Source organism: Catellatospora sichuanensis, from assembly GCF_007483665.1.
Classification (GTDB): domain Bacteria; phylum Actinomycetota; class Actinomycetes; order Mycobacteriales; family Micromonosporaceae; genus Catellatospora; species Catellatospora sichuanensis.
The window spans coordinates 54679-111226 of record NZ_VIQO01000014.1 but is presented as its reverse complement, the minus strand read 5'-3'; the positions used below and the strand labels follow the sequence as shown (position 1 = coordinate 111226).

Sequence of the window (56548 nt, the reverse complement as noted above, 5' to 3'; positions counted from 1 at the left end):
AACTAATGGTCGAGGATCGAGTCTCCAGGCACCGCTGTCAACACCCGTCGACGCGACCGATACCGAGCGCCGGTGCGCCCGGCGTCCGATGTGGAGTCCCCTCGGGTGGCGTAGATCCGCTCGCGTAGCTGGTGAAGGTTGATTTAGGCGATCTTTAAGTCGCTCCGCCTTGACGGCTTCCCATCGACGAACTTAGGGTGATAGATAGTAAGTTAATCTTCCTAACAGATGTGCCGGGTAGGCCCGATGCCACCGACCACGTCCGCCGACAACGCCCCGTGGAGGCGCGCATGTCACGAAAGCTGAGAAACGTCCTGGTCGCCGGTGCGGTGTCCGTGCTGGCCGCGGTGTCGCTGGCCGTCGCGGTCGGCTCCGCCAGCGCGGCGACCACCCCGACCGCCGCCTTCACGAAGGTGTCCGAATGGGGCTCCGGGTTCGAGGGCCGCTACACCATCACCAACGGCGGCAGCAGCACGATGAACTCCTGGCAGGTGTCGTTCGCCCTGCCGGCCGGCACCACCATCAGCTCGCACTGGGACGCCGCCCGCTCGGGCAGCGGCCAGCAGGTCGTCTTCGCCAACCTGTCCTGGAACGGCACCATCGCCCCCGGCGCCTCGGTCGTCTTCGGATTCATCGGCACCGGCTCCGGCAGCCCCACCGGCTGCCTGCTCAACGGCCAGCCGTGCGCCGGCGGCACCCAACCCAGCCCGTCGGCCTCCACGCCGCGGCCACCGTCGCCGTCCGCGTCGCAGCCGCCGTCACCGTCGGCCTCACCCTCCAAGCCGCCGTCGCCGAGCCCCAGCGCCAGCCCGAACCCGAACCCGGGCACTCCGGTGGCCGCCAACGGCCAGCTGCGGGTCTGCGGGCGGCAGCTGTGCAACAAGAACGGCAAGGCCATCCAGCTGCGCGGCATGAGCACGCACGGCATCCAGTGGTATGCCAACTGCGCGACCGCCGGTTCGCTGGACGTGCTGGCGAACGAGTGGAAGGCGGACGTGCTGCGCATCTCCATGTACATCCAGGAGGACGGCTACGAGACCGACCCGCGCCGCTTCACCGACCTGGTGCACAACTACATCGAGCTGGCCACCGCCCGCGGCATGTACGCCATCGTGGACTGGCACATGCTCGACCCCGGTGACCCGAACTACAACCTGGCCCGCGCGAAGACCTTCTTCGCCGAGGTCGCCCAGCGGCACGCGAACAAGGTCAACGTGCTGTACGAGATCGCCAACGAGCCCAGCGAGGTGAGCTGGTCCACCATCAAGAGCTACGCCGACCAGGTCATCCCCGTGATCCGTCAGCGCGACCCCGAGGCCGTGGTGCTCGTCGGCACGCCCGACTGGTCCTCGCTGTCGGTGTCCGGCGACGGCAACGGCGTCGCGACCATCACCGCCAACCCGGTCACCGCCGGCAACCTGATGTACGTCTTCCACTTCTACGCCGCCTCGCACGGCAGCGTGTACTACAACACCTTCGCCCAGGCCGTGGACACCCTGCCGATGTTCGTCACCGAGTTCGGCACCCAGCAGGCCACCGGCGACGGCCCGAACGACTTCACCAACGCCCAGCGCTATTTGGACCTGATGGCCGCCAAGAAGGTCAGCTGGGTCAACTGGAACTACTCCGACGACTTCCGCTCCGGCGCCGTCTTCACCACCGGCACCTGCGCCACCGGCCAGTTCACCGGTACCAGCCGCCTCAAGCCCGCCGGCACCTGGATCCGCGACCGCATCCGCACCCCCGACGACTTCTAACCCACGCCCCACCGCGTCGATCATGAACCTATGGCACGGCTCGACGGTGTGTCACCCGGCACAAGTTCATGATCGACGCGGTGGTGCCCGCAGCCCGGGGCGGGTGGTGGCTGACGAGCCGCCACCAGCCCCGGGCTCCTGGTTTGCCGGAACGGCAAGGTTGTTTGCGCGCGGTCGGGTGGCGGCGGCAGGGTGGCGGTGGAGGTGGTCGCCATGACCGACGCGCACACGCAGCACGCAACCGATAACCAGCACGCAACCGAGATCATGTTCACTGCGGAGTTCTGGGACGAGCGATACGGCTCGACCGACCGGGTGTGGAGCGGCAACCCGAACCCGCATCTGGTCACCACCGTCGCCGGGCTCGCGCCGGGTGACGCGCTGGATGTCGGCAGCGGCGAGGGCGCCGACGCCGTCTGGCTGGCGGCCCAGGGCTGGCGGGTCACCGGGGTCGACGTGTCCAAGGTGGCGCTGGGCCGCGCGGCCGTGCACGCTGCCGAGCGGGGCGGGCAGCTTGCCGAGCGCATCACCTGGCAGCAGGTCGACGTGCTGTCCTGGGACCCCGCGCCCGCCCGGTACGACCTGGTCTCGGCGCAGTTCATGCACCTGCCCCGACCCGCGCTGGAGGCGCTGCATCGGCGGCTGGCCGCGGCCGTGCGTCCCGGCGGGACGCTGCTCATCGTCGGGCACCACCCCTCGGACCTGGAGACCACGATCGGCCGTCCCCGGCTGCCGGAGCTGATGTTCACCGCGGAGCAGGTCGGGGCCACGCTGGACGAGCGTGACTGGGAGATCAGGGCCGAGACGCCCGGCCGCGAGGTCACCGACCCCGATGGGCAACCGGTGACCATTCACGACGCGGTGCTGATCGCGGTCCGGCGAGGCTGACCGGCCGGGCGGCGGCGCACTCCCGGGGGCCGAGACGGCGTACGGCGGCCTCCGGCGTACGGACGACGATGGGGTGCAGGCGAGCGCCTGCACCCCATCGCCTGCCGTCGGTCAGACGCCGGCGGCCACCGGCTCGCGGACCGGCTCCTGCGCCTGGTGCAGCTTCTCGCCCTCCACGTCCACGTTGGGCAGGATGCGGTTCAGCCAGCGCGGCAGCCACCACGCGGCCCGGCCGAGCAGCGACATCAGGGCCGGCACGATGGTCATGCGGACCACGAACGCGTCCACCAGCACACCGAACGCCAGCGCGAAGCCGATCGACTGGATGAGCGTCTCACCAGAGAACACGAACCCGCCGAACACGCTGATCATGATGATGGCCGCGGCGGTGACCACCCGTGCCCCGTGCCGGAAGCCGGTGACGACCGCATCGCGAGCCGTCGCGCCGTGCACGAAGTCCTCGCGCATCCGGGTCACCAGGAACACCTGGTAGTCCATGGCCAGGCCGAACAGGATGCCGATCAGCAGCACCGGCAGCATGCTCATGATCGGCCCGGTCTCGTGCACCCCGAACACGTCACCGAGCCAGCCCCACTGGAATACGGCCACCACCGCGCCGAACGTCGCCGCGAGGCTGAGCAGGAAGCCCAGCGTCGCCTTCAGCGGCACCAGCACCGATCGGAACACGAGCAGCAGCAGCAGGAACGCCAGCCCGACCACGACCGCCAGGTAGGGCAGCAGCGCTTCGTCGAGGCGGGTGGACACGTCGATGGCCAACGCGGTGACGCCGGTGACGGCGATGGTCGCCCCGGTCCCGGCCGTGATGGCCGCCTTCTGCTCCCGGATGGTGTGCACGAGGTCGGCGGTGGCGACGTCGTTCGGGCCGGTCTTCGGGATGACGGCCAGCAGCGCGGTGCGCCCGTCGCCGCTCATCTCGTTCGGCGCCGCGTAGAGCACGTTGTCCATCCCGGACAGCCGGGTCACCAGCTGGCCGACGGCGGCCTGCGGGTCCGCGCCCGCGGGCAGCTCGGCCACGACCACCAGCGGACCGTTCAGGCCGGGCCCGAATCCGTTGGTGACGATGTCGTACGCCTTGCGCTGGGTGGTGTCGGTCGCCTGCATGCCGTCGTCGGGCAGGCCGAGGCGTAGGTCCGCGGCCGGGATCGCGAGCACGCCGAGCGCGGCGACGGCCACGATCAGCACGGGCCACCGGAACCGCACCACGAAGCGCGCCCAGCGCTCGCCCATCGGGACCGGGCCCGAGTCGGACTCCGGGTCGGGCGTGGTGTGGCCGAACAGGCGGCCCTTGACCAGCCGGTCGCCGGTGAAGCCGAGCAGCGCGGGCAGCAGCGTGATCGCGACCAGGACGGCGACGGCGACCGTGGCCGCGGCGGACAGGCCCAGGCCGGCCAGCAGCGGCACGCCGACGATCGCCAGCGCGGCCAGCGCGATGATCACGGTGAGCCCGGCGAATACGACGGCGGAGCCCGCGGTGCCGACGGCGCGCCCGGCCGCCTCGGCGCCGTCCTTGCGTACCAGCAGCTCGTGCCGGAACCGGGAGACGATGAACAGGGCGTAGTCGATGCCGACGGCGAGGCCGAGCATCAGCGCCAGGATCATGCTGTTGGAGTTGATGTCTGCCCATCGGGCCGCGATGGCGACGCCGGCCAGGCCGATGGCGATCCCGACGACAGCGGTGAGCAGCGGCAGCCCGGCGGAGACCAGCGAGCCCAGGGTGATGATGAGGACCAGTGCGGCGACGGCGATGCCGATGACCTCGACGACGCCGGTCTTCGGGTTGGCCCGCAGCGCGTCGCCGCCGATCTCGACGGTCAGGCCCGCGTCGCGGCCGAGAGCGGCGGCGTCCTGCAGCGCGGCACGGTCGGCGTCGGTCAGCTCCATGCCCTGCACGCCGTATGTGACCTGGGCGAAGGCGTAGCGGCCGTCGAGGGAGATGGACTTCGCGGTGTACGGGTCGACCACCCGCGCGACCTGCGGCGCGCCGTTCAACGCGCCCACCACCCGGCCGATCGCCGCCTGCACGCCCGGATCGCCGACCGTCTTGCCCTCGGGCACGACGAACACCACCCGGGCGCCCGCCCCGCCGGCGTGGGCCTCGGGGAAGCGCTCGGTGAGCTGGTCGATGGCCCGCTGGGCCTCGGTGCCCGGGATGCTGAATTCGTTGGACATCTTGCCGGACATCGTCGCCGCGCCGGCCCCGGCGAGCGCGAGCAGCAGCACCCAGATGCCGAGGACGAGCCAGCGTCGGCGGTATGAGAACCGGCCGATCCGGTACAGGAATGTCGCCACGTCGAGTACTCCAAACGAGGGATGGGTGGCTGTCATCGCGGCGAAACACGCTGTTCACGAGCGTGTTCGAGGGTCGCCGCACCAGGGCCGACCCTAGCCGTTCGGCAAGGAGTGAGCAAGCCGATCGGCAAGGAGTGAACCTGTCGATCGGCAAGTTTTCAGCTTGCCGATCGGCTGGTTTCCAGCTTGCCGACCGGCTAGGCGGATGGCTGCTGATCAGCTAGATTTGCTCAGGACGGGTGACTTCCCCAGCCGTCGATGATCTGGTAAGGAGGGTGCCGTGAGAGCTGCGACACACGCCGACTCGCGCGGCCCGGAGCGCACCCGGCAGCGCCTGCTCGACGAGGCCTGCCGGTTGTTCGCCATGCACAGCTTCGCCGGCACCTCGCTGCAGATGATCGCGGACACCCTCGGGGTCACCAAGGCCGCGGTCTACCACCACTTCAAGACCCGCGACGACATCCTGACCGCGGTGATCCAGCCGGCCATCGACCAGATGCACGCCATCATCGCGGCCGCCGAGACGCAGCGCACCCCGTCCGCCCGCGCCGACGCGATGCTGTCGGGCCTGGTCGACCTGACCGTCAAGCACCGCGGGCTCATCGCCATGATCGGCACGGACCCCGGCGTCACCAGCGCGCTGCAGAGCCACCCGGACGTGGTGGAGCTGTTCCGCCGCCCCGGCGAGCTGATGGCGCTCGACGACTCCGCCGAGGCCGAGATCAACGCGACGCTCGCGCTGGCCGGCATCGCGACCACGGCCTCGTCGCCGGTGATGCAGCACCACGACGCCGACGTGCTGCGCCGGCACCTGCTCGCGGCCGGCCGCCGCATCCTCGGCCTACGCGCCCGCAAACCCTGACCCCGCCACCCGCAAGCTCACGCATCCGGCACACGCGGGCCACGAGCGCCCGCCAAGATCGCCCGACTTGCCGGGCACCTGTGCGTATCTTGAACGTTGATAGGCACAGGTGCCCGGCAAGTCCGATGGTCATGCGGGCCGTCCGCCCGCGACCGGCCGGGCGGCGAGAGGAGCGCGGCGGTGGAATACCTGGTCGACATGCGGACCACGGTCCCGGCGGGCACGACCGAGCAAGAGGTCGCCGACATGCGCCGGCGCGAGGCGGTGCGGGCGGCCGAGCTGGTCGAGCAGGGCAACCTGCTGCGGCTGTGGCGCCCGCCGCTGGCCCCGGGCGAGTGGCGAACCTGGGGTCTGTTCCGCGCAGACGACGCGGACCAGCTGGAGACCGTCCTCGCGTCGATGCCGCTGCGCCCTTGGCGGACCGAGGATGTCACGCCGCTGACGCCGCACCCGAACGACCCCGGCCAGCCGCCACGCTGACCCGGTACGACCGATCACGCCGACGTGCCCGGCCGTCGTCCACGTGGGAGTGAGAGCACCGATGAGCAACGCATTCACCCGTACGCTCGGCGTCGACCTGCCGCTGATCGCCGCGCCGATGGCCGGTGGCGCCGGTACACCGGCCCTGGTCACCGAGGCCGCTCGCGCCGGTGGTCTCGGCTTCCTCGCCGCCGGGTACAAGACGCCGCAGGCGCTGGCCGACGAGATCGCGACCGTCGCCGCGGCGAACGTCCCGTTCGGCGTGAACCTCTTCGCGCCCAACCCCCTGCCGATCGACCCTGCGGCGTACCGGCGCTACGCCGACCTGCTCGCGAGCGACGCCGAGCGGCACGGTGTCACGCTGCCCGGGACACCCGTCGAGGACGACGATCACTGGCACGACAAGCTCGACGTCCTGCGCGCCGCGCCAGTGCCCCTGATCAGCTTCACGTTCGGCATCCCGGGCCGAGACGACCTGGCCGCGCTGCGGGCCACCGGCGCGATGCTGGTGCAGACGGTCACCGGCGTCGACGAGGCGAAGGCCGCCGCGGCGGCGGGCGTCGACGCGCTCGCCGTGCAGGCCTCGGCCGCGGGCGGCCACTCCGGCACGCTCACCCCGACCCGGCCGGTCGCCGACACGGCGCTCACCGACCTCGTCGCCGCGATCAGGTACGCGGTGGACCTGCCGACGATCGCCGCCGGGGGACTGGCCACAGCGGCGGACGTCGCGGCGGCCCTCCGCGCGGGCGCGGATGCCGTCGCGGTCGGGACCGTCCTGCTGCGTTGCGACGAGGCGGGCACCTCCGCGGTACACCGGGCGGCGCTGGCCGACCCGGACCGGCCCGGCACCGTCGTCACCCATGCCTTCACCGGACGCCCCGCGCGGGCGCTGCGCAACGAGTTCACCGAGCGATACGGCGAGCTCGCCCCGTACGGCTATCCCGCCGTGCACCACCTCACGGCCGGTCTGCGCCGAGCGGCCGCCGCGGCCGGCGACGCCGAACGCGTACACCTGTGGGCCGGCACCGGCTTTCGCCACGCCACCGCCGAGCCGGCCGCCGTGATCCTCACCCGCCTGTCGTCCCTGCTCTGACCTCCGCCGACACCGGCTGGCGGCCCAGCCACCAGGCAGACCCCGGACCGGATGGTCAGGAGACCGGGGCCAGCCGGCTCAGCAGGGTGCGGGCGGCCTCGGCGACCAGCGACCGGTCGTAGCTGATGATCACATCGAACTCGCGGTCTGCCTCGCGCTCGCACGCCGTCGGCAACTGCCTGGCGAACAGGCCGCCCGAGAAGTAGCTGCCCAGCACGATCACGGACCACTCCCCGGTCAGCGGATCGTCGTCGGCCAGCGGGCCGCCGCGGATGCCGGCTGCCGGCTGCGGCGGTATCCCGTGGCCGAACACGGCGGTCAGCGCCCCCTTGCCCGCAATGGACAGGTACCGGTGCCGGGTGAGTTCGGTGAAGTGCTTCGCGTCCTGGAACGCGCCGAGCAGCACCGTGGCCTCCGGCGCGTGCTCGCTCATGCTCTCCAGGTGTTTGCTGAGCGGGATCAGCTGCCGCTTGGTGGCGCGGGTGGCGCGGCGCTGCCGCCGGGCGACCTCGAACGGCGTGCGCGCCCCCGTGCTCGGGGCCGTGCTGTACGGCAGGTCGGTGTCGGGGCGTTCGAACTGCGACGGCAGCGGGCCGGGCCGTCCCAGCAGCCAGCCCTGCCCGAGGGTCGCACCCATCGAGATCGCCGCCGCGAGGTGGCGTTCGGTCTCGATGCCCTCGGCGAGGATGATCGCTCCGGTGCGTTCGGACTCCGCCAGCACCGCGTTGACCACCTGCGCGGTCTCGTGGGTCGGGCGGCCCTGCACCACGTGCCGGTCCAGTTTGATGATTTCGGGGCTGAGCAGGGCCAGCAGGGACAGGCTCGCAGGGTTCACGCCGACGTCGTCCAGGGCGATGCGGGTGGACTGGCCGCGCACCCGGGCCACCGAGGTGAGCAGCGCGGCCGGGTCGTCGCTGAGTGACCGTTCGGTGATCTCCATGACGACCTGCAGCTCGCGGCCGGCCGTCTCGATCGTGTCGGTCAGCCCCGCCGGGCAGGCGCTGCCCATGGTGGACGGTTCGACGTTGACGAACAGTGGCACGTCCCACGGCAGGCCCGCGGCCATGGCCGCCCGGAACGCGGCCGCGCGGGCGACCCAGTCCAGCTCGGTGAGGCGCCCCGCGCGCTGCGCCTGCGCGAACAGCTCTGCGGGGTTGCGCAGCTCGGATCCGGCCGGGCCGCGGGCCAGCGCCTCGTACCCGGCGACCCGGCCGCTGCGCAGCGCGATGACCGGTTGGAACACCGGGTAGACGGCTCGCCTGGTAACCGTCCGGTCGAGCTCGGTGGACCCGTCCTGCGGTTGGTTCACTGCGTCACCAGCCCCGCCACTACGCTGCACGTTTTGTACCGGTTGTAAGGCTAACGGCCGGACAGCCCCCGGCCCGGCACTTCCGCATACTGCGCCGCCGATCTTCACCGGTCACCCGAGTGGCCATGGCTGCAATTTCGGGGAAATTGCTGTTATAGCCAGCCTAATTCTGGCAAATACCACGAAGCCTCAGGAACAAGACGGTCGACTCGGCGATAGCGCAGGCGCAGGGCTACTGGGTGGCGAGGGCGGTGGTGGGGGACAGGCGGGCGGCGCGCAGCGCGGGGTAGAGGCCGGCGGTCACGCCCACCAGGACGGTGACGCCCAGCCCGGCGGCGAGCGCCGGCACCGGCACGGCGACCAGCCAGCCCTGCATGGTCGCGTACGCCGCGGTGACGGCCGCGCCGAGCAGCGCTCCCGCGACGCCGCCGAGGCCCGACAGCAGCAGCGACTCGATGAGGAACTGCGCGGCCACGGCCCGCCGGGTCGCGCCGAGCGCCCGCCGCAGCCCGATCTCGCCGCGCCGCTCCAGCACCGAGATGATCATTGTGTTGGCCACGCCGACACCCCCGACCAGCAGCGCCACCGCGCCCAGCCCGAGCAGCAGCGCGGTGAAGGCGCGATCGGTGGCCCGCTGCGCGGCGAGGGCGTCCGACGGGCGCGACACCCGGGCCGACAGCGGGTCGGCGGGGTTCGCGGTGGCCGCCAGCACGGCCCGGACCGCGAGCACCTGATCCGGCGCGGCCCGGCAGTACACGGTGGTCGGATGCCGGTCGTAGCCGAGCCGGGACGCCGCCACCGGCCCGCCGACCAGCGCCGCCGAGTCGAGCTCGCGGGCCAGCGGCACCGGGTCGAGGACGCCGGCGACGGTGAACCACTGGCCGCCGAGCCACACCTGGGCACCGGCGTCGGTGACGCCGAGGCGCTCGGCGGCGGTCGCGCCGAGCACCGTCACCGGGAAGTCCGCCGTGGCGGGGTTGAGCCAGGCACCCCTGGCCACGCGGCCACCGACCGTGTCGAGCAGGCCCAGGTCGGCGGCCAGCACGGCGATCGCGCCGGTCTGCTGCGCGGGGATGCGGTCGTTGCGGTACAGCCGCGCCTGCTGCAGCAGCCCGACGGAGTTGGCCGAGGTGACCGGGCCGATCCGGCGGATCATCGGCACCGCTTCGGCGGGCAGCGCCGCAGGTTCGCCGGAGAGCACACCCTCGCCGGGGGAGACCGTGAGCAGGTTCGTGCCGAGCGCGGCCAGAGTGCGGTCGAGGTCGGCGCGAGACGAGGCGGAGATGCCGAGCACGGCGAGCATCGCGGCGATGCCGATGGCGACGCCCAGCGCGGACAGCACCACCCGCAGCGGCCGGGTGCGCAATCCGCTGACGCCGATGAGCAGCAGATCCGTGCCGCGCAGCCGGGCCGGCCGGGGCGGAGACAGGGTCATGGGGCGTACGCCTTCCGGTCGGCGGTGTCACGGATGATCCGGCCGTCGCGCAGCTCCACCCGGCGCGGCAGGCTCTCCGCGATGCCGTGGTCGTGGGTGATCACCACGACCGTGGTGCCCACCGCGTGCGACTGCCGCAGCAGGTCGAGCACCCCCGCCGCGGACACCGAGTCGAGGTTGCCCGTCGGCTCGTCGGCCAGCAGCACGTCCGGCCGTTTGACCAGGGCACGGGCGATGGCGACGCGCTGGCGCTCGCCGCCGGACAGCTCGTGCGGGCGGTGCGTGAGCCGCTCGGCGAGGCCCACCCGGCGCAGCGTCTCGGCCGCGCGGGTGCGGCGGTCGGCGCGGGCGACTCCGGTGTAGAGCAGACCGTCGGCGACGGCGTCCAGCGCGCGTACCCCCGGGGCGAGGTGGAACTGCTGGAACACGAAGCCGATGGCGCGGGCGCGCAGCGCCGACACCGAGCGGTCGGGCAGCGCGCCGGTGTCGAACCCGGCCACCCGCACGGTGCCCGCGGTCGGCCGGTCGAGCAGACCGACCAGGTGCAGCAGCGTGGACTTGCCCGAGCCGGACGGGCCGACGACGGCGACGAACTCGCCGCGGTGCACGGTCAGGTCGACCTGATGGACGGCGGTGACACCACCCGGGAACGCCCTGGTCACGCTGTCGAGCTGGAGGACGGCGGTCATCGCGGCAGCACGACCTGGACGCCCTCGGCGAGTGCGCCCGCGGTGATCTCGACACGCCCGCCCGCGAACAGGCCCGTCCGCACGGCGACGTACCGCGTCGCGCCGCCCTCGGCGACCTGCACGCCGTAGCCGCCCTCGGCGAGCGCGACCAGCGCGGTCACCGGCACGGTGAGCACACCGGACCGCCGCTGTGCGGTGAATCGCACGGTCACCCGCCCCGCAGCGCCGTCCACCGCGGACTGGTCGGCGACGCGTACGTAGACCTCGATCTCCGGTTCCCCACCGGCGGACTCGGCGGGCAGGCCCACCCGGTCGACCGTGCCGGCGACCTCCGCGCCGGCGGCCGATCGCACGGCCACGGCGGTGCCGGGCACGGCGAGCTGTCGCCGCTGTTCCGTCAGCCGCAGGGTGACCGAGCGGGTCGCGCCGGTGTGGCTGAGCACCTCGCCGTCGGCCCGGTCGCCCACCCGCAGTGCGTGCGCGGCGATCCGCACCGGCCCGGGTGCGTACACCACCTGCTGCGGTTCCACCGTGCCGGTGTCGGCCAGGCCCAGCGACCGCTGCCAGCGTTTCACCGCCGCCGCGGTCGCCGGGGTGTAGGCCGTGTCGACGGTGAGGTCGCCCATGTGCAGCGCCCGCAGGTTGGTCTCGAGCTGCCGCACATCGCCGCCCCGGCATCCCGTGATCAGCTTGCGGTACGCGGGCAGCGCCCCGTACAGCAGCACCACCGGCTGGTCGTCGACGCGCAGCAACGGCCGCCCGCGCACCACCGTCGAGCCGACCGGCGCGAGCCAGGTGACCAGGCCGAGCCCGTCGCCGCCCGCGCCGTCGGGCGGCCCGTCGCCCTCGGCCGCCGCCGGGCGCAGGTAACGCAGCGGCACGGTCTCGCCGAAGCCGAACTCACCCTCGACGTCGGTGAAGTCGACCAGATCTCCGCGGGTCACCGCGACCGTCTGCGGCGGTGGCGCGCTTGCGACCGGGTCGGTCTCGCCGTCACACCCGGTCACCACGCCGACCGTCCCGGCGGCCAGCGCACCGAGCACGATCCGCCGTCCCAGGCGTCGGTGGCTCCTCACGGCGTCGGACCCGCCGTGGGGGCGGCAGGCAGCAGGTTGCGGCACTTCTCGAGAGCCGCCATGGCCGCCTTGTCGTCCTGCCGGAGCCAGTGGTTGAGCTGGCCCGTCACCGGGTCGGGATCGGGCACGTCGGCGACGCCGTTGTCGCGCATGCACTGGGCGTACGCCCGCAGCTTCGTCACGTCGTCGGGCGTGCGGGGACTCGGCTCGGACCCCGGCGGCAGGAACCTCGTGCAGCCGTCCAGCGCGGTCTGGAACGAGTCCTTGAGTCCCAGACCGAGGTCGTCCATCGCGTGCAGCAGCGCGCTGCGGCCCGAACGGTCGCCGGGCACCGGGTCGGGCATGTCGGCCACGCCCGCGGCGCGCATGCACGCGACGAACTCCAGCTCACGCTGCACGGGATCGTCGGACGGGCCGCTGGGTGCGGCGGCCGGGGCGCTCGCGCCGGGCGTGCCCGCGGTGGCGACGCCCGGCGAAGCGCCGCCGTCCGAGCAGCCGCCCGCCAGTAGCGCCAGCGTCAACACCGCGCTCCACCTGCTTGTACGCATCGTCTAGGGTCCTCTCCGAACGCGCGGCGGGTTCCGCGCCGGGCAAGACACGTAGCGCTCGCCCGGGCGGGTTGCCTGGCCGCCGCGCTTCGGTGGCTGTGGCGGTCGTCATAACGCGTCGGGCAACCTGACGGGGCCGAGCCTCCGTGTCTTACCCGCGCGCACCGCCCGTGGGGGCGGCCAGAAACGGCGCGGCCGGGAACGTGAGGTGGCACGCGGTGGGGTTGCTGGGATGGCGGGACCGCCGCGCCCATGAGGCCGACTTCGTCGCGTTCTACACCGAACGCGGCGACCACCTGCGCAACACGGCGTACCTGCTGTGCCGGGACTGGCACCTGGCCGAGGACCTGACCCAGACCGTGTTCACGAAGCTCTACCGGGCCTGGCACCGCATCGACCGGCACGACGCCCTCGACCAGTACGCACGCCGGGTGCTGCTGCGCGCGTTCCTGGACGAGCGGCGGCGGCCATGGCGGCGCGAGTACGCCACCGAACCCGGCAGCGCCGCGCTGGACGGCACGGTGCGCGACGTGTACGCCGACGACGGCTCCGCGCTGCACGCCGCGCTGGTCCGGCTGCCCCGGCGCCGCCGGGCGGTGCTGGTGCTGCGCTTCTGGGCGGACATGTCGGTCGAGCAGGTCGCCGAAGCGATGGAGTGCTCCACCGGCACGGTCAAGAGCCAGACCGCCCGCGGCCTGGCTCAGCTGCGCGAACTGCTCGGCGACAGCACTGTCGGCACCGACGGCCATCCGTGGGGGAAACGATGAACGATGTGAAGGACCTCTGCGAGCGGATCCTCGACCAGCCCGGGCCCCCGCTGCGCGACAGCGCGCAGGTGCTGGCCGTCGCCCGGCACGCGGCGCAGCGCCGTACCCGGCTCACCGCCGCGGTCGGCGGTCTGGCCTGCGCGGCCGTGGCCGCGGTGGCCGTGACTGCGGCCCTGCCCCGGACCACCGGACAGCTCCCCGTCGCGCAGCCTCCTTCGGTGACGGCCGCCGCGTCCGAGGCGGCGGTGGTGCCGATGCCAGGGCCCGACGCCGCCCAGGCGCACGGCGGGCGCATCGCCCAACTGCTGGCCGAGGCGGTGCCGGCGGGATACACCGGCCGGCCGGCCGACGCGACCTCCACCTGGCGGCTGGCCGCGGACACCGCGGCGACACCCCGCTACATCTCGCAGACCCGGCTCATCGTCTCCGACGGCGCGGGCGAGGGAATGCTGTCGGCGGCGTTCGCGGGCGACGGGCACGTCGTGCCGGACGGTGACCTCTGCGCCGCCACGGTGACCGCCCGGCTCGCCGAGTACGGCGACTCCGGGCCCGGGACCTGCGCAGTGGTGTCGATCGGCGGGGTGGCGGTGCGCGTCGACACCGCCGCCACCCGGGCCGTCGCCGCCACCCGCTTCCTCGCGGGCGGCTATCTCACCATCAGGTGGAGTCCCATGACCTGGTCGACTGTGCCGCCGTCGGCGAGTGCGCAGCCGTGGACGGCGCTGGACGGCAGCGGCCGTCCCGGACTGGACGCGGCGGCCTTCACGCCGGCCCGGCTGGCCGAACTCGCCGCCGACCCGCGCCTGCTGCCCTGACCGTCATGGCCGGATGAGCACCTTGAGCGCCTTGCGGTCGGCCATCGCCCGGTAGCCGCCGGGCACCTCGTCGAGGCCGATCGTGGTGTCGAACACCCGGCCGGGCTCGATCTCACCGGCGAGCACGTCGGGCAGCAGCTCCTCGATGTAGGCGCGGGCGGGGGCGATGCCGCCGGTGAGCGTGATGTTTCGCAGGAACTCGCCGAAGCCGAGCGGCACCTCCGGGTACTGCGGCGCGCCCACCCGGCTGACCCTGCCGCCGGCCCGGGCCACGGCGAACGCCGTCTCGATGGCGGGCCGCAGGCCCACGCACTCGAGCACGGCGTGGGTGCCGTCGCCGCCGGTCAGCTCCAGCACCTTCGCCACGCCCTCGTCGCCGCGCTCGGCCACCACGTCGGTGGCGCCGAAGTCGCGCCCCAGGTCGGTGCGCACCTGGTGGCGGCCCATGAGGATGATCTGTTCCGCACCCAGCCGTTTGGCGGCCAGCACCGCGCACAGTCCGACCGCGCCGTCGCCGATCACGGTCACCGTCGTCCCCGCGCCCACTCCGGCGGTCACCGCGCAGTGGTGGCCGGTCGGGAACACGTCGGACAGCGACAGCAGCGAGGGCAGCAGCGCCGAATCCTCGCCGACGGGCAGTTTGACCAGCGTGCCCTGGGCCTGGGGTACGCGCACCGCCTCGCCCTGGCCGCCGTCGACGCCGTTCGCGCCCCAGAAGCCGCCGTGGCGGCAGGAGGTGTGCAGGCCCTCGCGGCAGAAGTCGCAGGTGTTGTCCGCCCAGACGAACGGCGCGACGACGACGTCGCCCTTCTTCAGGCCGGACACGTCCGCGCCGACGTCCTCGACGACACCGAGGAACTCGTGGCCGATCCGGTCGCCCTGCTCGCTGGCGGGACGGGAGCCGTAAGGCCACAGGTCGCTGCCGCAGATGCAGGAGCGCAGCACGCGGACGAGGGCGTCGGTGGGCTCGCGCAGCACCGGGTCGGGCACGTCCTCCACCCGTACGTCACCGGCACCGTAGATCAACGTGGCTCGCATGGATCTCCCCGTTCCGTGATCGTCGCAGGCACGGCCGGGGCCGACCTGGTCCAACGATCAGTATCGAGGCCGAGAGGACGTCATACCCGGTCAATGCGGGCATTCCATGTGGTCCCGCCGTGCGGCGGCCCGGGCAGGGGAGGACGCCCGGGCCGCCTGGCCGGTGTCAGTCTTCCTGGAAGTACGAGATGAGGCGCAGGATCTCCAGGTAGAGCCAGACGAGCTCGACGAGGATGCCGAACGCGCCGAGCCAGCCGTACTTGCGGGGCAGGCCGGCGGCGACGCCGTCCTCGATCTGCTGGAAGCTGACCACGAACATCAGCGCCGCGACGACGATGCAGATCAGCGAGAAGATGATCGCGATGGTGCCGCCGTTGCGCAGCGGACCGGCCGATCCGGTGAACAGGCTGATGCCGAAGTTGACCAGCATGACCACGGCCAGCCCGGCAGCGGCTCCGATCACGACCTTCATGAATTTCGGCGTGGCCCGGATGATCCGGGCCCGGTACAGCGCGGCCATGATGAAGAAGACGCCCAGGGTCGCGATGACCGCCTGGAGCACGATGCCGTTCCAGCGGGTCTCGAACGCCTTGGACACCGCGCCGAGGAACACGCCCTCGACGACCGCGTAGGTGAACAGGATGACCGGGTTGGTGATCTGGGCGAACGAGATGACCAGGCCCAGCACGAGCCCGACGAGCATCGCGGCGATCCAGGTCGGCACCAGCGCCTGCGTCGGCACGAGGATCCAGGTCGCGGCGGCCGCGGCCACCGCCACGCCGATCAGGGACACGGTCTTGACCACGACGTCGTCGATCGTCATGACGTCGCGGGAGGCCTGGACGGTCTCCGGGTATCCGTACCCGGCCGGCTGCTCGTAGGTCTGGCCGCCGGGCACGCTGTAGGTCGGTTGCTGCGCGGCGGCGGTGATCCGCCCGAGCACCGGGTTAGAGGACTTCACGCAGGTCTCCTTCGTCTACGGGCGGTGTGCACAGAGGGTGGGTGGTGCGGGCCTACGGCTAGGACAGGCCCGCACCACCCGGTTCGGCGGTCAGAAGTCTCCGAAGTCGCCTCCGAAATCCCCACCGCCGAAGTCGTCGAAACCGGCGTCGGCCGCACCCGTGTCCGGCATTCCGGCCGCGGACGCGGCGTCGCCCAGGTCGGGAGCCATCGCGTCGCCGATCATGTCGCCGATGACCATGCCGCCGAGGAAGCCGAGCGCCGCACCGCCGACCCCGGCCGCCATCGCGCCGGCCATGCTGGGCTTGCCCCGGTAGCCGCCGTACTTGTAGCCGCCGTGGTGCCCGCCATGGCCGCCGTACGCATATCCGGGACGGCCCTGCTGCCCGTACCCGGGCTGGCCGTAGCCGCCCGGCGCGTGGCCGAAGCCGGGCTGTGCGGGTGCGGGCGACTGCAGGAACGCCCCCGGCGCCGCAGCGGGCGAGGCGAGCTTGTCCAGGGCGGTGGTGAGCCAGCGGTCGACCTCGGCGATCCAGCCGCCCTCGGTAGCGGCGAGCCGCTGGAGGTCGGCCGCCGACAGGTCGTGCCGGTCGGGCGCGCCGAACCGGCCGGTGAGCTCGGCCAGCACCACGAGGCCGTCGCCGACCGCGGCGACGGTGAAGGTCAGCAGGGGGATGTGCGGGCCGTGCTGCCCGCCCTCGGGAAGCGGCGCGTAGCAGGTGATCGCCTGCGCGGCGGGCACGGGCAGACCGGCCATGCCGCCGGGACGCAGCTCGTTGCGTACGAACCGGCACCCGATCGTGCCCAGCGCGTCCATGATCTGCTGCTGCGCCGGCGAGGCGTCGATGCGGGCGGGGTCGAAGTCGCCCTTGGCGCTGCCGGAAGCTACCGAAACCTCGGTGCGCACGCCGACGCCGACACCCGGCAGCGCCTGGCCGTACAGCCCGGTGAACGGGGCATGGGCCGGGACCGTCACCGTGAACGGCACAGCCTGGCCGGCACCCGACGGCAGCCGCAGGTGCTGCGCCACCTGGTAGCGGGCCAGTTCCAGCTCGCCAGCCGGGCCGGTCGCGGTGAGCAGCAGCGAAATCGCGGTGATCTCGGTATCGGACTTGGCGCGCAGGTTCACCTGGCCGCTCAGCGGACCGCCCGGGACCGCGGGGTGGGGCGACAGTACGGTGTCGACCTCGACGCCGCCCAGCCCGAGTCCGGCGAGCAGCTTCTTGAAGACCATGTGTTTCCTCTCCTGTGGAACGCCGCCGGGCGTCAGCTGCGGCGGTGGCTTGCGGAGGCGGCGGCCGGCGGCATACCGTGCGCGGACCGCTGGGCCCCCGGGCACGCGGCGGTGGACGGTGACGATCCGATGAGGATCAGCACGGCGGCGCCGGTGCTCCCCGCCTCAGCCGCGGCGTCGTCGCGTGCGGTCGCGACCGGTGCCGTACACGGCGGCCGGCGGTATGATCAGCCACAAGGCTGACACTAACACGTGAAACTGTACGGTTGCTGGAACGAGGCTGCTCATGGCGCTGATGCGGATAGGCGAGCTCGCCGCTGCCGCGGGCGTGAGCAACCGCACCGTCGACTTCTACACCAACCTCGGTCTGATCACCCCTGCCTCGCGTACCACCGGCGGCTTCCGGCTGTACGACCCGGCGACGGTCGAGCAGATCGCGACCGTGCAGCGGCTGGAGTCCAGCGGCATGGCCCTGGACGACATCGCGGCGCACCTGCAGGGTGCGGGCGTGGCCGACCTGGTCGGTGCGCTCGCCCGGCTCGACCATGACCTGACCGCCCTGCGGGCGCTGGCCGAGACCACCGGCGGCACCGCGCACGGCCTCGCCACGACGCTCGCCGTCCGCGCCAACCAACTGCTGGCCGCCGCCACGGAGCTGCTTTCCACGATGCCGCCGCCCTGAGCGGGCACGCCGGCGCGGCTGCCGCCGTGCCGGCCGGACGCAGCGGTGCGGGCAGCGGCACACGTCATCGTCGCCGATCGGCTATGGTGCCGCGATGAGCGAACCGTCCGTCGCGGACCGTCCCACCCTGCGCGCGCGGCTCGGGCGGCCCGCCAGCCGCTCCGTCGTCGCCTTCGCGCTGCTGGCCGCCCTCGGCTGCGGCCTGTACGCGGCGAGCCTCGCGAGCTGGGCCGCGTGGTGGACGATGCGTCCGCTGACCAATGCCGAGGCCGTCGAGGTACTAGACGAGCTGATGCCCGGCACCGACATCGGCGCGCACCTCGACCCGGAGCCGCAGTCGGTTTTCGTCATGTACGGCGAGCCGGTCACCTGGAAGAGCGTGGACGCGCTGCTGCTGGGCGACGGCGGGGAGTACGGCTTGGCCGGGGTCGGCGGGTCGCTGGGCCGGGACGTCGGCCCCGCCGAGCAGAAGCAGGTCCTCGACGGTGTCGTCGAGCGCCTGCGAGCGGGCGGCTGGACCGTCGGATACCCCAAGGTGACATTCCTGGACCCCTGCGAAGCAGGATGCGATCCCGACACCGCCCCCCGCGAGACCGTGCTCCACGCGGGCCGCGGCGACCAGGTCGTGTCCGTGAGCGGGTTCGCTGCGGGCAGTCGCGGCAGCAACGGCTTCGGCATCATCCTGACCCGGCCCACCCCGGTGGCCGTGTACCCCGCCGCGGCCGTCGCCGGGCTGTTCGGCGCGCTGGCCGGCTGGTGGCTGTTCGCCTGGGCGAGCCGCCGCACCGCGTCCCGCGGCGCCGGGTTCGCCAAGTCGCTGTTCGGGTTCGCGATGTTCCTGTGGTGGGCGCCGATCGTGCTTGCCGCGCCGCAGATGCTGTGGCACCACCTGGGGGAGTACCACTACTCCTGGCACCCGCTGTGGGAGTGGCTTGGCCTGCCCGCGCTCAGTGTGCTGTTCCTGGGCGGCCTCGGGTTCGGGCTACTCTCCCTCGCCGTCGCGGCGCTGCCGACCCGGCGCCCGGTGGCCGCCGCCGTTTGATCGAACCAAGGCCATCGTGCGCTGACAGCTGCCGCCCGCGGCTCACTCGACCGCCTGCGGGACGGCCGGGTCGGGCACGTCCCCGGACGCGCGGACCGCGGCCTGGTGTACGGCCTTGCGCTCGTGCTTGGCGCGCCGCTCCCAGGCGTCCCACATGCCGTGCGCCACCGCGTTGCGGACGATCCAGTAGAAGATGAACAGCCCTGCCGCGGTGAAGAAGATCCCGATCAAGCCATCTGCCATGGCCATAGCGTATTCACCGCGGTCAACGTAGGGGAGTCACGCACCGGGCGGCTGGTCGCGGCCCGCCTCCTCGGCGGCCTCCGCCTGCTCCTTGGTGGTGTGCACGGCGCCGTCGGCGTGGTCGGGCGGGCCGTAGACGGTGTACAGCACCAGCGGGTTCGCCCCGGTGTTGCGGAAATTGTGCCGGGTGCCGGCGGGCACGACCACCAGGTCGCCCTGCGCCACCGGTCGTGTCTGCCCGGCGACGTCGGCCTCGCCGGTCCCGCTGACGAAGGTCAGGATCTGGTCGGTGTCGGGGTGGACCTCGTCGCCGATCTCGCCGCCCGGCGGGATCGTCATGATGACGAGCTGGGTATGCCCGCCGGTCCACAGCACGCGCCGGAAGTCGGCGCTCTGCTCTGCCACGGTCGCGATGGTGAAATGGACGATGTCGGTCATCGATTCTGCTCCTTTGCCGCTACCCCCTCTGCCTACCCGCGCGCCGCCCGTTCAATCCCACCCCGACCTGCGAAAGGGCACGCGGTCGACGACCGGGACCTGATGCGCCGCGCCCACACCACGTTGCGGCCCGCCGCGGGCGAGCTCGCCGGGGGCGGGCAGCGGTGTGCGCACGCTCGGTCCGGCGGCCCGGCATCCGGACGAGCTGGCGGCCGAACTCGACCGACCGGCCCCGGACATGCGTCGCACGGTCAGCCGACCGGTGCCGACACGCGTCAAGCGTTGTGGGGGAGCTTGCGGGCGCGCACCACGGTGTCGTGGAGGCTGTGCCTGTGGCTGTCGTGGCCGTCGTGACCGTCCTGGCCGTGGTGGCTGTGGTGGCCGTCGTCTCCGGTGATCGGGCGGTGCCTGTCCTCGGCGACGAGGATCTCCCACCGGTCGGGGTCGAGTCCGGCTGCCACGTCGGCGGCGGTGAAATGCACGTCGCGTGCCGCGGCGTGGGAGACGGGCCGCGGGTCCGACGGGTGGTGGCCGACGATCAGCAGCGTGCCGCCCGGCGCGACCGCGGCCGCCAGCCGGTCCGCCAGCGACTCGCGGGACGTCGTCGGGTGCACGTAGAGGGAGCAGACCAGGTCGAACCGTTCCACGGGCGGAGCCCAGTCGGACAGGTCCGCCTGGAGCCAGTCGATCCGGGCGGCGACCGGGTCGCCGGCGGCCTGCGCGTGTGCGCGCGCGTTGCGCAGCGCGCCGTCGGCGATGTCCACCGCGGTGACCTGCCAGCCCTGGGCGGCGAGCCAGATCGCCTCGGCTCCCTCGCCGCAACCGGCGTCCAGCGCAGTGCCGGGGGTCAGCTCAGCGGCCTCTGCGACCAGGTGTGGGTTGGGCGTCCGGTGGCCCGCGCCGTGGCCGTGGTAGTGGCCTTCCCAGTACGCCTTGCTGAACTCCTCGGTCATGACGGTCCCTTCCGCGGTTGCCTCGGCCATGGTCACGGATGGGCCGTGGCCAGGGGACAACCATGCGAGACCCTCGGCTGTATTCGCAAATCCTGTTGCTGATCTGGCAAAGTGGTGCCATGGACGACGACCTTGATCAAGCCCTCGGCGCGGTCGGTCCCCGGCTGCGCGCACTGCGCCAGCAGCGGGAGACCACCCTCGCCGACCTGTCGACGGCCACCGGGATCTCGGTGAGCACCCTGTCCCGGCTGGAGTCCGGCTCCCGGCGGCCGACCCTCGAATTGCTGCTTCCGCTGGCCAGGGCGCACGGCGTCACGCTGGACGAGCTCGTCGACGCCCCGCCGACCGGCGACCCGCGCATCCACCTGCGCCCGGTCACCCGCCATGGGATGACCATGCTGCCGCTGACCCGCCGGGCGGGCGGGATCCAGGCGTACAAGCTGGTGATCGCCGCCGACAGCCGCCGCCGGAACCCGGAGCCGAAGACCCACGAGGGCTACGAATGGCTGTACGTCCTCAACGGTCGGCTGCGGGTGGTGCTGGGCGAGCAGGACCTGGTGCTGGTGCCCGGTGAGGCGGCCGAGTTCGACACGCGCGTGCCGCACTGGTTCGGCGCGGCCGGCCCCGAGCCGGTGGAGTTCCTCAGCCTGTTCGGCACCCAGGGCGAACGCGCGCACCTGCGGGCCCGGCCGAAGCCGAAGGGCGCCGACTGACCTGTCGGCCGGGGTCGAGATCGGATCGTGACCGCCATTGCCCCGGCCGTGCAACGCCTATATTATCTATCGAAGTTATAGGAATATGCGGACACCGCACGCTGCGCGCGCCTGCTGCCGGCCGTGCCGTCACGAGCAGGAATCCATGGGGCCGTGCACATCTCAGCGCGACACGACTATGCGGTGCAGGCCATGCTGGCCATCGCCGCGGCGGGCGGCGGTCCGGTGAAGACGAGCGATCTGGCCGTCATGCAGGGCATTCCCGTCAGCTACCTGCCGTCGATCCTGGCCGATCTGCGGCGCGCCGAGTTGCTGAGCAGCCGCCCCGGCACGGACGGCGGCTTCAGCCTGGCCCGGCGGATCGAGCAGATCAGCGTCGGCGACGTCATGCGGGCGGTCAGCGGTGCGCTGGCCAGTGTTCGCGGCCGCCCACCGCACACCATCACGTACGGCGGCGCAGCCACCGCGCTGCCCGGCCTCTGGCGGTCGGTCCACGCGTTCACCAGCGACCTGCTGGACAGCACCACACTGCTCGACCTGCTCGCCGACGGCCAGGCGGCCGGGCCGCGGTCCGATCGCGAGACCGCGGCAGACAGCGCCACCGGGCACCGCTCATGACCGTGGCGCGGCCGATCACCGCGCACGGGGGCCTCCGCAGGCGAGTGGTGGCACGCTAGGACCGTGCCACACCGCCCGGAGGCCTCCGTGCTGCGGCGTCAGACCGCGCCGAGCAGCCTCGGCTGCCCGACCACGGCCCCGACCTCGGGCGCGATTCGCACCTGCACCTCGGAACCGACCTGCAGACCCAGGGACAGGAACTCGTTGCGGGTGAGGGTCACCGTCACGAGCTGCTCGCCCACGGCGACCACGACCCTGATCTCGAAGCCGACCCGGGTGATCCGCGTGATGCGGCCCGGAACCGCGTCCGGCTCGCCGCCGCCGGTCAGCAGCTGCAGGTCGTGCGGGCGCACCAGGCGGTCGCCCAGCTCGGTGACCGGGCCCAGGAAGCGCATGACGAAGTCGTTGGCGGGGGAGTCGTAGAGCTCGTCGGGCGACCCGATCTGCTCCACGCGGCCCTCGTTGATGACCACGATCTCGTCGGCGACCTCCAGCGCCTCCTCCTGGTCGTGCGTGACGAAGACCGTCGTCACGTGGACCTCGTCGTGCAGCCGGCGCAGCCAGTCCCGAAGCTCCTTGCGGACCTTGGCGTCGAGCGCGCCGAACGGCTCGTCGAGCAGCAGCACGGTGGGCTGCACGGCGAGCGCGCGCGCCAGTGCCATGCGCTGGCGCTGGCCGCCGGACAGCTGCGAGGGCAGCCGATCGGCGAACTGGGACAGGTGCACGAGATTGAGCAGCTCGTGCACGCGCTCGCGGATCTCGTCCTTGGGCCGCTTGCGGATCTCCAGTCCGAACGCGACGTTGCGCGCCACCGACAGGTGCTTGAAGGCCGCATAGTGCTGGAACACGAATCCGACGTTGCGTTTCTGCGGCGACAGCTTCGTCGCGTCCACGCCTTCGATCTCGATACGCCCGCTGTCGGCGGTCTCCAGGCCGGCGATGATGCGCAGCAGCGTCGACTTGCCGCCGCCGGACGGGCCGAGCAGGGCGGTGAGCTGCCCGGAAGGGATGCTCACGGAGACGCTGTCGAGCGCGACGAAGTCCCCGAAGCGCTTGGAAACGTTGACGATCTCGATACTCAACGGTCTTCCTTCGGCCGAATGACTGAGACGATGATGATGCAGGCCACCGCCACCAGGGCGAGCAGGAACGCGGTGGCGTACGCGCCGCCCTTGTCGAAGTTGAGGTACTTCTCCTCGACCACCAGGGTGGCGGTGCGGGTCTGGCCGAGCACGTTGCCGGAGACGACCTTGACCGCGCCGAACTCGCCCAGTGACCGGGCCAGGCTCAGTACGACGCCGTAGACGACGCCCCACTTGATCGACGGCAGGGTGATCCGCCGGAACGTCTGCCAGGCGTTCGCGCCGAGGCTGCGGGCGGCCTGCTCCTGCTCCTCGCCGACCTCCTCGAGCACGGGCACGACTTCGCGGATCACCAGCGGCAGCGCGACGAACACCGTGGCCAGCACGATGCCGGGGGTGGCGAAGATGACCTGGAAGCCCATGCTCTCCAGGCCGGGTCCGAACCAGCCGGTGCGCCCGCCGTACACCAGCACCAGGGCCAGGCCGACGACGATCGGCGACACCGACAGCGGCATGTCCAGCAGGGCGCTGAGCAGGCGCTTGCCGGGGAAGTCGTAGCGGACGAGCAGCAGTGAGATGCCGACCCCGAACAGCGTGTTGATGATCACCGCGATGATCGCGACCTGCACGGTCAGGGTTATCGCGTGCACGATGTCGGGGTCTTCGAGGATGCCGTTGATGTTGTCCATGCCGTCGGCGAACGTGTTCTTGCCGACCAGGTACACCGGCCACGCCACGAGCAGGAACAGGTAGGCGATCACGAGCAGGCGGACCAGGTAGGTGACCGGGCCGCGACGCGTACGGGTGCTGGGGTGGCTAGCCACGGCGCACCATCCTCCGCTGGATGACGTCGAGCAGCACGATGACGGCGAACGAGATGGCCAGCAGGATCGTGGCGACCGCCGCCGCGCTGTCCAGGTTGTCGTTTTCGATGCTGCTGAGGATGCGCACCGAGGTGACCTCGGTCTTCATCGGCAGGTTGCCCGACAGCAGGACCAGCGAGCCGTACTCGCTGACCCCGCGGGCGAACGACAGCGCGGCGCCCGCGGCGATCGCGGGCGTCAGGCTGGGCAGGATGATCCGGCGGAACACGGTGAACCGGCTGGCGCCCAGTGACATCGCCGCCTCCTCCACGTCGCGCTCCAGTTCCGCCAGCACCGGCTGCACCGTGCGGACCACGAACGGCAGGGTGACGAAGAGGAACGCGAGGAACACCGCGGGGCGGGTGTTGGCGATGTCGACGCCCAGCGGGCTGTTCCTGCCATACAGCGACAGCAGGACCAGCCCGGCGACGATGGTCGGCAGCGCGAACGGGATGTCGATCAGGACTTCCAGGGCACGCTTGCCGAAGAAGCGGTCCCGGACCAGCACCCACGCGATCATGGTTCCCATGACGATGTTCACCAGCGTCACGGCGAACGCGGTGCCAACGGTGAGCTCGATCGCCGCGGCGGTCTGCTCGTTGGTCACCGCCTGCCAGAACGTGCTCCACCCGCCCGCCGACGCGGTGACCACCACGGCGGCGAGCGGGATGAGCACGAGCAGGCTGAACCACATCATCGCCACGCCGAGGCCGAGTCCGGAGACCCGGGTCAGCGGGCGGCCGACCCGGACCGGCCGGCGAGAGGTCGCCGGCCGGTCCGGGGTGAGCGTCGTCGAGGTCACTTAGCCTTGCCCGAGGCTGCGATGACCTTGACGATGATGCCTTCCTTCTCGTCGAAGAACTTCTTCGACAGCGCCGACCAGCTCTCGAAGTCCTTCGACACGGTGAGCAGCTTCTGCGGCGCCGGGAACGGGTTGGCCGGGTCCTTGGCGCCTTCGATGCCCTTCGTGTCCACACCCTCGACGATCGGGCGGAAGCCCTTGAGCGCGAACTGGCGCTGGCCGTCCTTGCTGAGCACGAAGTTCAGCCAGTCCTTGGCCTTGGGGTCGGCGTTGGTGAGGATCGCGCCCGGGTTCTCGATCAGGATGGTGGTCGAGGGCACGACCCAGTCGAACTTCTCGCCCGCCTGGGTGGCCAGGATGGCCTCGTTCTCGTAGGCCAGCAGGACGTCACCGGTGCCGCCCAGGAAGCTGGTGGTGGCGTCGCGGCCGCTGCCCGGCAGGGCGACGACGTTCGCGAACAGCTTCGTCAGGAACTCGGTGGCCTGCGCGTCGGTGCCGCCGTTGGCGGTGATGTGGCCCCACGCGGCGAGGGCGTTCCAGCGGGCGGCGCCCGAGGAGGCCGGGTTCGGGGTGACGATCTGGACGCCCGGCTTGATCAGGTCGTCCCAGCCCTGGATGTTCTTCGGGTTGCCCTGGCGAACCGCGAGCACCACGATCGAGGAGGACACGATGCCCTTGTTCGGGCCCGCGTTCCAGTCCTTGGCCACCAGATTCGCGTCGACGAGCCGGGTCACGTCGCTGGAGACCGAGAAGTGCACGTAGTCGGCCTTCAGGCCGGCCACGACCGCGCGGCTCTGATCGCCGGACGCGCCGTACGAGGTCTGGAACTTGACGCCCTTGCCGGCGTCGGTCTTGTTCCACTCGGCCGCGATCGCCTTGTTCGCCGCCTCCGGCACGGCGAATCCGACGATGTTCAGCGTGGTGTTCGATCCCGTGGTGCCGCCGTTGTCGCCACCGCCGCAGGCCGACAGCGCCAGGACGGCGGTGGCGGCGAGTGCGGCGGCTGCTCTGATCCGGTTCTTCATGCGGAACCTGTCCTCCTCCGGCGCGAATGCGCACACCGAATAACGCCGGGAGTCCGGCGAGATCGGTAATCATCAATGTTTGGGGGTGCAGTTCTGTTGTGGGGCATGGTCGGCCGGCACGTGCTACGTCGGGCTCCGATGCCACGACCTCCGGTGGGTGCCCGGTGGGGACGTGATCCGGAACGACCACGAAGCGAATATCCCACTAATCCGCTAGACTTTCAAGGGTTTACCGAGCCGGCCGGCAGGCATACAAGACATATGCCCGTATTTAGGAATTATTGACTAGCCGAACGGACGACTTCTCGGCCGCACCAAGAGGCTTGAAAGTGTGCGAAAACCTCGAGAACCGGCAGCACCGCAGGTATCGTGTTTCATTCCTTAAACCGATAAGTCCGATAAAGCCGTGATGCTAGCTTCGGAGGGTCGGCCCGACGGTGTGCCGCGACGCACTCATTCGCAGCCTTTCCGCAGGGAGTCGCCACATGAGCACCGGCATGGTCACCACCGATGACGGAACCCAGATCTTCTACAAGGACTGGGGTTCCGGGCAGCCCGTGGTCTTCAGCCACGGCTGGCCGCTCACGGCCGACGCCTGGGACGACCAGATGTGGTACGTCGTCTCCAACGGCTTCCGGGCGGTCGCGCACGACCGGCGCGGCCACGGCCGGTCCAGCCAGCCGTGGGAGGGCAACGACCTGAACACGTACGCCGACGACCTCGCCCAGGTAATCGAGAAGCTCGACCTGCGCGACATCGTCCTGGTCGGCCACTCCACCGGCGGCGGCGAGATCACCCGCTACATGGCTCGGCACGGCACCGACCGCGTCGCCAAGGCGGTCCTCGTCGGCGCCATCCCGCCGCTGATGCTGCAGACCGACGCCAACCCCGAGGGCCTGCCCCGCAGCGTCTTCGACAGCCTGCGCGAAAGCGTCGAACGCGACCGCTCGCAGTTCTGGCAGGACCTCAGCGCCCCGTTCTACGGTGCGAACCGCGCCGGCTCGAAGGTCAGCCAGGGTCTGCGTGACGCGTTCTGGCTGATGGGCATGACGGTGGGCTTCAAGGGGGCGTACGACTGCATCAAGGCGTTCTCGGAGACCGACCAGACCGAGGACTGCAAGAAGATCGACGTGCCGACCCTGATCATCCACGGCGACGACGACCAGATCGTGCCCATCGTCGCCTCGGCCATGAAGTCCTCGAAGCTGATCAGGGACAACACGCTGCACGTCTACAAGGGAGCGCCGCACGGCCTGACCGCCACGCACCAGGACGAGTTCAACGCCGACCTGCTGGCCTTCCTCAAGGGCTGAACGGCCGCGGTGCCTCAGGAGAGGAGCACGGCGTGCTCACGTTGGGTTTTCTCGTGGAGATCGAGGCCAAGCCTGGCCGGGAGGGCGAGGTCGCGGAGTTCCTGAAGCAGGCCAAGGCGCTGGTGGACGCCGAACCCGGCACGATCGTGTGGTACGCCTTCCAGGTCGGCCCGACCTCGTTCCGCATCTTCGACGCGTTCGACAATGAGGACGACCGGCAGTTCCACCTGGCCGGAAAGGTGCGCCAGGGTTTGGCGGCCCGAGCGGACCTGTTCGACCCGCCGCCGAGGATCAATCCGGTGGACCTGCTCACCTACAAGATGCCCGCCTGACCACCTCCGAGGGAGCCCTGCCCACGCGGCAGGGCTCCCCACCCATGTCAAGCCTCGTCCAGGAACTCGTCGATCATCGGCGCCAGCCAGCCGGCCCGCTGCGGGACCGTGGTGTGCGAGGTGCCCGGCAGCACCGTCAGACGGCACCTCGGCAGACCGGCCAGATCGCCCACCACGCCGCCACCGAGCAGCCGGAACATCCGGACGGCATGCTCGGGCCGGACGATGTCCGAGTCGGCCAGCACCAGCATCGTCGGCGCGTCCAGCGCGCGGATCTGCGCGGGCGTCCACTGCGGCAGGTTCGCGTCCAGCACCTTCATCTTGGTGACCAGGTTGGCCCATCCCGCCGGGTCCGGGGCGGTGCGCAGGTATTCCTCGTGGAACTCCGAGCCGTGCAGGTGCTCGGGTCGCAGGTCGGCGATGCCGTCGAGCAGGCCCGGATGCAGGCCCGCGTCGTCGAAGCTCACCGACGCCAGCACCAGCCGCCCCACCCGGCCGGCGTGGTCGGTGCCGAGCCGCAGCGCGACCGCCGCGCCCATGCTCCAGCCGAACACGTCCGCCCGTGCCACGCCCAGGCGGTCGAGCAGCTCGACCACATCGCCGGCGAACGCCTCCACGGTCAGCGGGCGGTCGAGGTCCGGGGTGCGGCCGTGCGCCTGCAACTCGACGGCGATCACCCGCCGGGTCCTGGCCAGCAACGGCAGGATCGTGCCGAACGACGTGCCGATGCCGGAGAGCGCGCCGTGGATCAGCACCAGCGGGCGGCCCTCACCCGTGCCGTCTTCCTCGTGATAGATGTCCATGCCCGCACGATGCGCCCCGGCCCTTACGGTCCGCTTCCGCCCGCCTTACCGCGGTTAGGATGATCGCCGTGCTGTTCGGCGTGCTCGGGCCGCTCGCCGTCACGACCGACGCCGGCGAGCCGGTGGTGGTGCCCGGGGTCAAGGTCAGGCAGCTGCTGGCCGACCTGCTGGCCAACCGCAACCAGGTCGTCTCGGCGGACCGCCTGATCGACGACATGTGGGGCGAGGACGCGCCCGCCGACCCGGGTGCGGCGCTGCAGGTGCGGGTGTCGCAGCTGCGCAAGGCCCTCAACGACGCCGAACCGGGGGGCCGTGACCTGATCGAGTCCCGGCCGCCCGGCTACCTGCTGCGCACCGGCGCCGTCGACGCCGACCGGTTCGCCGAACTGGCCGACTCCACCGACGCGGACCGGCTGGCCGCGGCCCTGGCGCTGTGGCGCGGCGACGCGTACGCCGACGTCGCCGACGAGGAGTTCGCCCGCGCGGAGCGCACCCGGCTGGCCGAACAGCGCCTCGCCGTGCAGGAACGCCTAGCCGAGGCCCGGCTGGCCCGCGGCGAGCACGATCTGGTCGCCGCCGACCTCGCCGAGCTGGTCACCCGGCATCCACTGCGAGAGGGTCTGCGAGCGCTGCAACTGCGCGCCCTGTACGCCACGGGCCGCCAGTCCGAGGCCCTGGACAGCTACGCGGACCTGCGCGACCGGCTCGCCGAGGAGCTCGGGCTCGACCCGGGGCCGGAGCTGGTCGCGCTGCACCGCCGCATCCTGGAACACGATGCCGGCCTCGCCGCCCCGCCGCGGGCCGCGATCGTCCGCAACAGCCTGCCCGCCCAGCTCGACGAGCTGGTCGGCCGCGCGGAGGCGCTGACCGAGCTGCGCAGGCTGATCCCGGCGCAACGGCTCGTCACGCTGATCGGGCCGGGCGGTGTCGGCAAGACCCGGCTGGCCACCGAGGCCGCCCGCGCCCAGGCCTTCCCCGACGGCGTACACCTCGTCGAGCTCGCCCCGCTGCCGGCCGGCGCGGCGCACGTCGCCGACCAGGTGCTGGCCACGATGGACCTGCGCGAGGCCGCGGGTGCCAGCGTGTCCGCGGTCGACCGGCTGACCGCCGCGGTCGCCGGGCGGCGGCTGCTGCTCGTGCTCGACAACTGCGAGCACGTGATAGAACCGGCCGCCGCGCTGGTCGCCCGCCTGCTGCGGGACGCACCGGAGCTCCGTGTGCTGGCCACCAGCCGGGAACCGCTCGGCTTGACCGGTGAGCTGCTGTGGGAGGTGCCGCCGCTGGCGGTGCCGGCCGACGGCGACCTCGATGCGGTCCGGCGTTCGGCGGCGGCCAGGCTGTTCGCCGTACGCGCGGCGGCGCAGCAGCGCAGTTTCCGGCTCGACGCGAGCACGGCTCCCGCGGTGGCCCAGCTGTGCCGTCGCCTCGACGGCCTGCCCCTGGCGCTGGAACTGGCCGCGACCCGGGTCCGCGCGCTCGGCGTACAGGGTGTCGTGGACCGGCTCGACGACCGGTTCCAGCTGCTCACCTCGCAGCAGCGGGACATGCCGCCGCGGCAGCGCACGCTGACCGCGGTCATCGGGTGGAGCTGGGACCTGCTGGACGAGGCCGACCGGGCGGTGCTCGCCGGGCTCGCGGTGTTCCGCGACGGCTGCACGCCCGAGGCCGCCGAGCAGGTCTGCCGGACCGATCTCGACACCCTGGCCCGGCTGGTGGACCGGTCGCTGGTGGTACTGGACGAGACCGGCCCCGGCCCACGCTATCGGCTGCTCGAGTCGGTCGCCGCGTTCTGCCTCGAACGCCTCGCCGATGCCGACGAGGTCCGCGCCCGGCACGCGGCGTACTACACGGACCTGGCCGAACATGCCGACCCGCAGCTGCGTGGGGTCGGCCAGCAGCAGTGGCTCGGCCGACTCGACGCGGAGACCGCCAACCTGCGCGCGGCCCTCGCCCACGGCGGTGGGCTGCGCTTGGCCAATGCTCTGACCTGGTACTGGTTTCTGCGCGGCCGCCTCACCGAGGCACGGCAGGCGCTGACGTCGCCCGGCGACGCGGTGCAGCAGTCCCGTGCCGCGGCGTGGCGGATCGGGTTCGCGCTGCTGCAGGGCGAGGCGATCGTGCCGGACGAGGTCCGGGCCGCGCTGGCCGGCGACGCGGACGGCCGGGCCACCTGGTTCACCGCGAACGCTGTGCTCGACCGCAGCGACGTGGCGCTGGCGTCGGAGCTGCTGTCCATGGCCGCCGACGACCGGTGGACCGAGGCGGCCGTGCTCAGCTCGCGGGCCAAACTCGCGCACGCCGCCGGGGACCTGCCCGCGCTGGAGACCGCCGCGTCGCGCAGCGCCGCCCTGTTCGCCGAGCTCGGCGACCGGTGGGGGCGGCTGCAGGCCAACGACTGGGTCGGCGGCCTGGCCGAGATGAGAGGCGAGCACGCACGCGCCGTCGCCCTGCACCGGGAAGGGCTGCGCTGGGCCGAGGAGCTGTCGCTGTGGCCGGAGGTGTGCAGCAAGCTGTCCTGGCTGGCCTGGCTCGCGGTGCAGACCGGCGACCATGCACTGGGCCGGGAACTCGCGGAACGCGCCTACCGGCTGGCCGTCGAGCAGGGTATGCCGAGCGCGGTCGTGTTCGCCGAGACCAGCCTCGGCATGGCCGCACGCCGTGCGGGCCGGCTGGACGTGGCCGCCGCGCACCTGGGGCGCATCGCCGAGCAGGGCCGCCGTGAGCAGCCCACGTTCTACCTGCCGATGATCCTGGTCGAGCTGGGCCACGTCGCCGAGCAGGGCGGCGACCGCGCCGCCGCGCTGGCCCTACACATCGAGGCGTATGACGCCGCCGAGGCGATCGCGTCACCGCGCGACGCGGTCTTCGCCCTGGAGGGCATGGCGTCGGCCGCAGGCTCGCCCGAGGTCGCGGCCCGGCTGCTGGGCGCGGCGGCCGCGGCGCGCACGGCAGCCGAGGCGCCCGCCTCCCCGGTCGAGCGCGACGACACCGATCGGGTGGCCGGGCGCCTGCTCGCCTTGCTCGGGCCGGAGCGCTTCGAGGCGCTGGTCGCCGAGGGCACGGCGCTGAGCCCGGGACAGGCCCGGGCTCAGCTCTGATCGGAGATCACTCGGCCTTCGGCCGGTACGAGGCGATGATCACGCCACTTTTCATGACCTTGGTGTCGACCAGCTCGAACGACGCCTTGACGTCCTTGAGCGGGGTGCTCAGGCTGTCGCCGCCCTCCAGCACCGGATGGATCCAGAACCGGACCTCGTCCACCAGGCCCGCCCGGATGAGCTGCGCGGTCACCGAGCCGTACCCGTACTGCAGGATGTCCCCGCCGTCCTGTGCCTTGAGCTTGGCGACCTCCTCGACCAGGTCGCCCTGCAGCACCTCGCTGTTCTTCCACGCGGGATCGGTCAGCGTGGTCGAGGCGACGTACTTCTTGACGTTGTTGAAGTAGGCCGCGCCGGTGTTCGGGTCGCTCTCGTCCCGGGTCGGCCAGGCCGCGGACATGCCGTCGTAGGTGGCGCGGCCCATCAGCAGCGCGTCGGCGGTGCTGGTCTGGAAGCCGGCGAAGGCGGCGGCCTCGTCGTCGAAGTACGGCATGGTCCACATGGGGTTGTCGATGACGCCGTCGAGCGTGATGTAGGTCGAGTTGATGAGCTTGCGCATCGGATTCTCCTGGGTGTCGGTCGTGCTCGCCGGTTGCACCCTGAACATTGCCCGGTCGCGCTTACGGTTCGCTTCAGGTCGCCCTACGGCGGCGTGTCAGCGCCGTGGCGCGGGCCGCACCGGGTCGGGCCCCAGCTCCTCGATCTCGTACCCGGCGGGGTAGTGGCGGGTGGCCTGGCCAGGGGTGAAGACGTCCGGCGGCACGGCCTTGAACCGCCGCACCAGGGCGTTGACGCGCAACAGACCGCGTACGGCGATCCGGATGGTGCGGCCGGGCGCGGGCACGCCGAGGGCTCGGCGCACCTGCTCGTCGAGCAGCGCGTCGCTCGCCGCGCCGGCCCACCGGTGCAGCGACTTGGGGAAACGGGTCGCCAGCAGGTCGCGGGTGGCGTCGATGAGCCGGGTGGCGGCGGCGTCGTGGCCGAAGTTCGCCCGTTCGAAGGCGTTGAACCACTGCTCGAACCCGTGCCAGGTGTCCGGCACGTCGCGCACGTTCATGAGCCGGCCGACCTCGCACCAGAAGTGCCAGGTCGCTTCGCGTTCACGGAGGTTCAGCCGACGCGGGCCGTACCGGTCGATCCACCGGGTCGGGATGAAGACGAACGTGCCGAGCACGTACCGGTACTCGTCCGGGGTGATGTCGTAGACGCGGTGGATGCGGTTCAGCGACGCGATCACCTGGCGGCCGCGCGGGTGGTGCGGGCCGTGGGCGATCAGCTCGTACATCATCAGCCCGGTGTCGTCGGCGCGCTGCTGCGTCCGCTCGGTCATCTCGCCGGTGTCGACCAGCAGCCGGGCGATGGCCGGCACCGCGAACGTGCGGTAGAAGGCCAGGTTCAGGCCGATGCGCAGGTCGGCACCGAACTCGCGCAGCGCCAGGTGCCGGTAGACGGCGAGGTGTTCGGCGGCGAGGTCCGGGCTCGGGCGGCCGGTGTCGCGGGCCGTCGGCGATGTCACGACGGGTTCCGCACTGCCGGCCGGCCGGCCGGGTCCTGCCGGGACGTCAACGTGTCGAGCGCATGCTCGACCAGGCGGGTGCGGTAGGTCTGGGCCAGCCGCGCCAGCCACACCGCTTCGTGGTCCTTGGCGACCTCGACCATCTCCACGTGGATCCGGTGGCCCGGCGCGCCGCCGCGTTTGGTTCGCAGCGCGTCGGCCACCTGGGCGGACTGCGCGACGAGGGCCACCGCCTCGGCGTCGAAGCCCTCTTTCATGGCCTCGGCCGCACCGACCCGGTACGCGAGGTCGTCCATCCAGGGCCGCAGCTCGGACAGCCCGTCGTGGATCTCGATGGTGCGCTGCATCAATCGGCGGCCGTTGCCGTACCAGTTGACCAGCCAGCCTGCGGTGCCGTACCACACGGGGCCTTTCAGGACCTGCGGGTACTCGGTGGCCAGATCGCGGTAGAGGGGTTCCATCCGATGGCAGAGCCAGGCCTGCCGGCAGCGGCGCCCGAACTCGATCACGGCGGTGGTGACCAGCGGGACGACCGCGCCGAGGCAGAGGAACACCACGCCGATGCAGACCAGTGCCAGGCTCAGCGGCGTGTGCGCGGGGAGGCGGTGCCCGGTGACGCCGACCAGCCCGTCGACCGCGGCCATCAGCTGGTAGGCCAGGCCGAACGCGGTGCCGACGGTGAACAGCTGCAGGCCGATCCTGGTCTGCGTGGTGACGACCATGCGGGAGTAGCGGATGCTCAGCCGGCAGAGGTCCAGCAGGACCCAGGAGTACGCCAGGGCGTACACCACCGAGTAGAGGGCCACGGTGGGCCGGTCGATGTTGTCCAGCCGCCAGCTCGACGGGGTGTCGGCGACCTCGGGAGTGAGCGCGAACAGCGCCACGAGCACGGCGATGGCTCCGCCCGCGAAGGCGGCGCGGTAGCGGGCCGCCGCGCGTGCCCCGTCGGCGCCGCGGGTCCAGCACAGCATCATGATCTCGGCGAAGAACGCGGCGACCAGCCCGAGGCCATGACTGATCACGATGGCGGTGTTGTGGTGGCCGGTCAGCGAGCTGACGGCCTGGTACACGGGATGGATGGTCACCACCTGCGCCACGGCGCCGAACAGGTTCCACGTGAGCAGTGCCTTGCCGGCGGGGGTGCGCGCCTGCGGCCTACGCGCGAGGACCGAGCCAACGACGACGGCGGCGAGCAGAAACGCCCCGCTGGTCAGCCAGGGAATCAACGGTCACTCCTTGATCCAGTGTCTTCATCACCCGCAGCACGTCTTCGGGCACCTTGGGGGCGGGCAGGGCGGCCTTCTCGAGGATGAGCTCGGCCAGGGTCTCGGCGCGGACTTCCTCGTCGGCGCTGTAGCCGTGCGGCAGCACGGACTCGTCCGCCAGGGCGGTCGTGGGGTGTCCGCGGTGACCCAGCCAGATGTGCGCGACCTCGTGGCAGACGATCACCGACCGGTGCAGCGGGGTGGCGGTGCGCTCGTAGACGATGTAGTCCTGATGCGCCGCCGCCACCCAGCAGCCCGTGACACCGCCCGCCGTCGGCCACGGGATCAGGATGATCGGGCGACCGCGCTGCTGGCCGAGCCACTCGACCAGCGTCACCACGTCCCAGGGGTCGGGGATGGCCAGCCCTTCAAGCGCACGGCTGCACTCGGTGAAGACCTCGCGGCTGGGTGGCATAGGGCGACAGTCTAAATCGATGCGTCATCGGTCTGCGCTCGGCCGGGTGGCCGCCCGCGCCTCCAGTTCGGCGATGTGATCCAGGACACCGTTCAGCATCGCCAGGCCCTCCGGCGAGATGGTCTTCACGCGCATGGCGAAGGACCAGACCGCCGGGTCGACCGTGCCGGAGCCGGCCGGCATGAGGTGGTTGTCGTCCATCCCGAAATGCCTGGCCAGCCGCATGAGGATGCCCGCCTGGGTCTTCTCCGGCGGGGTGTTCCCCTTGCGCAGATCGAAGATCAGCGTATGGGAGCAGCCGACCGCCGCGGCTACTTCGCGGTCGGTGTAACGCTTCGCCGTGTGTGGGTTGGTGACGGTGTCGAAGAGCCTGGTCAAGCGCTCGGCGACCGTTCCTGGGCCGCTGTTCTCGCCCATGACGCCCCTAAGTCATCTGCAGCTGACGCCAATCACAGGGCTGTTATCTGTGGTTGACAGGATCCATAGTGGACAGCCTATGCTGTCGAGGTCCAAGACTCAATTTGTGAAGCACGGCCGAACAGGCTTGCGCTGCTCGCATGGTGGGTCGAGACGATCAGGACTGCACGGGCCACGGCCGGCGCAGGGCGGCAGGCGTTCGGGGGCGAGTGCCTGCACAACGGCGTAACGGGGGCACAAGGGGAGCGGCCCGGGGTCGCTCTCCTTGTGACGCGCCCACGGGTGCGGCTCGGCGTGCCGGTTGCCGGGACCGGCCCGGTGGGGTACCTTTGATCAAGCATCTCTCGATGCAGGCGTGGAGTTCCCGCCCCGAGGGTGTCCTTTTTCCCGATCATCGGCCACGCATCCGCGTTCCGCCGGGATCGGTTTCCCACCGCACCGCTGCCTCAGCGGCTGAGCCATCGCGACGTTTCCCGATGCGCACTCGGCTTTCGTGATCAGGCGCTCGGTGCCCATCGCGCCCCAGCACGCCCGTGCCCTGGCGCACCATCTCCGAGGAGTACCCATGACCGACCTCGACCTGCGGCCGACCGCCGCAGCCGCCGGGAGCCCCGCCGCCGGAACCGGTGCGACGGGACCCGCGACATCCACCCGCCGACGCCGCGTCCCGGCGCGTCCCCGCACGAACACGCCTGGTCGCGACGAGCACGACACTGCCGCGCCGGACACCGCCGAGGCCACTCCGGCGACGCCCGTCAGCGGTGTCGTCGACGTCCGTGACAAGCACTTCTTCGTCCGGCTCGACGGTTACCTGCCCGACCCGGGCGACCCGCACCTGCCGCCGGGCCTGGTCCAGCGCCTCGGCCTGCGCCGCGGCGACGTCGTCACCGGCGCCGTGGCGCAGCCGACGGCGCACCGGCGGACCGCAGCGGGCGACCGCGCCGACCGCCGCGCCCAGCGGCCCACCGTGACCGTCGTCGACACCGTCAACGGCGAACCCGCCGGGCACCTGCGCGAACGGCCCGACTTCTACGCGCTGACCCCGATCTACCCGCAGGTGCGGATGCGCCTGGAGACCGAACCCCACGTGCTGACGACCCGCGTGATCGACCTGCTCACCCCGATCGGCAAGGGCCAGCGGGCCCTGGTCGTGTCACCGCCCAAGGCCGGCAAGACCATGGTGCTGCAGGCGATCGCCCACGCGCTGGCGGTCAACCATCCCGACGTGCACGTCATGGCCATCCTCATCGACGAGCGCCCGGAGGAGGTCACCGACATGCGGCGCACCGTACGCGGCGAGGTGGTCTCGTCGACCTTCGACCGGCCGCCGGCCGATCACATCGCGGTCGCCGAACTCGCCATCGAACGCGCCAAGCGCCTCGTCGAGCAGGGCCGCGACGTCGTCGTGCTGCTGGACTCCATCACCCGGCTCGGCCGGGCCTACAACCTGGCCGCGCCGTCCAACGGCCGCGTCATGTCGGGCGGCATCGAGGCGGGCGCGCTGCACGCGCCGAAGCGCTTCCTCGGCGCGGCCCGCACCATCGAGGGCGGTGGCTCGCTGACCATCATCGCCACCGCGCTGGTGGAGACCGGCTCGCTGGGCGACACCGTCATCTTCGAGGAGTTCAAGAGCACCGGCAACGCCGAGTTGCGGCTGCAGCGCGGGCTGGCCGACCGGCGCATCTTCCCGGCCGTGGACGTCGACTCGTCCAGCACCCGCCGGGAGGAGCTGCTGGTCGGCGCGCAGGAGCTGGAGCTGGTGCGCCGCCTGCGCCGCGCCCTGCACACCATGGACACCCAGCAGACCGGCGAGCAGCTCGTCGACCGGCTGCGCAAGACCGGCAGCAACGCCGAGTTCCTCATGCAGATCGCCCGCAGCACACCGTGAGCGCCACGGCACGGCGGATGCCGGCGCAGCATCGCGCCGGCACCCACCACCGCATTTGTCAGGCGATCCGCCAGTGCTGGGCGTTGTTGTTCAGGCAGGTCCACTGGCGCACTTCCGCGCCGGGGTTGGTCGCCAGGTTGTAGTCGTCCAGGCAGAGGCCGCTGTGCCGGTTGACGAGGGTCGAGTAGCCTCCGGCGACGGAGTTGACCTGCCATTGCTGCACGGCCAGTCCGTTGCAGGACCACTGCCGCACCTCTGCGCCGGGGTTGGTCGCGAAGTTGTAGTCGTCGAGGCAGAGGCCACTGTGCCGATTGCTGATCTGGTAGTAGCCGTTGTCGAGCGGGGTCAGGTACCAGTCCTGGTTCGCCTGCGTGCCGCAGGTCCACTGCCGCACCTCTGCGCCGGGGTTGGTCGCGAAGTTGTAGTCGTCGAGGCAGAGGTTGCTGTGCCGGTTGCGGATCTCGACCGGGGTGGCGTTGGACTCCCCGGACGGGCCGACGTGGATGGTGGACAGGGCGGCTGGCACGCCCAAATTCGGGGTGCCGTCGGCGTTCCAGGAGATCTTCTGCACGCGGGTGCTGCGGGTGGTGCCGCAGCCCTGCGAGGCCGACGAGTTCGCGTGGTACGCGATCCACGTCTCGGTGCCGTCGGGCGAGGTGAAGAACGAGTGGTGGCCGGGCCCGTACACGCCCGCGGCGTCGTTGCGCTGGAAGATCGGGTTGGCGAACTTCGACCAGGACGCCATGGCCAGCGGGTTCCCACCGCGGTACTCGAGCATGCCGAGCTTGTAGTTGGGCCCGTTGCAGTGGCTGGCCGAGTACGTGACGAAGGTGCGCCCGTTGCGCTGCAACGCGAACGCGCCCTCGTTCACGGCCCCGTTCTGGGTCTCCCAGGACAGCGTCGGCGCGGAGATGCGGGTGCCGAACGCCCCGGCCGTCCACGGGTTGGTCAGCGGTGCGATGTACAGCGACTGCAGGTTGTCGCTCGGCGCGAACGCCGAGAACATCATGTAGTTCGCGCCGTTGAGCTTGAGCACCGCGGCGTCGATGGCCCAGCCGTTGTTGGGCATCAGGTTGAGGATGCCCCGGATCGTGTACGGCCCGAGCGGGTCGGTCCCGGCGCTCTCGGCGACGTGGGTGCGCCGCGCGCCGCCGCTCTGCTCGACGGAGTAGTACAGGTACCACCGATTGTTGATCATTTCGAGATGCGGCGCCCACATCGTCGTCCCGCCGGTGCGCACGACGACCTGCTCGGGCGCGCCGCGCAGCGCGGAGATGGTGCGGGACCGGCGCATCACCACGTCGGATGACCAGGTGGTGGCGACGTAGTAGTAGAAACCGTTGTAGTACGTCAGCGTCGGGTCACCGCTGTTGGGCACGTCGACGGCCGGGTTGGTGAACGACGGGCCGGGCGCGGCGTCGGCGCGTCCAGGGTGGACGACGACGGCCAGGGACATGCCCAGCAGGATGGCGACGGCGATCGTCAGAGCTCGCCGGGAAACGGCACGAGGCCAGGTCAGCAACATGGTGACTCCTTGGGGGACGGGTTTCACTCGAGGACGAAGGTGGCGTCGGCGGGGCCGGCGGTGCCGGTGACCGTCTGGACGTACAGCAGGTAGTTGCTGTGCCGCAGGTAGCGTCCGGGGTAGCTCTGCGACTCGAACGACACCGCCGACGAACTCGCCAGGCCCGCCCGCTTGAAGAAGCTCGCGTCGGCGCGGAACGCCGCCGAGCCGTCGTTGCGGTCCACCCATGCCTCGCCGTTGCTGCGCTGGCGCAGGTAGTAGCCGGGGAAGTTGGTCGACTCCAGCGAGACGCTGCCGCCGCCGTTGAGGCCGGTGACGATCCGGAACTGGGAGTCGGCGAGGTTGGTGACGTTGGTGTCGAGGCGGGCCCGGTACTCCCAGTGCCGGACGAAGCGGTCCGGGAAGTTGTAGGACTTCAGCCGCACCGGGGTGGCGCCGTCGGGCACGGGGATGCCGAAGTTCGGGGTGCCGTCGGCGTTCCAGTACAGCTTCTGCAGGCGGGTCCGCCGGTTCGGGTCGTTGAGCGGATCACCGCTGATGTCCCGGTAGTTGCGGTCGTGGTAGACGAGGATGTCACTGGCCCCGTCCTCGGACACGGTGAACGAGTTGTGGCCCGGCCCCCACTGCCCGGTGGCGGAGTTGCTGGCGAAGACCGGGTTCGGCGACTTCGTCCAGGACGACGCGCTGAGCAGGTTGCTGCCCGCCGTCGCGGTGAGCATGCCCAGGCAGTAGTTGGCGTCCGTGGCGCTGGCCGAGTAGGTCATGAAGAGCTTGCCGTTGCGCTGGATGACGGTCGGGCCCTCGGCCACCTTGTAACCACGGGTCTCCCAGGCCAGCGTGGGCACCGTGAGGCGGGTGGTCGCACCGGTGATGGTCCACGGATTGGCCAGGCGCGCGATGTAGAGGTTGGTGTTCGTGGCGATGCCGGGCTCGGCCTGCGCCCAGATCAGGTAGCGCACGCCGCCGGCGACGAAGGTGGACGCGTCGAGTGAGAACGTCTGCCACGGGGTGGTGATCTGGCCCTTTTCCGCCCAGCTCGCGGTCAGCGGGTTCGCGCCGGTGCCCTCCAGGACGTACATCCGGATGGCCCAGACGTCGTTGGTAGCGCCGGCGGCGAAGTAGATGTACCACTTGCCGTCGATGAAGTGGATCTCCGGGGCCCAGATGTGCGCGCCCATGATGCCGCTGGTGTGCTTGCGCCAGATCACCGTCTCCGAGGCGCTGGACAGGCCCTGCAGGGTGGTGGCCCGGCGCAGGATGATGCGGTCGTACTCGGGCACCGTGGCGGTGAAGTAGTAGTAGCCGTCGGTGTGTTTGTGGATCTGCGCGTCGGCACGTTGGTTGACCAGCGGGTTGGTGTAGTTCACGGCGGGGGCGGCCGAGGCGGCGGGCGCGTGCAGGCCGGCGGCGGCCAGCGCGCACAGCGCCGTCATGGCGGCGAGCCGCCACCAGCGCCGTCTGGTGTGCGACCGTGGTGTGGATCCGGCAGGGAGTGGAGTCATGTCCAGGTCCTCTCAGTAGCCGATCTGGAAGGTGGCGTCGGCCCGGTCGGCGGCGGGCGAGCCGGTGCCGAGCACGTCGATGCGCAGCAGATAGTTGCTGTGGCGCAGGTAGCGGTCGGGGAAGTTATGCGAGCGCCAGGAGGTCCAGCCGCTGTTGGCCAGGCCCGCGGTGCGGTGGAAGGTGGCGTCGCCGGCGAACAGCGCGGTGCCGTCGTTGGCCGCCAGCCCGATCACGTAGCCGCTGTGGCGCAGGTAGTTGCCGGGGAGGTTGACCGACTCGAACGACACCCCGGCCGCGTCGGCCAGGCCCGGCCGCAGCCGCCACTGCGAGTCGGCGTACGGGTCGAACGGGTACGGGTCGATGCGCCCGACCCTGCTCGCGTGGCGGATCAGCCGGTCCGGGAAGTTGTAGGACTTGATCCGGTTCCAGGCCGGCGCGCCCCAGCGGGAGAGCAGGTTGGCGTGCTCGGTGGCGGTGATCGCCGCGATGGTGGCGTGCTTGGCGTTGAGCGGCTGCGTGTAGACGGCCTTGTCCAGCGCCGTCCAGGCGTTGGCGTTGACGTCGCCGCTGCGCCAGACGTAGAACTCGCCGTTGACGGGGCTGAAGGAGTCGCCCCACAGCCACCACTCGTTGCGGCCGTTGGCCTTGACCACGATCGGCGCCTCGATGCCGCCGTTGACCATTCCGCTGGTGTACGTGCTGAAGCTGTTGGGGTTGAGGCTGGCCGAACGGGCGCCGTAGAGCCGGCCGTCGGCGAGGTTCTTGTAGTACAGGTAGTTCGTGCCGCTGCCCACGTGCATGGTGGCGTCGAGGACGTTGAAGCCGGGGTCGAAGAACACCTGCGCGGCGCCGACGTTCACGAAGTCGGCCGTGTAGTTGACCATGAACACGTCGCGGGTGCCGTTGTGAGCGGAGTAGATGATGCCGTACTGACCGCGGGCGTTGTCCCAGAACGCCTCCGGCGCCCAGGTATGGGTGTTCATGGTGTGCATCCGGACCCGCCGGTAGCCGGTGAACGTGCGCAGGTCGACGGAGTCCCAGACGTGGATGTACTGGTTGGGCTGGGTGAAGTCGGTGCCGGCGAGGTCGGTGGCGAGCACCACGAACGTGTCGTCGCGCTTGCGCAGGATGAACGGGTCGCGCAGGCCACCGGTGCCGGCGGTGGGCGTGACCACGGGGTTGTTCTGGTTGAGCGGGGTCCAGTTCAGACCGTCGGTGCTGACGGCCAGGTGCAGGCCGTAGTTGTTGGCCAGCCGGTTGGGCGATTCGGTGAAGTAGCCCATCACGTAGCCGGTCAGCGGTCCTGCGGCGTGGGCGGGGGAGCCGGTGGCGGCGATGGCCAGTCCGCCGGTCGCGGTGGCCGCGGCCGTGGACAGCAGGCCGGTCAGCAGCTCGCGTCTGGTGGTCATGGTGGTCCTTCCGGGGGAGCGGTGCCGTGTCGCGGCGCGGCCGGGCGGCTGCCGGATGCGGACACAGGCGTGGTCGGGTCCGGAGCCGTCGGCGCCGGTCCTGTTGGTAGGTGCGTGGTGTTGTGGTGCTTTCTGCTGTTCGGCTCCTTGTGAGCGCTCACATTTTCGGCTAGAGAGCAGGGTCGTGCGAGATGGAGGGTTCCCGGCAGGATGCGGAGCCTGCGGGCAGGTGAACGGGCGTTGCGCCGGTGCTGAGGCGCTGGGTGGCTGCGGTGTCCCAACCCGGCCCGGGATCGGTTGTCGACGATCCCGGACTCGCCGTGGATCTGAGGTTAGGGCGTCAGGCGAACGCTCACAAGGGTTGCGCGTCATCTTCCCGAAACTTATCGGAGTTAGACGAACGTCGATCAGGTGTCGATCCGACGGGGATCCAGGTGCGCTCGTGATCAAGACGTCCGCGAAGGCGCGGGCTCGTACGCGCAGAAGCGCCACCGCGCTGGTCTGGCAGGTAGCCCTGGTCGGCGGCCGGCCGTGCGCCGGATCGCTCGAATTCGGAGAAGTTGAGGGACCACGGTTTTGCCGGGTCGATGGGTCTGTGTCTGTGAACGACCGTCGTCCGCATCGGCACTCGCGCCATGCGCCGTTTCCGGCGCAGGTCATGTGCACTACAGCCGGTGGTGGACGGGCGACGTCCCGACATGGAGGAGAGCAGGCGTGCACGACACCGATCCACCGGGCGAGGCCGCAGAGGTCGGCGCGGGACCTGTCCCGGCGCTCGAACTGGCCGGGCTCAGCAAGAGGTTCGGCCCGAAGGCGGCGGTCGACCAGGTGAGCCTGTCCGTCCCACCGGGATCGTTCTACGGGCTGGTGGGTCCCAACGGGGCAGGCAAGACCACGTCGCTGTCCATGGCCGTGGGGCTGCTGCGACCCGACAGCGGGCATGCACGGATCTTCGGCGTCGACGTCTGGGCCGACCCCGTCGTCGCCCGCGCCCGGGTCGGCGTGCTGCCCGACGGGCTGGCGCTGCCGGAGCGGCTGACCGGCCGCGAACTGCTGACCTATCTGGGGCGTATGCGGGGACTCGACCGGCCGACCGCCGCGCGGCGGGCCCAGGAACTGCTGGAGATCCTCGAACTCGACGAGGCCGAACGCACTCTGGTCATCGACTACTCGACCGGCATGCGCAAGAAGATCGGTCTGGCCACCGCGCTGCTGCACGGTCCCCGCCTGCTGGTGCTCGACGAGCCGTTCGAGGCCGTCGATCCCGTTTCGGCGCTGACCATCCGCGCGATGCTGCGCGCCTTCGTCTCGGGTGGCGGCTCGGTGGTGCTGTCGAGCCATGTCATGGCGCTGGTGGAACAGCTGTGCGACCACGTCGCGGTCATCGACCGGGGCCGGGTCGCCGCCGCCGGGCCGCTGGACGAGGTCAGGGCGGGTGGCACCCTGGAGGACCGCTTCGTGGAGCTGGTCGGAGCCGAGGTCGGCGAGCGGAGAGGACCGTCGTGGTTGGCGTCCTGATCGAGATGAAGCTGCGGGTGCTGCGGCACTCTATCGGCGGCTCCCGCGCGGCCGGCATGGTGCTCGGCGGGCTGGCCGGGCTGTCCCTGGCCATCGGCACGATCGTGCTGGCCGGGCTGGACGGCGCCGCGCCGCCCGTGGCCGCGGACCTGCTCGCGGCGGTGTTCGCGGCCTGGCTGTTCGGGTGGCTGCTCGGCCCCGTCTACACCGGCGGCGGCGACGAGAGCGTACGCCCCGAGCACTTCGCGCTGCTGCCGGTGCGCCCGGCGCGGCTGGCCGTCGGCCTACTCGGTACGGCGTTCGTCGGCGTCGCGCCGCTGATCAGCCTGGTGGCCTTCGGGGCGCTGGCCGTGTACGCCGCGGACTTCGGCGTCGCCGGGTTCACGGTCGCCCTGGTGGCGATCCCGCTCCAGCTGGTCATGGTGGTGGCACTGTCCCGGCTGATGATCGGCGTACTGGGCGTAGTGGTGCGCTCGCGGCCCGGGGCGATCCTTGCGGCGCTGGTCAACGCGTCGATGAACGTGCTGCTCAACCAGTCGTGGGTGCTGGTCTGGGCGGCGATCGAGCTGGACCTGCTGCAGTACGGGCTGCCCGCGCGGCTGTCCGCGGTGGTGCGGTGGCTTCCGTCGAGCTGGGGTATGGCGGCGGTGGCCGCGGCGGGGCGCGGGGACTGGCCGCCGGCGGCAGCCGCGCTGCTGGGCCTGTGCGCGGTGATCGCACTGGCGCTGCTGGCCTGGTCGCGGCTGCTGGTCAGGCGTACGACATCGAAGCCGCTGCACCGTTTGCCGCACGGCTCCGCGACGTCGGGCCCGGTGCTGGACCGGCTGGCCGGGTCGGGGCCGGTGGGGGCGGTGGTGGCGAAGGAGCTGCGTACGTGGTCGCGCGATCTGATGCGGACCCACCTGCTGTACTTTGCAATCTTCTTCGGGTTGCTCTACCCGCTCGTCCCGCTGCTCATCGGCTGGCGGGGCATGCTGCCCTGGGCAGGCGCGCTGGTGGTGGTCATGGCCGCGGCGACGTCGGCGAACGTGTTCGGGCTCGACGGCACCGCGCTCTGGCTGAACCTGGTCAATCCAGGCACCGAGCGGGCGGAGGTGCGCGGCCGGCAGACGGCCTGGCTGATCAGGGTCGCACCCGTGGCCGTCGCCTGCACCGTTGCTGGCACGATGTTCGGCGGGGCGGGTTGGACCTGGCCGTGGGCCCTGTCGATCCTGGCCGCGCTGCTCGGCGGCGGCGCCGGCCTGATCGCACTGGTCTCGGTGTATCTGCTGGTGCCGGTCACCGAACCGCACCGGCGCAGCGGCAACCCGCTGGAGGCCGGCAACATCTTCGGGCAGGTCATCCTGATGATGCTGCTGGTGTCGCTCACTGCTCTGCCGGCCGCCGGGGTGGCCTACCTGGGGGACCGGCTCGACCTGCCGGTGGTGTCGTGGCTGGCGGTCGCCACCGGCCTGGGTACGGGCGCCGTGCTGGCCGGGTGGTTCGGGCGGCTGGCCCATCGGCGGCTCGCGGCGGCCGGACCCGAACTGCTCGGCCGCATCCGCGGCGGCGGCACGGTCACACCCGGCACGCGGCAGGCGGGGCTCGCCGTCGGCGTTCCGGGCGCCAAGCTGCCGCCGGGCCGGCAGGCGCTGGTGACCTTCCTCTGGATCTTCTGCTGGATTCCGTTGTTCCCGCAGGGTCTGGTGCCGCTCTACGTGATCCTCGACGGCGGGCCCGCGAAGCTGTGGTTCCTGGCGCTGCACCTGCCGGACCCGTGGCGAGTGGTGGTCGCGGTGGCGTTCACCCTGGTCGGACTGGTCATGATCTACTACGGCACGGTCATCCCGGCCCGTCACGAGCGGGCCGTGCGGCGCGGTGAGATCGCCGTCGACGGCCGGGACCTGGCGGGCGCCGGGTAGCGCCCGTTCTCGCTGCGCAGGTGGCAGCACGGGATCGCAGGTGGCTAAGGTCGGCGGGCACCAAGCGACGCCTCCGGGGTGGCCTGGATCACAGGAACTCGTGCGGCTCGCCGGACAGAGAAGTGGTCATGGAGTCGAGTCTGCGCGCCCGGATCAGGGCGGGTGATGCGAGCGCGTTCGCCGAGCTGTTCGACCAGTACGCGCGGTCGGTCTACAACCACGCGTTCCGGCTCACCGCCGACTGGTCCACCGCCGAGGACGTCATGGCCGCCACGTACCTGCAGGCCTGGCGCTCGCGTGAGCGGATCGGCGACGACGGCGGGTCGCTGCGGCCGTGGCTGCTGGGCATCGCCACCAACGAGGCGCGCAACCACACCCGCAGCAACCGCCGCTACCGTGCCGCGGCGTCGGCGCTGCACGCGGCCGATTTCACCGCGCCCGACCACGCGGACGCGGTGGCCGGGCGGCTCGACGACAGCGGCCGGATCACCGCCGCGATCGACGCGCTCGCGTCCCTGCGCCGACCCGAGCGCGAGGTGATCACGCTGTGCCTGTGGGAGGGCCTGGACTACGAGTCGGCCGCGCTGGCGCTGGGCATCCCGGTCGGCACCGTGCGGTCGCGCCTCTCGCGCGCCCGGACCAAGCTGCGCAAGATCGTCGACGAGACACCGCGGGCGGCACGGAACCCGGCCGGTCCTGCCGGACAGATGAAGGACAACGCCGTTCGTCTGGCAGAGGAGGGCCATCGATGAAGCACCCGCCGCTGGATCCGTCCGAGTGGGTGGAGCTCGCCGAGCTGCTGCCCGACCCCGGCCACCGCGAGCTGCCCCTGGGCCGGCACGAGTTGCACCGTGAACGCCTGCTGTCCGCGATCGCCGAGCCGGAGCGTACCGCCGCGCCGGCCTGGCGGATGCCGCCGTGGAGCCTGCTGCGGCCCGCACTGGCGACGGCCGCGCTGGTCGCGGTCGCGGGCACGGTCGCGGCGGTGGTCGCGACCGGCGGCGACGGCGATCCCGTGGTCGCGATTCCCACTCCGGCCGCCTCCACGCCGGTTGCGGAACCCACCGGTGGGGGAGTGTCCGCGAAGATCCGGGCGTACGGCACCGTCCGCCAGCTCACCGACACCGCCGACCTGGTGGTGCGCGGCGACGTGCTGCGCGTCGACGGCGCCGGGGCCGACCGCACGGCCATGTTCGGCGTCGTCGAGGTGCTCCACCGGCTGCCCCAGCTGCCCGTGACCACCGTCATCACCCTGCGGCTGCCCGAGGTGTCGTTGATGTCCCGGCTGGAAGCCGGTCAGCACACGGTCCTCTACCTGAGCGTCGACGACCCGGCGGCGGCCGTTCCCGTCTACACCACGCTCAGCGGCGACTTCGGCATCTTCGACGTCGCGGGCGACACCGCCACGGCGCGGTCGTCCACGTTCTCGGTCACGGGCCTGCGGGACGAGGACGCGACCGTCGGCGACCGTCGGTTCACCACGACGGTGGCGGAGTTGCGCGCTCTCGCCCACGAACGCGGCTGAGAAATCGGTCGGGAAATTCGGGAACTCGGTGGCGTGGGCGCACAGATAGATGGCGTAAGCAGCGCCGTGGCCCGGGGGAGAACCGCCCGGACCGGTGCCGAGACGCTAGGAGCGTTCCATGGCAAGGATCGACCACCCCCGCCGCACCCGCGCCCTCGCGGGGGCAGCGGCCCTGCTCGCCGTGGCCGGGCTGGCTGCCTGCAGCGCCGACCCGGCCACCCCGGCGGCGGCGCCGGCCACCAGCGCGGCTGTCACGCCGAGCGAGCCCGCCGCGCCGCCGGTCAAGGGCAAGCTGCGCGGGTACACCACGGTCAAGGAGCTGACCGCCGCCGCCGACCTGGTCGCCCGTGGCCAGGTCGAGGCGAACGGGTTCCGGGTCGACGAGGTGCTGCGCGTCGCGAACGGGGCCTCCGCCAAGGCCGGTGACCGGATCACCCTCACCGGCCTGAACGGCCAGACCGTCGACATGGCGCACATGTCGAAGCTGGAGCCCGGCCAGACGGTCGTCCTCTACCTGGCCAAGGACGCCACCGCGGTGGGTGTGTTCAGCACGCTCACCGGCGACTTCGGCGTCTTCGACGTGACCGGCTCCGACGATGCGGCCACCGCGACGACGCGTTCACAGGCGATGGCGGTCAGCGGCCTGCTCGCCGAGGACCCGGCCACCTCCGGCAAGGGTTTCCGTACCACCCTCGGCCAGCTGCGCGCCGTCGCCGCCCAGGCGTAGCCGCAGCTCGCGGGAACGGAGCCAGCTGGCGCCGTTCCCGCGCCGGCCGTCCGGCCAGCACCTGCGCCAGCCGAACGACGACGCTGCTCATCACCTGCGACCCACATCGCCCAAGCGAGCAGTCGTCACACCGCCGATCCTGTCACGCCAGGACGAAGCGGGCGGCGTCGGCGACCACATACCCGTCGGTGGCTTCGGTGCGGATCAGCACGCTGGCCGCGGTGGGGGAGGACCCGGCGGGCAGGGTGAACGCGCCCAGCGAAACCCACTGCCCGCCGCCGGTGCGCTGGTCGACGGTCCGGGTGGTGACCGTGCCGCCCGCGCAGACGTCGACCGGCACGTTGCTCGCCCGGTTGGCGTGCGACGTCCAGCGCAGGAACACCTGGTAGGAGCCGGTGGCCGGGATGTTCGGGGTGAACCGCAGCCGGTTGACGCCCTTGCCGGTGTTGTCGTCGTGCTCGTAGTCCGACCCGTGGTACCCGGCGATCGAGGTGGACTTGAGCCAGACGCCTGCCCGGGTGACCCCGGCCGAGGTGGAGCTGTCCACGATGATCTCGCCGGGCGCGGCCGGCGGCCAGGTCAGCAGCTGGCCGTCGGCGCGCAGCCGGGCCTGCAGGGCGGCGACCGGCACCTGCTGCACCGCGGACCCGGTGGTGATCGCCAGGTGCGCCGCGGTCGCCGCCGACTGGGCGAGGATCATGAACACGGGTTCCATCCGGATCGAGCCGTACGCGATGTGGCTCGCCGACAGGCACACCGGCACCAGCAGGTTCGCGCACTGCGACTCGTACGGGGTGATCGCCCGGTAGCTGATCGGGAACGGCTGCGGCACGCCGATCTGCACGTCGCCCTCGTTCTTCAGCGCGCCCGCGACGACGACCCGCTGGCAGTTGTGCGAGTCCATGGTGTAGCTGGCCAGCCCGACCGAGTCGGCCGCGACCCGGCCGCCGCGGCAGTCCGCCTCGGTCATCACGTACGCCGACACCATGCGTCGCGCCTCCCGGACGTACAGCTGGGTGGGCCAGCCGCCGTTGCCGGTGAACTCGTCCGCGGCCAGCCCCCACGACGCGGTGGCGCTGCGGACCGAGGCGGGCAGCCGCGGGTCGTTGGCCAGGAACCACATCAGGCCCTGCTGGTAGACGCGGTGTTCTTCGACCATGCTCGCGCGGGCCGCGTAGGACGCGGTCGGGTACCCGTGATTCTGGCCGATGAAGTCGGTCGAGTAGGCCCCGTCGTTGTTGGAGTCGGTCTTGCCGCCGCCGACCTGGTGCGTGGTGAAGAACGGGCCGGTGTATCCGGCCTGGACGTACCGCGCCAGGGGCTCGTAGCGGATCACGTCGTAGCCTGCGGGTCTGGCGAACGGGATCCGGTTCGCGGCCTGGGTCAGGCACATCCGGAAGTTGTACGCCTGGATCCGCCCGTCACCGCTGCCCGCGGGCGCGACCGGGGTCGCCGAGATGCCCGGCAGCAGCCCGCTGGCCGCGCTACCGGGAGTCACGTACGGGTCGACGAACCGGTTGAACTGGTGTCCGCTGCGCAGCTGGACCCCGTTGATCGTCTCGCCGTGGACGCTGTTGGCCTCCCGGCCCGCCGTCCAGCCGACCCCGGCCCGCGCCATCAGGTCGCCCTCGTACGTCGCGTCGACGAACATCGGCGCCCGGAACACCTGCCCGCTGTCGCAGGCCAGCTCGCTGATCCGGTTGCCGGCCATGGCCACCCCGGTCATCCGGGTGTTCAGGTAGACCGGCACGCCCGCCTCGGCCAGCAGCTCGTCGAAGATCACGGACGCGACGTGCGGCTCGAACGTGAACCGGGCCGGCGAGGTCGGCGTGACGGCGGTGCCGTTGTACTTCGCGTACACCCGCCGGTAGAACTCGCCCGCCAGGCCGCCGATGGCCGTCTTGACGCCGCTGTCGGTCATGCCCAGGCCGCCGGTGGACAGGCCGCCGACGTGCGAACCGGGCTCGACGATCAGCGCGCTGCGGCCCAGCCGCCGGGCGGTGACCGCGGCGGCGATGCCGCCCGAGGTGGCGCCGTAGATCACCAGGTCGGCGGTGACGACGGCGGCGGCCAGGGCGGGCAGCGAGACGGCCGGTACGGCGGCGACGACCAGGGTCGCGGTGCCCAGGCGCAGGACATGGCGGCGGGTGTACGGCATGGGACGCTCCTGATCGGCAGACGATCGGTCAGGGGAGCGCGCCGCCGCACCCGGCACTCAGGATCATGCGCCCATCGACCGCTGTCAAGCGCTCCCGCGACGCCCGGCCCGGCCGGGCGTCATGATCGCTCGACTTGCCAGGCAGGCGGGCGAATGCGAGCGCAAGATACGCACAGGTGCCTGGCAAGTCGAGCGATCAAGGACGCGACCGGCGGGTCACTTGATCGCGATACCGCCCCAGAAGGCGTCGGGGACCTGCTCGGGGGTGCCGTCCGGCCGCCACTGGGCGACCGGGACGATGCCGTCGGCGGTGACCTGCCAGCGGCCCAGCAGCTTGCCGAAGTCGGCCGGCTCGCGCATGTGGAAGCCGGGGCCCATCATCGCCAGCGCCTCGGGATAGGCGGTCAGCTCCATCGCGTCGAAGTCGAACGCCAGCCGACTGCCCGCCGGGACCAGGTCGTACATCTCGTCCAGGGCGCGGGTCAGGGTCGCGTCGTCCAGGAACGCCGCCAGGCCCAGGAAGATCAGCCCGACCGGCCGGGTGGCGTGGTCGGGCAGCGCACGATCGAGCGCGGCGGCGTCGATGCCGCGCGGATCGGCGGCGTCACCCAGCACGTAGTCCACGTTCGGGCGCCCGTCCAGCAGTTCACGTCCGGCTGCGACGATCTCCGGGTCGACGTCGGTGTAGAGGACCCTCGCGTCCGGCGCGGTCTCGTGCACGTTTCCCTGGGCGGGGATGCCCGCGCCGAAGACGAGGAACTGGTCCACCCCCTCGGCGGCCAGCTGCCGCGTCGCACGGCCGGAGAACGCCCGCAGCGAGCGGAAGATCGCCGCGCACGGTCCGTACGCGCCCTCGAAGGCGTGCGCGGCGGCGACGTCGATCGGGTGATGGCGGGTTCCCCCGAGCCAGTAGTCGATCATTCGGGCCGTGCTCGGGGCCTGTGGCTGCGTCGTCATGGGTCATCTCCTTTTGCGAGGCGCGGCCTCCAGTCTCGCACCGTCGTGACCGGACGGTGCCGGTACGGCTGTGCCTGCGGGTTCGCCGACGGGCCCCACGGGAACGGCCATCGGGCCCGGCCGCGGCCGGAGAACCGCTCCTGACGTCGTACGGAGTAAACGCGTGTTCCGGGGTGCCCGGTAGCTGTTCAACCGTTACGGTCGAACCCATGAGCAACGTGACCCGTGACGTGTTCGACGACAAGGTGTCCGCCTGGCGGCAGTGGCAGGACGCGCCCTGGGGCAGGTTGCGCTACACCCTGGCCGAGCACAACATCGGCCGCCACCTCGACGGACGCCGTCTGCGCATCCTCGACGTGGCCGGTGGCAACGGTGTGGAGGCGGTCCGCTACGCGGTCGCCGGGCACCAGATCACCCTCGTGGACTACTCGCCGCAGATGCTGGTCTCCGCGCGCTCGCTGGCCGAGTCCACCGGCGTGGCGCAGCGGGTCACCGTGATCGAGTCCGACGTCGCCAAACTCGGCGACGTCGTCGAGCGCGGCGCCTACGACCTGGTGCTGTGCCACAACCTGCTGCCGTACGTGGCCGACGTGGAGTCGACACTGTCCACGGTCATGGCACCGCTGGCCGAAGGCGGCCTGCTCAGCATCATCGCGGGCAACGCCCACTCCGAGCCGCTGCGCGCGGCCATCCGCGACATGGACCTCACCGCCGCGCACGAGTCCCTCGACGCCGCCGAGCGGTTCACCCACACGTTCAACACCCCGGTCTACCCGCGTACCGCCGACGAGGTGTGCACGGCGCTGCGCCGACTGGGCGCGGGCGTGCTCGGCCACTACGGCATCCGCTCGGTGTGCGACTACATCCCCGACGACGAGCGCAAGTACGACGCGTCGTTCTTCGCCGAGCTGGAGCGTCTGGAGATCGCGTTGTCGGACCGCATGCCGTTCCCGCTGACCGCGCGGCTGTTCCACCTGATCGCGAGCGCGCCCGTCACAGCTGGGTGAGCACGTTGAAGTCGAGCCGGTCGGCTTCGGCGAGGTAGATGCGCTGGCGGGCGTGCCGTCGGCGCATCGCGATCGCCCCGCGCGGCCCTTCGTAGGTGACCGCGTCGGCGCCCGACCCGATCGCCCGCACGTCCAGCGAACGCGCCCGGTTGATCAGCGCGGCGAGCAGCAGCACGCCCTCGTAGCAGGACTCGCCGAGGCTGCCCGGCTGCGGCGCCTCGACGCCGAAGCGGCGCGCGTACTGGCCGTGGAAGTCCAGGTTCTCCGGGGTCACCAGCGTCGCGAAGAAACCGGCGGTGCTGAACAGGCCGCGGGTGGCGTGCGCGCCGCTGGCCATCAGCATGTTCTCGTCCATCAGCGTGCTCAGCCGCAGGCAGCGCTGATCCAGGCCGGACGCGGCGAAGGCCCGGTTGAAGCGCACCGCGTCGTTGCCGACCAGCAGCATCAGCACCGCGTCGGCCCCGCTGCGCTCGATGCGGCGCAGCACGTCGGCGAAGCCGTGCCCGCCCAGCGGCAGGAACGCCTGCCCGCACACCTGCGTGCCCGACTCCACCGCGTATCGGTGTGCCGCCGCCGCGGTCCGCCGCGGCCACACGTAGTCGTTGCCGACGATGAACCAGCGCTTCACCCGGTGCTCCCCGGCCAGCAGCCGCATCGCCGGCAGCAGCTGCTCGTCGGGCGTCTCGCTGGTGAGGTACACGCCTTCGGTGCGCTCGCCGCCCTCGTACAGGGCGGTGTAGACGTACGGGACGCGGTGCGCGATGCGCGGTGCCAGCGCCTGCCGCACCGACGAGATGTGCCAGCCGGTCACCCCGTGCACCGCGCCCAGCGACACCAGCGCCTCGACCTCGGCCGCGACCCGCTCCGGGGCCGCCCCGCCGTCCACCGGCACCAGGCTCAGCTCCCGGCCCAGCACCCCGCCGTTGCGGTTGACCTCCTCGACGGCGAGCTGCGCGCACAGCTCGCAGGTCGGGCCGAAGATGCCGGCCGGGCCCTGCATCGGGAACACGAGTGCCACATGGACGGTCTCGCCGAGGGTGCCCGTGCGCCGGCCGGGCAGTCCGGGGACGACCAGGCCTGGCAACCGCTGCGGCGGTACGGGCATGGGGCACATGCTCCCGTGGCCCGGGCATGATCTCCAGCCGGTTCCCGAACCTGTTGCCCTTCTGTAGCATGAGTCACGTCCACCGGCCGAGGAGGGACATTGCCCGCCCCAGCGCCAAACGGTCCGGCTCCCGATCTGCTGCAGCTGCTGACCCACGCGGAACGCCTGCTGCAGCGACGGCTGTCGGCGATTTTGCGCGCCGAGCAGTGCTCACCTGAGGCGTGGCGCGTGCTGACCCTGCTGGCCGCCGAGGGCGGACGCCCGATGACCGAGGTGGCCGACGGCGCGTTCCTGCCGCCCGGCACCCTGACCAAGGTCGTCGACCAGCTCGTCGAGCACAGCCTGGTGTACCGCCGGGTCGATCCGCTGGACCGCCGCCGCATCCGCGCCTACCTCAGCCAGCGCGGCCGTCAGCTGCACGACCACATCGCGGCGCAGGTGCGGGGGAGCGTCGGCGAGCTGGCCATGCCCGAGGCCGAACGCGATCAGCTCGCCGCGCTGCTGGGGGCGCTGACCGACGCGCTGTCCCGCCAACCGGCGGCCGCCTGACCCGCACCGGCCGGGGCTCGTGCGCGGGTCATTGCCATGCTGATAGACCTGCCTTAATATGGGGCTGCAGTGGGCGGGAGCGTTTCCACGGCTCGGGCAGGTGCGGCACCGTTCCGCGACGACGTCGGGCGAAGGCACGGCGTCCGCGTCCACATCGACAACGATGTGGACGATCGCGGTACGCGCAGCTCTTCCGCGCCCTGCTGCCGATCCGGTCCCGTGTCGCGCACGTTGTGCCACACCACTCCGCCACCTGATGATCGACGCCCTGACCGGCTTTCCTGACCCGTCCCGGTGCCCGGGGGTACAGCCCGCGCACCGGGACGCCTTCGTCCGCCGGGTCCTCGATGGACCGCTGACGGCGGCCCGGCCGTCAGTGTCGGCGTACGCGGCTGCCGCGCCGTCGCCGGGCCGCGGCGGACAGCACGAGACCTGCCGCTGCCACCGCCGCGCCGAAGGCGAGCAGGGGCGGTGTGCCCGTGCCGCCGTCGGCGAGCGCGTTGGTGCCCGTGCCCGGCGTGTCGGCCGCCTGGGCCGCCGCCGACGGGTTCGCCGCCGTGGCACCCGAGTCCACCAGCCGGCCCACGGAGGCGTCCGCCGGCTGGGCGAAGCCCCAGTCGAGTAGCGCCGCACCCTGCTCCCAGCCGCGCAGTGGCACGTATTCGGCACCGAGCACACTGACGACCAGCCGCCGGCCGTGGCGTTCGGCGGCGCCGACATAGGTGTGCCGGGCCAGGTCGGTGTAGCCGGTCTTGCCGCCCAGCACTCCCGGATAGTTGTCGATCAGCAGATTCTGGTTCTGGATCTGGAAGCCCTTGTGGTGCTTGCCCTGGTCGGGCATCTGGGTGTATCTGGTGAGGGCGTACTTCTGGAACAGCGGCTCGGCGACACACGCCCTCATGATCAGAGCCAGGTCGTATGCACTGGTGAACTGGCCGGGCGCGTCGAGTCCGGACGGTGTGACGGCGTGCGTCTGGTATGCGCCGAGCCGCGCGGCCAGCGCGTTCATCTCCCGTACCCCGGCCTCCGCGGTGCCGCCGCCCAGCCGCGCCAGCGTGTTGGCGGCGTCGTTTCCGGAGGCGAGCAGCAGGCCCAACCACAGCGTCTCGACGGAGTAGCGACCGCCCTCGACCAGGCCGACCGATGAGCTGCCCGGCTCGATGTCGACGTCCTCGCGGGTGATGGTGACGACCCGTTTCGGGTCGAGTTTCGAGATCATGGTCGCGGCGAGGAGCAGCTTCTGCACGCTGGCCGGGGTGGCGTACTCATGCGCGCCGCAGGCGCCGAGCACGGCGCCGGTGTCGAGGTCGGCGACCAGCCACGAGGTGGCGCTCACGCCCGGCGGCGGCGTCGCGGCCGGTGGGACCGCCAGCCCGGAGGTGGCCAGCAGGTCGCCGCCGACGGCGCGGTGGACGGGGTCGGCGGCCGGCGGAGACGGGCGCGTCGGCGCGGACACCCGCGGTCCGGCGGCCTTCGGGCAGGGAGTGACCCGCCACGAGGTGGTCGCGGCAGCGCCGAGAGGGTGCGCGACCGCCGGATCGGGCGCCACGGCGGCCCACAGCGGGACGGCGAGCGCGGCGGTGGCGACGGCGGCGGTGAGCCGCCCTCCATTCGGTGCAAACCGGTTCATGTACGGCAGATTAGTAAAAACCTCCCGTTTGTGCCGTTGCGTTGGCGAAAGAAATACGGATCTGCCGCGAACCCGCGCGCGGAGCGCATCGGTAGAGTCGCTCCGGACGTCCGTCGCTGGATCGACGGCGACAACTGCATACGAGGACACGAATGAGCATGGGCGTCACTCCGCAATCTCCCACCGGGCGGCACCGCGGCCGCATGTCCACGCGGCGGCGCGTGCTGCTCGCCGCGGCGGGACTGTCCGCCTGCGCGGTGCTCGCCGCGGCCCTGCTCGCCGCTCCGGCGGGTGGTTTCGGCTCCTGGTTCGGCTCGGACGCACCGTCCCCGGCGGAGGAACAAGTCTCGGCAGCCCCGGGGCCGTCCGCGTCGGCGACCCCGAGCGCCGCCGCGTCGCCGTCGGCGCAGCCGGTCGGTACCTGCGCCCGACCCGCAGGCCCCGCTCCGGTGGTGAAGATCAGTGAGGTGAAGCTGAGCACCGCCGCCACCGGATACGGGCGTGAGGGCGACACCGAACCGCTGCCGATGGCGATCGCGGAGCGCCCCGCCGGCGGCTCCTGGCTGGCGTGGCTGGGCACCGACAAGCGGGTCTACCTCGGCCGGCTCGACTGCGACGACAAGCTCGTCGGGACACCCACCAGTTTTGCGGGCATTGACCTGCAGGACGTGCATGCCGACCGCACCGGCGGCGTCGTGCTGCTCACCCGCCCGGGCAAGTGCGGCAGCGGCAAGCTGTGCGGCGGGTCGTCCAGCCCGTGCAACACCATGCACATGATCCGCTTCGACGACTTGGGCCGACAGGTCTGGGAGCGGCAGGTGACCAACCTCAGCGGCAGCCGGACAGGCTACGACGACGGCGCCCGGTTCGTCTGGTGGTACCAGCACCACGGGCGCCTGGCCACCGACGGGAAGAACTACGCGGCGTACTTCGGCGTCGCCATCACCGTGCGCAACGGCGACTGCGTCGACATCCACGAGGGCGACCGCATGCAGGTCGTCGACGCGAACGGCAAGCCGGTGCCCGGCCACCGCGACGCCTTCGAAGTCGGATGCAGTCACAGCTGGACGACCCGCATCGTGTGGGATCCACGGACCAGCCACTACGCGATGGTGTGCGCCACCGACAACGCGTGCCGCATCGCGCAGCCGGATCCGTACCGGACCGTGGCCGCGGGCACCTGTGACGGCAGCCTGTTCGGCGGTGACCTCGTGCTCGCCGCGACCCGCGGCTACTGGACCGCGTGGAGCCAGGGCGGCACGGTGCGGCTGGAGCGCTTCACCACAGGCAAGGCAGACCTCACCGTCAAGACGGGGGCCAGGTCGAGCCACCCGCACCTGGTGAGCTACGGCACCGGCCGGATGCTGCTCGCCTGGGCGTCAGGCTCGTCGATGGCCGCGCAGGTGTACGACTCCGGCACGGGCAAGACCGTGGGTGCCAAGTTCACCGTCAACGCGCGGGACCACGACTACCAGGCCTTCAAGGCATACTCGGACGGCAGCGCCGCCTACCCGGCCGCGGGCGGCAGCAGCAGGTCGATCCGGATCGCGCGGGTCCTTCCGCTGAGCTGAGCCGCACACGGAAGTCTGACGACCCATCAGGCGGCCAGCGGCCCCGCTACCGTGGCGGGCGGTGTACCGGAGGCGGACGGGTCGAACACCGCGAACCGGGGGTCGGTGGCGAGCGTGGTCACCTGCTCGCCGAGCGGCGTGTACTCGGCGCTCGCGGGCAGCGCCGCGCGGACGTCGGGCGTGTTGGTGATCGTCACCAGGACCATGCTGTGGCCCGTGTAGACCGCCACCGACCACCAGTCCGCGTCCTTGCCCAGGTGGTGTCCGGCCTTGCTCGCGTCGGGCGTCTCGTGCACGCCGTACTGCTCGACGACCCAGCCTTCCTCGGTGATGCTGGACAGCCGGCAGATGGCGAGCCGGGCGCAGTGCTGCTGGTCGGGCTGTGCCGTGGTGGGCGCCACCGAGATGGTCACGGTGCCCTGCCCGCTGGCCGTGGTGATCCGGACGCTCACGGTCAGCGCGGCCGGGCCGACCTCCGGGTCGAGCAGCGCGGCCAGCGGCCGGGCATCGCCGTGGTCGGCCAGTCCCAGATCGACCCGCTCCAGGCCGGCCGGGTACACCTTGGTGCGGAAGTACGCGGCGACGTCGCAGCCGAGCCGCTCGCGGCGGACCTGCTCGGGCATCACCGTCGCGCCGCGCAGCGGCAGGTCGCCGGTCAGCGCGGTCAGCCGGTCCATCCCGTCGACGACCACGC

53 protein-coding genes (1 of these 53 cut by a window edge) are annotated in these 56548 nt (G+C 71.7%); 23 read left to right on the top strand and 30 right to left on the bottom strand.

The window, feature by feature from the left end; translation table 11 throughout:
- The first annotated feature begins 290 nt into the window (after positions 1-290).
- Positions 291-1757: a cellulase family glycosylhydrolase gene (locus FLL47_RS27205; protein ID WP_144123633.1), complete on the top strand. Its 1467-nt coding sequence runs from the start codon at positions 291-293 to the stop codon at positions 1755-1757.
- Positions 1758-1970: 213 nt separating this feature from the next.
- Positions 1971-2645, top strand: a complete 675-nt coding sequence (locus FLL47_RS27200; protein ID WP_222106213.1) for a class I SAM-dependent methyltransferase — start codon at positions 1971-1973, stop codon at positions 2643-2645.
- Positions 2646-2756: 111 nt separating this feature from the next.
- Here the strand turns inward: FLL47_RS27200 and FLL47_RS27195 are convergent, their stop codons facing one another.
- Positions 2757-4955, bottom strand: a complete 2199-nt coding sequence (locus FLL47_RS27195) for an MMPL family transporter (RefSeq protein WP_144123631.1) — start codon at positions 4953-4955, stop codon at positions 2757-2759.
- 280 nt (positions 4956-5235) lie between these two features.
- On the opposite strand from FLL47_RS27195, the gene FLL47_RS27190 reads away from it, so the two are divergent.
- From FLL47_RS27190 to FLL47_RS27180, 3 genes are all read left to right on the top strand, one after another.
- The gene (locus FLL47_RS27190; protein WP_222106212.1) at positions 5236-5817 is read left to right on the top strand and encodes a TetR/AcrR family transcriptional regulator; all 582 of its coding nucleotides are present in this window, start codon (positions 5236-5238) and stop codon (positions 5815-5817) included.
- A 180-nt stretch (positions 5818-5997) separates the two neighbouring features.
- The gene (locus FLL47_RS27185) at positions 5998-6297 is read left to right on the top strand and encodes a muconolactone Delta-isomerase family protein (protein WP_222106211.1); all 300 of its coding nucleotides are present in this window, start codon (positions 5998-6000) and stop codon (positions 6295-6297) included.
- 61 nt (positions 6298-6358) lie between these two features.
- Entirely contained in the window at positions 6359-7390 is a 1032-nt protein-coding gene (locus tag FLL47_RS27180) for a nitronate monooxygenase (protein WP_144123628.1), read from the top strand.
- Between the two features lie 55 nt (positions 7391-7445).
- Here the strand turns inward: FLL47_RS27180 and FLL47_RS27175 are convergent, their stop codons facing one another.
- The 5 genes from FLL47_RS27175 to FLL47_RS27155 form a co-directional block, all read right to left on the bottom strand.
- Positions 7446-8699, bottom strand: a complete 1254-nt coding sequence (locus FLL47_RS27175; protein WP_186315935.1) for a sensor domain-containing phosphodiesterase — start codon at positions 8697-8699, stop codon at positions 7446-7448.
- A 232-nt stretch (positions 8700-8931) separates the two neighbouring features.
- Positions 8932-10134 carry an ABC transporter permease gene (locus FLL47_RS27170; protein ID WP_144123624.1) on the bottom strand — a complete coding sequence of 401 codons (1203 nt, stop codon included), beginning with the start codon at positions 10132-10134 and terminating at the stop codon, positions 8932-8934.
- Positions 10131-10823: an ABC transporter ATP-binding protein gene (locus FLL47_RS27165; RefSeq protein WP_144123622.1), complete on the bottom strand. Its 693-nt coding sequence runs from the start codon at positions 10821-10823 to the stop codon at positions 10131-10133. The genes FLL47_RS27170 and FLL47_RS27165 overlap by 4 nt, the downstream gene beginning before the upstream one ends.
- A complete protein-coding gene (locus FLL47_RS27160; protein WP_144123620.1) occupies positions 10820-11899 on the bottom strand; it encodes a peptidoglycan-binding protein in 1080 nt (359 codons plus the stop codon). The genes FLL47_RS27165 and FLL47_RS27160 overlap by 4 nt, the downstream gene beginning before the upstream one ends.
- Positions 11896-12447 carry a hypothetical protein gene (locus FLL47_RS27155; protein ID WP_144123618.1) on the bottom strand — a complete coding sequence of 184 codons (552 nt, stop codon included), beginning with the start codon at positions 12445-12447 and terminating at the stop codon, positions 11896-11898. The genes FLL47_RS27160 and FLL47_RS27155 overlap by 4 nt, the downstream gene beginning before the upstream one ends.
- Positions 12448-12665: 218 nt before the next feature.
- On the opposite strand from FLL47_RS27155, the gene FLL47_RS27150 reads away from it, so the two are divergent.
- Together FLL47_RS27150 and FLL47_RS27145 are read left to right on the top strand one after the other, a co-directional pair.
- Positions 12666-13214, top strand: a complete 549-nt coding sequence (locus FLL47_RS27150) for a SigE family RNA polymerase sigma factor (protein ID WP_342780355.1) — start codon at positions 12666-12668, stop codon at positions 13212-13214.
- Entirely contained in the window at positions 13211-14029 is an 819-nt protein-coding gene (locus FLL47_RS27145) for a hypothetical protein (RefSeq protein WP_144123616.1), read from the top strand. The genes FLL47_RS27150 and FLL47_RS27145 overlap by 4 nt, the downstream gene beginning before the upstream one ends.
- 3 nt (positions 14030-14032) lie before the next feature.
- Here FLL47_RS27145 and FLL47_RS27140 read toward each other — a convergent pair whose 3' ends face one another.
- The 3 genes from FLL47_RS27140 to FLL47_RS44810 all read right to left on the bottom strand — a co-directional run bounded on the left by FLL47_RS27140 (position 14033) and on the right by FLL47_RS44810 (position 17261).
- Complete coding sequence (locus tag FLL47_RS27140; RefSeq protein ID WP_144123614.1) at positions 14033-15067, bottom strand: zinc-binding dehydrogenase; 1035 nt, start codon at positions 15065-15067, stop codon at positions 14033-14035.
- Positions 15068-15233: 166 nt separating this feature from the next.
- Positions 15234-16028, bottom strand: coding sequence for a Bax inhibitor-1/YccA family protein (locus tag FLL47_RS27135; RefSeq protein ID WP_144123612.1), 795 nt, complete (start codon positions 16026-16028; stop codon positions 15234-15236).
- Between the two features lie 90 nt (positions 16029-16118).
- Positions 16119-17261, bottom strand: a complete 1143-nt coding sequence (locus FLL47_RS44810) for a sporulation protein (RefSeq protein WP_144123610.1) — start codon at positions 17259-17261, stop codon at positions 16119-16121.
- Positions 17262-17547: 286 nt separating this feature from the next.
- Here FLL47_RS44810 and FLL47_RS27125 point away from each other — a divergent pair, with 286 nt between their 5' ends.
- Positions 17548-17943: a MerR family transcriptional regulator gene (locus tag FLL47_RS27125; RefSeq protein WP_144123608.1), complete on the top strand. Its 396-nt coding sequence runs from the start codon at positions 17548-17550 to the stop codon at positions 17941-17943.
- Between the two features lie 94 nt (positions 17944-18037).
- Complete coding sequence (locus FLL47_RS27120) at positions 18038-18985, top strand: hypothetical protein (RefSeq protein WP_144123606.1); 948 nt, start codon at positions 18038-18040, stop codon at positions 18983-18985.
- A gap of 42 nt (positions 18986-19027) precedes the next feature.
- Here the strand turns inward: FLL47_RS27120 and FLL47_RS27115 are convergent, their stop codons facing one another.
- The 3 genes from FLL47_RS27115 to FLL47_RS27105 form a co-directional block, all read right to left on the bottom strand.
- On the bottom strand, positions 19028-19228 hold the full coding sequence (locus tag FLL47_RS27115; RefSeq protein ID WP_144123604.1) for a hypothetical protein: 201 nt from the start codon (positions 19226-19228) through the stop codon (positions 19028-19030).
- Positions 19229-19264: 36 nt separating this feature from the next.
- Positions 19265-19666, bottom strand: a complete 402-nt coding sequence (locus FLL47_RS27110; protein WP_222106210.1) for a cupin domain-containing protein — start codon at positions 19664-19666, stop codon at positions 19265-19267.
- 275 nt (positions 19667-19941) lie between these two features.
- Entirely contained in the window at positions 19942-20619 is a 678-nt protein-coding gene (locus tag FLL47_RS27105) for a class I SAM-dependent methyltransferase (protein ID WP_144123602.1), read from the bottom strand.
- Positions 20620-20738: 119 nt separating this feature from the next.
- On the opposite strand from FLL47_RS27105, the gene FLL47_RS27100 reads away from it, so the two are divergent.
- Together FLL47_RS27100 and FLL47_RS27095 are read left to right on the top strand one after the other, a co-directional pair.
- Positions 20739-21332, top strand: coding sequence for a helix-turn-helix domain-containing protein (locus FLL47_RS27100; protein ID WP_144123600.1), 594 nt, complete (start codon positions 20739-20741; stop codon positions 21330-21332).
- Positions 21333-21485: 153 nt separating this feature from the next.
- The gene (locus tag FLL47_RS27095; protein ID WP_144123598.1) at positions 21486-21950 is read left to right on the top strand and encodes an RrF2 family transcriptional regulator; all 465 of its coding nucleotides are present in this window, start codon (positions 21486-21488) and stop codon (positions 21948-21950) included.
- Between the two features lie 98 nt (positions 21951-22048).
- Here FLL47_RS27095 and FLL47_RS27090 read toward each other — a convergent pair whose 3' ends face one another.
- The 4 genes from FLL47_RS27090 to FLL47_RS27075 are packed head-to-tail and all read right to left on the bottom strand — an operon-like array spanning position 22049 to position 25722.
- Complete coding sequence (locus FLL47_RS27090; protein WP_144123596.1) at positions 22049-23032, bottom strand: sulfate/molybdate ABC transporter ATP-binding protein; 984 nt, start codon at positions 23030-23032, stop codon at positions 22049-22051.
- Positions 23029-23856, bottom strand: coding sequence for a sulfate ABC transporter permease (locus FLL47_RS27085; protein ID WP_144123594.1), 828 nt, complete (start codon positions 23854-23856; stop codon positions 23029-23031). The genes FLL47_RS27090 and FLL47_RS27085 overlap by 4 nt, the downstream gene beginning before the upstream one ends.
- Positions 23849-24697 carry a sulfate ABC transporter permease subunit CysT gene (cysT, locus tag FLL47_RS27080; RefSeq protein WP_144123592.1) on the bottom strand — a complete coding sequence of 283 codons (849 nt, stop codon included), beginning with the start codon at positions 24695-24697 and terminating at the stop codon, positions 23849-23851. Before cysT ends, FLL47_RS27085 begins: the two co-directional genes overlap by 8 nt.
- The gene (locus FLL47_RS27075; protein WP_144123590.1) at positions 24694-25722 is read right to left on the bottom strand and encodes a sulfate ABC transporter substrate-binding protein; all 1029 of its coding nucleotides are present in this window, start codon (positions 25720-25722) and stop codon (positions 24694-24696) included. Before FLL47_RS27075 ends, cysT begins: the two co-directional genes overlap by 4 nt.
- 485 nt (positions 25723-26207) lie before the next feature.
- Here FLL47_RS27075 and FLL47_RS27070 point away from each other — a divergent pair, with 485 nt between their 5' ends.
- Both FLL47_RS27070 and FLL47_RS27065 read left to right on the top strand, forming a co-directional pair.
- A complete protein-coding gene (locus tag FLL47_RS27070; protein ID WP_144123588.1) occupies positions 26208-27035 on the top strand; it encodes an alpha/beta fold hydrolase in 828 nt (275 codons plus the stop codon).
- Between the two features lie 32 nt (positions 27036-27067).
- Positions 27068-27367, top strand: coding sequence for a putative quinol monooxygenase (locus tag FLL47_RS27065; RefSeq protein WP_144123586.1), 300 nt, complete (start codon positions 27068-27070; stop codon positions 27365-27367).
- 47 nt (positions 27368-27414) lie between these two features.
- On the opposite strand, the gene FLL47_RS27060 is transcribed toward FLL47_RS27065, so the two are convergent.
- Positions 27415-28170, bottom strand: a complete 756-nt coding sequence (locus tag FLL47_RS27060) for an alpha/beta fold hydrolase (protein WP_144123584.1) — start codon at positions 28168-28170, stop codon at positions 27415-27417.
- 59 nt (positions 28171-28229) lie between these two features.
- Here FLL47_RS27060 and FLL47_RS27055 point away from each other — a divergent pair, with 59 nt between their 5' ends.
- Positions 28230-31268: an AfsR/SARP family transcriptional regulator gene (locus FLL47_RS27055; RefSeq protein WP_246158689.1), complete on the top strand. Its 3039-nt coding sequence runs from the start codon at positions 28230-28232 to the stop codon at positions 31266-31268.
- Between the two features lie 7 nt (positions 31269-31275).
- On the opposite strand, the gene FLL47_RS27050 is transcribed toward FLL47_RS27055, so the two are convergent.
- The 5 genes from FLL47_RS27050 to FLL47_RS27035 form a co-directional block, all read right to left on the bottom strand.
- Positions 31276-31827, bottom strand: coding sequence for a dihydrofolate reductase family protein (locus tag FLL47_RS27050; protein ID WP_144123582.1), 552 nt, complete (start codon positions 31825-31827; stop codon positions 31276-31278).
- Between the two features lie 96 nt (positions 31828-31923).
- Positions 31924-32784, bottom strand: a complete 861-nt coding sequence (locus FLL47_RS43125) for an oxygenase MpaB family protein (protein WP_186315934.1) — start codon at positions 32782-32784, stop codon at positions 31924-31926.
- Entirely contained in the window at positions 32781-34010 is a 1230-nt protein-coding gene (locus FLL47_RS43120; RefSeq protein WP_186315933.1) for an MAB_1171c family putative transporter, read from the bottom strand. The genes FLL47_RS43125 and FLL47_RS43120 overlap by 4 nt, the downstream gene beginning before the upstream one ends.
- Positions 33940-34464 carry a M78 family metallopeptidase domain-containing protein gene (locus tag FLL47_RS27040; RefSeq protein WP_144123580.1) on the bottom strand — a complete coding sequence of 175 codons (525 nt, stop codon included), beginning with the start codon at positions 34462-34464 and terminating at the stop codon, positions 33940-33942. Before FLL47_RS27040 ends, FLL47_RS43120 begins: the two co-directional genes overlap by 71 nt.
- A gap of 24 nt (positions 34465-34488) precedes the next feature.
- Positions 34489-34881 carry a hypothetical protein gene (locus FLL47_RS27035; RefSeq protein ID WP_144123578.1) on the bottom strand — a complete coding sequence of 131 codons (393 nt, stop codon included), beginning with the start codon at positions 34879-34881 and terminating at the stop codon, positions 34489-34491.
- A 565-nt stretch (positions 34882-35446) separates the two neighbouring features.
- Between FLL47_RS27035 and rho the strand changes: the two genes are divergently transcribed.
- A complete protein-coding gene (rho, locus tag FLL47_RS27030) occupies positions 35447-36769 on the top strand; it encodes a transcription termination factor Rho (RefSeq protein ID WP_144123576.1) in 1323 nt (440 codons plus the stop codon).
- Positions 36770-36827: 58 nt separating this feature from the next.
- Here rho and FLL47_RS27025 read toward each other — a convergent pair whose 3' ends face one another.
- From FLL47_RS27025 to FLL47_RS27015, 3 genes are read right to left on the bottom strand one after another with little or no spacing between them, the layout of a single operon-like run.
- Entirely contained in the window at positions 36828-38294 is a 1467-nt protein-coding gene (locus FLL47_RS27025; protein WP_144123574.1) for a family 43 glycosylhydrolase, read from the bottom strand.
- A gap of 23 nt (positions 38295-38317) precedes the next feature.
- Positions 38318-39796: a family 43 glycosylhydrolase gene (locus FLL47_RS27020; RefSeq protein ID WP_222106209.1), complete on the bottom strand. Its 1479-nt coding sequence runs from the start codon at positions 39794-39796 to the stop codon at positions 38318-38320.
- Positions 39797-39808: 12 nt separating this feature from the next.
- Positions 39809-41206 (bottom strand): glycoside hydrolase family 43 protein, encoded by a 1398-nt coding sequence (locus FLL47_RS27015; RefSeq protein ID WP_144123572.1) that lies wholly within the window; start codon positions 41204-41206, stop codon positions 39809-39811.
- 714 nt (positions 41207-41920) lie between these two features.
- On the opposite strand from FLL47_RS27015, the gene FLL47_RS27010 reads away from it, so the two are divergent.
- From FLL47_RS27010 to FLL47_RS26990, 5 genes are all read left to right on the top strand, one after another.
- Positions 41921-42724 carry an ABC transporter ATP-binding protein gene (locus FLL47_RS27010; protein WP_144123570.1) on the top strand — a complete coding sequence of 268 codons (804 nt, stop codon included), beginning with the start codon at positions 41921-41923 and terminating at the stop codon, positions 42722-42724.
- Positions 42709-44625: a hypothetical protein gene (locus FLL47_RS27005; protein WP_144123568.1), complete on the top strand. Its 1917-nt coding sequence runs from the start codon at positions 42709-42711 to the stop codon at positions 44623-44625. Before FLL47_RS27010 ends, FLL47_RS27005 begins: the two co-directional genes overlap by 16 nt.
- Positions 44626-44753: 128 nt before the next feature.
- On the top strand, positions 44754-45377 hold the full coding sequence (locus tag FLL47_RS27000) for an RNA polymerase sigma factor (protein WP_144123566.1): 624 nt from the start codon (positions 44754-44756) through the stop codon (positions 45375-45377).
- Entirely contained in the window at positions 45374-46150 is a 777-nt protein-coding gene (locus tag FLL47_RS26995) for a hypothetical protein (protein ID WP_144123564.1), read from the top strand. Before FLL47_RS27000 ends, FLL47_RS26995 begins: the two co-directional genes overlap by 4 nt.
- Before the next feature lie 118 nt (positions 46151-46268).
- Positions 46269-46877: a hypothetical protein gene (locus FLL47_RS26990; protein WP_144123562.1), complete on the top strand. Its 609-nt coding sequence runs from the start codon at positions 46269-46271 to the stop codon at positions 46875-46877.
- A gap of 142 nt (positions 46878-47019) precedes the next feature.
- Here the strand turns inward: FLL47_RS26990 and FLL47_RS26985 are convergent, their stop codons facing one another.
- Together FLL47_RS26985 and FLL47_RS26980 are read right to left on the bottom strand one after the other, a co-directional pair.
- Positions 47020-49035, bottom strand: coding sequence for an FAD-dependent oxidoreductase (locus FLL47_RS26985; RefSeq protein WP_222106208.1), 2016 nt, complete (start codon positions 49033-49035; stop codon positions 47020-47022).
- Positions 49036-49251: 216 nt separating this feature from the next.
- Positions 49252-49992 carry an SAM-dependent methyltransferase gene (locus FLL47_RS26980; protein ID WP_144123560.1) on the bottom strand — a complete coding sequence of 247 codons (741 nt, stop codon included), beginning with the start codon at positions 49990-49992 and terminating at the stop codon, positions 49252-49254.
- Between the two features lie 209 nt (positions 49993-50201).
- Here FLL47_RS26980 and FLL47_RS26975 point away from each other — a divergent pair, with 209 nt between their 5' ends.
- The gene (locus tag FLL47_RS26975; protein ID WP_144123558.1) at positions 50202-50999 is read left to right on the top strand and encodes a methyltransferase domain-containing protein; all 798 of its coding nucleotides are present in this window, start codon (positions 50202-50204) and stop codon (positions 50997-50999) included.
- Here FLL47_RS26975 and FLL47_RS26970 read toward each other — a convergent pair.
- Positions 50986-52104: a substrate-binding domain-containing protein gene (locus FLL47_RS26970; protein ID WP_144123556.1), complete on the bottom strand. Its 1119-nt coding sequence runs from the start codon at positions 52102-52104 to the stop codon at positions 50986-50988. The genes FLL47_RS26975 and FLL47_RS26970 overlap by 14 nt on opposite strands.
- 99 nt (positions 52105-52203) lie before the next feature.
- Between FLL47_RS26970 and FLL47_RS26965 the strand changes: the two genes are divergently transcribed.
- Positions 52204-52653, top strand: coding sequence for a MarR family winged helix-turn-helix transcriptional regulator (locus FLL47_RS26965; RefSeq protein WP_144123554.1), 450 nt, complete (start codon positions 52204-52206; stop codon positions 52651-52653).
- 373 nt (positions 52654-53026) lie between these two features.
- Here the strand turns inward: FLL47_RS26965 and FLL47_RS26960 are convergent, their stop codons facing one another.
- Complete coding sequence (locus FLL47_RS26960) at positions 53027-54283, bottom strand: D-alanyl-D-alanine carboxypeptidase family protein (protein ID WP_144123552.1); 1257 nt, start codon at positions 54281-54283, stop codon at positions 53027-53029.
- Between the two features lie 203 nt (positions 54284-54486).
- Between FLL47_RS26960 and FLL47_RS26955 the strand changes: the two genes are divergently transcribed.
- The gene (locus tag FLL47_RS26955; RefSeq protein WP_144123550.1) at positions 54487-55854 is read left to right on the top strand and encodes a hypothetical protein; all 1368 of its coding nucleotides are present in this window, start codon (positions 54487-54489) and stop codon (positions 55852-55854) included.
- A 26-nt stretch (positions 55855-55880) separates the two neighbouring features.
- On the opposite strand, the gene FLL47_RS26950 is transcribed toward FLL47_RS26955, so the two are convergent.
- Positions 55881-56548, bottom strand: the 3' portion of a protein-coding gene (locus FLL47_RS26950) for an RNA polymerase sigma factor (RefSeq protein ID WP_144123548.1). 487 nt of this gene lie beyond the right edge of the window; only the last 668 of its 1155 coding nucleotides appear in the window; its start codon lies off the right edge, out of view — the gene reads right to left on this strand; the stop codon is at positions 55881-55883.

What these genes read in the sequence shown, in the direction of transcription:
- FLL47_RS27205 (WP_144123633.1), top strand. Translation starts at nt 291, where the DNA reads ATGTCACGAAAGCTGAGAAACGTCCTGGTCGCCGGTGCGGTGTCCGTG.
- FLL47_RS27200 (WP_222106213.1), top strand. Translation starts at nt 1,971, where the DNA reads ATGACCGACGCGCACACGCAGCACGCAACCGATAACCAGCACGCAACC.
- FLL47_RS27180 (WP_144123628.1), top strand. Translation starts at nt 6,359, where the DNA reads ATGAGCAACGCATTCACCCGTACGCTCGGCGTCGACCTGCCGCTGATC.
- FLL47_RS27170 (WP_144123624.1), bottom strand. Translation starts at nt 10,134, where the DNA reads ATGACCCTGTCTCCGCCCCGGCCGGCCCGGCTGCGCGGCACGGATCTG.
- FLL47_RS27165 (WP_144123622.1), bottom strand. Translation starts at nt 10,823, where the DNA reads ATGACCGCCGTCCTCCAGCTCGACAGCGTGACCAGGGCGTTCCCGGGT.
- FLL47_RS27155 (WP_144123618.1), bottom strand. Translation starts at nt 12,447, where the DNA reads ATGCGTACAAGCAGGTGGAGCGCGGTGTTGACGCTGGCGCTACTGGCG.
- FLL47_RS27145 (WP_144123616.1), top strand. Translation starts at nt 13,211, where the DNA reads ATGAACGATGTGAAGGACCTCTGCGAGCGGATCCTCGACCAGCCCGGG.
- FLL47_RS27140 (WP_144123614.1), bottom strand. Translation starts at nt 15,067, where the DNA reads ATGCGAGCCACGTTGATCTACGGTGCCGGTGACGTACGGGTGGAGGAC.
- FLL47_RS44810 (WP_144123610.1), bottom strand. Translation starts at nt 17,261, where the DNA reads ATGGTCTTCAAGAAGCTGCTCGCCGGACTCGGGCTGGGCGGCGTCGAG.
- FLL47_RS27125 (WP_144123608.1), top strand. Translation starts at nt 17,548, where the DNA reads ATGGCGCTGATGCGGATAGGCGAGCTCGCCGCTGCCGCGGGCGTGAGC.
- FLL47_RS27120 (WP_144123606.1), top strand. Translation starts at nt 18,038, where the DNA reads ATGAGCGAACCGTCCGTCGCGGACCGTCCCACCCTGCGCGCGCGGCTC.
- FLL47_RS27115 (WP_144123604.1), bottom strand. Translation starts at nt 19,228, where the DNA reads ATGGCAGATGGCTTGATCGGGATCTTCTTCACCGCGGCAGGGCTGTTC.
- FLL47_RS27110 (WP_222106210.1), bottom strand. Translation starts at nt 19,666, where the DNA reads ATGACCGACATCGTCCATTTCACCATCGCGACCGTGGCAGAGCAGAGC.
- FLL47_RS27105 (WP_144123602.1), bottom strand. Translation starts at nt 20,619, where the DNA reads ATGACCGAGGAGTTCAGCAAGGCGTACTGGGAAGGCCACTACCACGGC.
- FLL47_RS27100 (WP_144123600.1), top strand. Translation starts at nt 20,739, where the DNA reads ATGGACGACGACCTTGATCAAGCCCTCGGCGCGGTCGGTCCCCGGCTG.
- FLL47_RS27075 (WP_144123590.1), bottom strand. Translation starts at nt 25,722, where the DNA reads ATGAAGAACCGGATCAGAGCAGCCGCCGCACTCGCCGCCACCGCCGTC.
- FLL47_RS27070 (WP_144123588.1), top strand. Translation starts at nt 26,208, where the DNA reads ATGAGCACCGGCATGGTCACCACCGATGACGGAACCCAGATCTTCTAC.
- FLL47_RS27060 (WP_144123584.1), bottom strand. Translation starts at nt 28,170, where the DNA reads ATGGACATCTATCACGAGGAAGACGGCACGGGTGAGGGCCGCCCGCTG.
- FLL47_RS27055 (WP_246158689.1), top strand. Translation starts at nt 28,230, where the DNA reads ATGATCGCCGTGCTGTTCGGCGTGCTCGGGCCGCTCGCCGTCACGACC.
- FLL47_RS27050 (WP_144123582.1), bottom strand. Translation starts at nt 31,827, where the DNA reads ATGCGCAAGCTCATCAACTCGACCTACATCACGCTCGACGGCGTCATC.
- FLL47_RS27040 (WP_144123580.1), bottom strand. Translation starts at nt 34,464, where the DNA reads ATGCCACCCAGCCGCGAGGTCTTCACCGAGTGCAGCCGTGCGCTTGAA.
- FLL47_RS27035 (WP_144123578.1), bottom strand. Translation starts at nt 34,881, where the DNA reads ATGGGCGAGAACAGCGGCCCAGGAACGGTCGCCGAGCGCTTGACCAGG.
- rho (WP_144123576.1), top strand. Translation starts at nt 35,447, where the DNA reads ATGACCGACCTCGACCTGCGGCCGACCGCCGCAGCCGCCGGGAGCCCC.
- FLL47_RS27025 (WP_144123574.1), bottom strand. Translation starts at nt 38,294, where the DNA reads ATGTTGCTGACCTGGCCTCGTGCCGTTTCCCGGCGAGCTCTGACGATC.
- FLL47_RS27020 (WP_222106209.1), bottom strand. Translation starts at nt 39,796, where the DNA reads ATGACTCCACTCCCTGCCGGATCCACACCACGGTCGCACACCAGACGG.
- FLL47_RS27015 (WP_144123572.1), bottom strand. Translation starts at nt 41,206, where the DNA reads ATGACCACCAGACGCGAGCTGCTGACCGGCCTGCTGTCCACGGCCGCG.
- FLL47_RS27000 (WP_144123566.1), top strand. Translation starts at nt 44,754, where the DNA reads ATGGAGTCGAGTCTGCGCGCCCGGATCAGGGCGGGTGATGCGAGCGCG.
- FLL47_RS26995 (WP_144123564.1), top strand. Translation starts at nt 45,374, where the DNA reads ATGAAGCACCCGCCGCTGGATCCGTCCGAGTGGGTGGAGCTCGCCGAG.
- FLL47_RS26990 (WP_144123562.1), top strand. Translation starts at nt 46,269, where the DNA reads ATGGCAAGGATCGACCACCCCCGCCGCACCCGCGCCCTCGCGGGGGCA.
- FLL47_RS26985 (WP_222106208.1), bottom strand. Translation starts at nt 49,035, where the DNA reads ATGCCGTACACCCGCCGCCATGTCCTGCGCCTGGGCACCGCGACCCTG.
- FLL47_RS26980 (WP_144123560.1), bottom strand. Translation starts at nt 49,992, where the DNA reads ATGACGACGCAGCCACAGGCCCCGAGCACGGCCCGAATGATCGACTAC.
- FLL47_RS26975 (WP_144123558.1), top strand. Translation starts at nt 50,202, where the DNA reads ATGAGCAACGTGACCCGTGACGTGTTCGACGACAAGGTGTCCGCCTGG.
- FLL47_RS26970 (WP_144123556.1), bottom strand. Translation starts at nt 52,104, where the DNA reads ATGCCCGTACCGCCGCAGCGGTTGCCAGGCCTGGTCGTCCCCGGACTG.
- FLL47_RS26960 (WP_144123552.1), bottom strand. Translation starts at nt 54,283, where the DNA reads ATGAACCGGTTTGCACCGAATGGAGGGCGGCTCACCGCCGCCGTCGCC.
- FLL47_RS26955 (WP_144123550.1), top strand. Translation starts at nt 54,487, where the DNA reads ATGTCCACGCGGCGGCGCGTGCTGCTCGCCGCGGCGGGACTGTCCGCC.